Annotated in this window: 53 protein-coding genes, 2 pseudogenes and 1 CRISPR repeat array (1 of these 56 running past the window's edge); of the genes and pseudogenes, 47 read left to right on the plus strand and 8 right to left on the minus strand. The window is 54.3% G+C overall.

Features of this window, described 5'->3' with window-relative positions:
• Positions 1-537: 537 nt before the first annotated feature.
• The 8 genes and pseudogenes from D3H35_RS00640 to D3H35_RS30520 form a co-directional block, all read right to left on the minus strand.
• Positions 538-729: a hypothetical protein gene (locus D3H35_RS00640; RefSeq protein ID WP_119147334.1), complete on the minus strand. Its 192-nt coding sequence runs from the start codon at positions 727-729 to the stop codon at positions 538-540.
• Between the two features lie 41 nt (positions 730-770).
• The gene (locus tag D3H35_RS00645; protein WP_158593874.1) at positions 771-1,196 is read right to left on the minus strand and encodes a Ger(x)C family spore germination C-terminal domain-containing protein; all 426 of its coding nucleotides are present in this window, start codon (positions 1,194-1,196) and stop codon (positions 771-773) included.
• 11 nt (positions 1,197-1,207) lie between these two features.
• Complete coding sequence (locus D3H35_RS00650; protein ID WP_119147336.1) at positions 1,208-1,465, minus strand: hypothetical protein; 258 nt, start codon at positions 1,463-1,465, stop codon at positions 1,208-1,210.
• A gap of 11 nt (positions 1,466-1,476) precedes the next feature.
• Positions 1,477-1,761, minus strand: coding sequence for a Ger(x)C family spore germination protein (locus D3H35_RS00655; RefSeq protein WP_119147337.1), 285 nt, complete (start codon positions 1,759-1,761; stop codon positions 1,477-1,479).
• A 177-nt stretch (positions 1,762-1,938) separates the two neighbouring features.
• Positions 1,939-2,720 (minus strand): annotated as a pseudogene (locus D3H35_RS31765) (spore germination protein).
• Between the two features lie 222 nt (positions 2,721-2,942).
• Positions 2,943-3,359, minus strand: a complete 417-nt coding sequence (locus D3H35_RS31775; RefSeq protein WP_233567670.1) for a spore germination protein — start codon at positions 3,357-3,359, stop codon at positions 2,943-2,945.
• Positions 3,356-3,499: a hypothetical protein gene (locus tag D3H35_RS30515; RefSeq protein ID WP_158593875.1), complete on the minus strand. Its 144-nt coding sequence runs from the start codon at positions 3,497-3,499 to the stop codon at positions 3,356-3,358. Before D3H35_RS30515 ends, D3H35_RS31775 begins: the two co-directional genes overlap by 4 nt.
• Before the next feature lie 43 nt (positions 3,500-3,542).
• Positions 3,543-3,683 carry a hypothetical protein gene (locus tag D3H35_RS30520; RefSeq protein WP_158593876.1) on the minus strand — a complete coding sequence of 47 codons (141 nt, stop codon included), beginning with the start codon at positions 3,681-3,683 and terminating at the stop codon, positions 3,543-3,545.
• Positions 3,684-3,944: 261 nt separating this feature from the next.
• Here D3H35_RS30520 and D3H35_RS00670 point away from each other — a divergent pair, with 261 nt between their 5' ends.
• The 47 genes and pseudogenes from D3H35_RS00670 to cmr5 all read left to right on the plus strand — a co-directional run.
• A complete protein-coding gene (locus D3H35_RS00670) occupies positions 3,945-4,298 on the plus strand; it encodes a hypothetical protein (RefSeq protein WP_119147339.1) in 354 nt (117 codons plus the stop codon).
• A complete protein-coding gene (locus tag D3H35_RS00675) occupies positions 4,295-5,776 on the plus strand; it encodes a spore germination protein (RefSeq protein ID WP_119147340.1) in 1,482 nt (493 codons plus the stop codon). Before D3H35_RS00670 ends, D3H35_RS00675 begins: the two co-directional genes overlap by 4 nt.
• The gene (locus D3H35_RS00680; protein WP_119147341.1) at positions 5,773-6,903 is read left to right on the plus strand and encodes a Ger(x)C family spore germination protein; all 1,131 of its coding nucleotides are present in this window, start codon (positions 5,773-5,775) and stop codon (positions 6,901-6,903) included. Before D3H35_RS00675 ends, D3H35_RS00680 begins: the two co-directional genes overlap by 4 nt.
• 41 nt (positions 6,904-6,944) lie before the next feature.
• Entirely contained in the window at positions 6,945-7,136 is a 192-nt protein-coding gene (locus D3H35_RS00685; RefSeq protein WP_119147334.1) for a hypothetical protein, read from the plus strand.
• 456 nt (positions 7,137-7,592) lie between these two features.
• Positions 7,593-8,078 (plus strand): signal peptidase II, encoded by a 486-nt coding sequence (gene lspA, locus D3H35_RS00690; RefSeq protein WP_119147342.1) that lies wholly within the window; start codon positions 7,593-7,595, stop codon positions 8,076-8,078.
• A gap of 509 nt (positions 8,079-8,587) precedes the next feature.
• The gene (locus tag D3H35_RS00695; protein ID WP_119147395.1) at positions 8,588-9,301 is read left to right on the plus strand and encodes a polyphosphate polymerase domain-containing protein; all 714 of its coding nucleotides are present in this window, start codon (positions 8,588-8,590) and stop codon (positions 9,299-9,301) included.
• 1 nt (position 9,302) lies between these two features.
• A complete protein-coding gene (locus D3H35_RS00700; protein ID WP_119147343.1) occupies positions 9,303-10,022 on the plus strand; it encodes a DUF4956 domain-containing protein in 720 nt (239 codons plus the stop codon).
• 14 nt (positions 10,023-10,036) lie between these two features.
• Positions 10,037-11,821, plus strand: a complete 1,785-nt coding sequence (locus tag D3H35_RS00705; protein WP_119147344.1) for a CotH kinase family protein — start codon at positions 10,037-10,039, stop codon at positions 11,819-11,821.
• 40 nt (positions 11,822-11,861) lie between these two features.
• A complete protein-coding gene (locus D3H35_RS00710; RefSeq protein WP_147355689.1) occupies positions 11,862-13,334 on the plus strand; it encodes a hypothetical protein in 1,473 nt (490 codons plus the stop codon).
• 5 nt (positions 13,335-13,339) lie between these two features.
• The gene (locus D3H35_RS00715) at positions 13,340-13,978 is read left to right on the plus strand and encodes a response regulator transcription factor (protein WP_119147346.1); all 639 of its coding nucleotides are present in this window, start codon (positions 13,340-13,342) and stop codon (positions 13,976-13,978) included.
• Positions 13,975-15,300: a sensor histidine kinase gene (locus tag D3H35_RS00720; protein WP_119147347.1), complete on the plus strand. Its 1,326-nt coding sequence runs from the start codon at positions 13,975-13,977 to the stop codon at positions 15,298-15,300. Before D3H35_RS00715 ends, D3H35_RS00720 begins: the two co-directional genes overlap by 4 nt.
• Before the next feature lie 355 nt (positions 15,301-15,655).
• A complete protein-coding gene (locus D3H35_RS00725; RefSeq protein ID WP_119147348.1) occupies positions 15,656-18,025 on the plus strand; it encodes a hypothetical protein in 2,370 nt (789 codons plus the stop codon).
• Positions 18,022-18,816, plus strand: a complete 795-nt coding sequence (locus D3H35_RS00730) for a fibronectin type III domain-containing protein (RefSeq protein ID WP_158593877.1) — start codon at positions 18,022-18,024, stop codon at positions 18,814-18,816. Before D3H35_RS00725 ends, D3H35_RS00730 begins: the two co-directional genes overlap by 4 nt.
• Positions 18,813-20,450, plus strand: a complete 1,638-nt coding sequence (locus D3H35_RS00735) for an S-layer homology domain-containing protein (protein WP_119147350.1) — start codon at positions 18,813-18,815, stop codon at positions 20,448-20,450. Before D3H35_RS00730 ends, D3H35_RS00735 begins: the two co-directional genes overlap by 4 nt.
• Before the next feature lie 568 nt (positions 20,451-21,018).
• Positions 21,019-21,711, plus strand: coding sequence for a sensor histidine kinase (locus tag D3H35_RS00745; protein ID WP_158593878.1), 693 nt, complete (start codon positions 21,019-21,021; stop codon positions 21,709-21,711).
• 4 nt (positions 21,712-21,715) lie between these two features.
• Positions 21,716-22,366 carry a response regulator gene (locus D3H35_RS00750; RefSeq protein ID WP_119147353.1) on the plus strand — a complete coding sequence of 217 codons (651 nt, stop codon included), beginning with the start codon at positions 21,716-21,718 and terminating at the stop codon, positions 22,364-22,366.
• A 237-nt stretch (positions 22,367-22,603) separates the two neighbouring features.
• Positions 22,604-23,353, plus strand: coding sequence for a YveK family protein (locus D3H35_RS00755; protein WP_158593879.1), 750 nt, complete (start codon positions 22,604-22,606; stop codon positions 23,351-23,353).
• The gene (locus D3H35_RS00760) at positions 23,334-23,978 is read left to right on the plus strand and encodes a CpsD/CapB family tyrosine-protein kinase (RefSeq protein WP_119147355.1); all 645 of its coding nucleotides are present in this window, start codon (positions 23,334-23,336) and stop codon (positions 23,976-23,978) included. The genes D3H35_RS00755 and D3H35_RS00760 overlap by 20 nt, the downstream gene beginning before the upstream one ends.
• A gap of 170 nt (positions 23,979-24,148) precedes the next feature.
• Complete coding sequence (gene galU, locus D3H35_RS00765) at positions 24,149-25,048, plus strand: UTP--glucose-1-phosphate uridylyltransferase GalU (protein ID WP_119147356.1); 900 nt, start codon at positions 24,149-24,151, stop codon at positions 25,046-25,048.
• Between the two features lie 19 nt (positions 25,049-25,067).
• On the plus strand, positions 25,068-25,724 hold the full coding sequence (locus D3H35_RS00770) for a sugar transferase (RefSeq protein WP_119147396.1): 657 nt from the start codon (positions 25,068-25,070) through the stop codon (positions 25,722-25,724).
• Positions 25,725-25,742: 18 nt separating this feature from the next.
• Entirely contained in the window at positions 25,743-26,660 is a 918-nt protein-coding gene (locus D3H35_RS00775; protein ID WP_233567671.1) for a hypothetical protein, read from the plus strand.
• Entirely contained in the window at positions 26,573-26,995 is a 423-nt protein-coding gene (locus tag D3H35_RS31780) for a glycosyltransferase family 4 protein (RefSeq protein ID WP_233567672.1), read from the plus strand. The genes D3H35_RS00775 and D3H35_RS31780 overlap by 88 nt, the downstream gene beginning before the upstream one ends.
• 128 nt (positions 26,996-27,123) lie before the next feature.
• Positions 27,124-28,335, plus strand: coding sequence for an O-antigen ligase family protein (locus tag D3H35_RS00780; RefSeq protein WP_119147397.1), 1,212 nt, complete (start codon positions 27,124-27,126; stop codon positions 28,333-28,335).
• On the plus strand, positions 28,332-29,561 hold the full coding sequence (locus D3H35_RS00785) for a glycosyltransferase family 4 protein (RefSeq protein ID WP_158593880.1): 1,230 nt from the start codon (positions 28,332-28,334) through the stop codon (positions 29,559-29,561). The genes D3H35_RS00780 and D3H35_RS00785 overlap by 4 nt, the downstream gene beginning before the upstream one ends.
• Positions 29,562-30,605 (plus strand): glycosyltransferase family 4 protein, encoded by a 1,044-nt coding sequence (locus D3H35_RS00790; protein WP_119147358.1) that lies wholly within the window; start codon positions 29,562-29,564, stop codon positions 30,603-30,605.
• Entirely contained in the window at positions 30,602-31,489 is an 888-nt protein-coding gene (locus tag D3H35_RS00795; protein WP_119147359.1) for a glycosyltransferase, read from the plus strand. Before D3H35_RS00790 ends, D3H35_RS00795 begins: the two co-directional genes overlap by 4 nt.
• A complete protein-coding gene (locus D3H35_RS00800; RefSeq protein WP_233567673.1) occupies positions 31,486-32,865 on the plus strand; it encodes a lipopolysaccharide biosynthesis protein in 1,380 nt (459 codons plus the stop codon). Before D3H35_RS00795 ends, D3H35_RS00800 begins: the two co-directional genes overlap by 4 nt.
• 30 nt (positions 32,866-32,895) lie before the next feature.
• Entirely contained in the window at positions 32,896-33,447 is a 552-nt protein-coding gene (locus D3H35_RS33910; protein WP_147355691.1) for an acyltransferase, read from the plus strand.
• A gap of 51 nt (positions 33,448-33,498) precedes the next feature.
• A complete protein-coding gene (locus D3H35_RS00810) occupies positions 33,499-34,473 on the plus strand; it encodes a polysaccharide pyruvyl transferase family protein (RefSeq protein ID WP_119147360.1) in 975 nt (324 codons plus the stop codon).
• A complete protein-coding gene (locus D3H35_RS00815) occupies positions 34,470-35,840 on the plus strand; it encodes a sugar phosphate nucleotidyltransferase (RefSeq protein WP_119147361.1) in 1,371 nt (456 codons plus the stop codon). Before D3H35_RS00810 ends, D3H35_RS00815 begins: the two co-directional genes overlap by 4 nt.
• 11 nt (positions 35,841-35,851) lie before the next feature.
• A pseudogene (locus D3H35_RS00820) lies at positions 35,852-37,191 on the plus strand (UDP-glucose dehydrogenase family protein).
• Positions 37,192-37,219: 28 nt separating this feature from the next.
• Positions 37,220-40,171, plus strand: coding sequence for a chitobiase/beta-hexosaminidase C-terminal domain-containing protein (locus tag D3H35_RS00825; protein WP_233567674.1), 2,952 nt, complete (start codon positions 37,220-37,222; stop codon positions 40,169-40,171).
• A gap of 13 nt (positions 40,172-40,184) precedes the next feature.
• A complete protein-coding gene (locus D3H35_RS00830; RefSeq protein WP_119147363.1) occupies positions 40,185-41,462 on the plus strand; it encodes a sulfotransferase family protein in 1,278 nt (425 codons plus the stop codon).
• Positions 41,459-43,390 (plus strand): asparagine synthase-related protein, encoded by a 1,932-nt coding sequence (locus tag D3H35_RS00835; RefSeq protein WP_119147364.1) that lies wholly within the window; start codon positions 41,459-41,461, stop codon positions 43,388-43,390. The genes D3H35_RS00830 and D3H35_RS00835 overlap by 4 nt, the downstream gene beginning before the upstream one ends.
• A gap of 45 nt (positions 43,391-43,435) precedes the next feature.
• Entirely contained in the window at positions 43,436-43,573 is a 138-nt protein-coding gene (locus tag D3H35_RS00840) for a paeninodin family lasso peptide (RefSeq protein WP_119147365.1), read from the plus strand.
• 92 nt (positions 43,574-43,665) lie between these two features.
• On the plus strand, positions 43,666-44,619 hold the full coding sequence (locus D3H35_RS00845) for an aldolase (protein WP_325049973.1): 954 nt from the start codon (positions 43,666-43,668) through the stop codon (positions 44,617-44,619).
• On the plus strand, positions 44,616-44,909 hold the full coding sequence (locus D3H35_RS00850) for a lasso peptide biosynthesis PqqD family chaperone (protein WP_119147366.1): 294 nt from the start codon (positions 44,616-44,618) through the stop codon (positions 44,907-44,909). Before D3H35_RS00845 ends, D3H35_RS00850 begins: the two co-directional genes overlap by 4 nt.
• Before the next feature lie 20 nt (positions 44,910-44,929).
• A complete protein-coding gene (locus tag D3H35_RS00855; protein WP_233567675.1) occupies positions 44,930-45,364 on the plus strand; it encodes a lasso peptide biosynthesis B2 protein in 435 nt (144 codons plus the stop codon).
• 11 nt (positions 45,365-45,375) lie between these two features.
• On the plus strand, positions 45,376-46,548 hold the full coding sequence (locus tag D3H35_RS00860) for a nucleotidyltransferase domain-containing protein (protein WP_119147368.1): 1,173 nt from the start codon (positions 45,376-45,378) through the stop codon (positions 46,546-46,548).
• A 15-nt stretch (positions 46,549-46,563) separates the two neighbouring features.
• The gene (locus D3H35_RS00865; protein WP_119147369.1) at positions 46,564-48,342 is read left to right on the plus strand and encodes an ABC transporter ATP-binding protein; all 1,779 of its coding nucleotides are present in this window, start codon (positions 46,564-46,566) and stop codon (positions 48,340-48,342) included.
• A 39-nt stretch (positions 48,343-48,381) separates the two neighbouring features.
• Positions 48,382-48,987 carry an adenylyl-sulfate kinase gene (gene cysC, locus D3H35_RS00870; protein ID WP_119147370.1) on the plus strand — a complete coding sequence of 202 codons (606 nt, stop codon included), beginning with the start codon at positions 48,382-48,384 and terminating at the stop codon, positions 48,985-48,987.
• Positions 48,988-49,011: 24 nt separating this feature from the next.
• On the plus strand, positions 49,012-49,521 hold the full coding sequence (locus tag D3H35_RS00875; protein WP_119147371.1) for a VanZ family protein: 510 nt from the start codon (positions 49,012-49,014) through the stop codon (positions 49,519-49,521).
• 532 nt (positions 49,522-50,053) lie between these two features.
• A CRISPR array of direct repeats spans positions 50,054-51,923; the repeat unit is 32 nt; unit sequence GTCGCACCTCGTGCAGGTGCGTGGATTGAAAT.
• Positions 51,924-52,165: 242 nt separating this feature from the next.
• Complete coding sequence (gene cmr1, locus D3H35_RS00880) at positions 52,166-53,563, plus strand: type III-B CRISPR module RAMP protein Cmr1 (protein WP_158593881.1); 1,398 nt, start codon at positions 52,166-52,168, stop codon at positions 53,561-53,563.
• A complete protein-coding gene (cas10, locus tag D3H35_RS00885; RefSeq protein WP_158593882.1) occupies positions 53,533-55,437 on the plus strand; it encodes a type III-B CRISPR-associated protein Cas10/Cmr2 in 1,905 nt (634 codons plus the stop codon). Before cmr1 ends, cas10 begins: the two co-directional genes overlap by 31 nt.
• Positions 55,421-56,689, plus strand: a complete 1,269-nt coding sequence (cmr3, locus tag D3H35_RS00890; protein ID WP_119147374.1) for a type III-B CRISPR module-associated protein Cmr3 — start codon at positions 55,421-55,423, stop codon at positions 56,687-56,689. Before cas10 ends, cmr3 begins: the two co-directional genes overlap by 17 nt.
• Positions 56,682-57,662, plus strand: coding sequence for a type III-B CRISPR module RAMP protein Cmr4 (gene cmr4 / locus D3H35_RS00895; RefSeq protein ID WP_158593883.1), 981 nt, complete (start codon positions 56,682-56,684; stop codon positions 57,660-57,662). The genes cmr3 and cmr4 overlap by 8 nt, the downstream gene beginning before the upstream one ends.
• Positions 57,659-57,671, plus strand: the beginning of a protein-coding gene (gene cmr5 / locus D3H35_RS00900; RefSeq protein ID WP_119147376.1) for a type III-B CRISPR module-associated protein Cmr5. It continues 386 nt past the right edge of the window; only the first 13 of its 399 coding nucleotides appear in the window; it begins with the start codon at positions 57,659-57,661; its stop codon lies beyond the right edge, outside the window. Before cmr4 ends, cmr5 begins: the two co-directional genes overlap by 4 nt.

Here is a 57,671-nt window from a genome sequence, read left to right on the forward strand (position 1 = left end):
AATGACATCGTCCATTCGATGGCCAGCTTGGAAAGCAAGTCGATCGCCGCCACCTCGAGCGCCGATATCCGTAAAAAATCATCGCCGCATTCCTCCGTTCCCTCCCTACCTATACGTACGCCGCTCGAAAGGGCTTCAAAATGGTTGTTCTTCGCTCTACACTGTGACATCTGCTACTCCGCCGACTACGAGCCCGAATTGTGATGCACAACACCGCTACATCGACGGAAAGCAACTATGTATCTAAGTCTTTGACGGACAGCACGTTCATTTACATGCAAACCATACCGTTAAATCTGTGCTCGATCCTTAACTTAGCGCTTTTACCTGTATATCATACAGTTATTGCAACTATCGCAGCTCCGCGCAAGAGAAAAAGGGTAATATTACCTGCACCTTCTGCAGTTAGTCACCCTGTCAATTTATATAGAGTAAATTAGCTGTAGGAATGCAGCTAAGTCCTCTAATGAGATGACTAAGAAAGCACGCACACGGATCGTAACTGTCGTCTGCCTTTGGCGCGTAAACCGGTGTAAATCATGCACCTTTGGAACCTTCGATTGACTTCGGAGTGAAGGCTGCGTAACGTTGGTTTGCAAGCTGCTGCCGTCCGAACGAACAGCAAAGCAATTCCAGCAACACCAGCAATTCCAGCAATTCCAGCAATTCCAGCAATTCCAGCATTTCCAGCATTTCCAGCAACACCAACCATTCCAGCCATTGATGCATTCCCGACTTGAAAGCAGCATCGAAACTGTTCGCAAAATCCGCTAGTCGGTCCTGCCCTTGTATTTTCCGGTGTTCGTCAATTCCACTTTAACTTCGACTTTTCCAAGGGAATCCTCCTTGAGGAAGAATGGCTCCTCTGCGATCAATTTGCGATAAATACGCGGATAGTCCCGGTATAGAGCGTGCCTTAGAAAATACGGATCGCATTTGGCCTTCAGCCCGTAGCGGTAAGTATTCAGCAAATCGTTCTTGATCACTTCGGCCGCTTCCTTCCCCAATAACGCCACCGATTCGTTTTTGTTTAATTCAATAATGTAGCCTGTCAGCTTTGCGCGAATGTCGAACTTAACCGTTCCGTTGCGAACGGTCGGCAATACGCGGAATCGCGAGCTGATCAGAGCGACCGAAGCTGCGACTTCTCCTTCACTTGGAACGTTGATGATGACGTTGCTTATTTTTCTAGCCATCCAGCGCATTCCTACCATTTCCGGCTCGGGAGATGCGCGTTCATCTTCCTGTTTTCGAAGAAATAGACGCCAGCCAAACGCAGCATCGGCTTCTTCTCTTTTTCTTCGTTCCACGAAGCTCTATCTATTCGAATGGCCGGCATCGCTCCCGAATGGCCGGGCTCCGATATTTGCGCGATGAATTTATTGCCGGTAATGGGAGTGAAGATTTGTTCGGGCGTATACATAAGCGTGTCGAGCGGCGATAGATTAAAGATCGATTTTTGCACGAAAATATCGGTCAGCTTCTCTTTCGTACCGAAGACGTTAATGTTGTACCGAACTTCGCGGTACCGGTGATCGCTTCGATTACCTCGTTGATCGGACGCTTCAGCACGTCTTCGGTGAGTACGATTACTTTGACATGTCCCCAGTAGACGCTTTTTTGCGAAGTTTCCTTGATTTTGCCCAAAGCTTCCGCCAGCGTTTTGCCCGTGCTTTTTCCGACCCAGATGGGAATGGACTTGCCTAGCTCTGCGTTCTCGGTTTTGGCGACATTAGTGAAATTAAGCACTTGCATGTACATATGATACTACTGATCTTCCGAGTAATCGATCCCGATTGCCGTAACGTAAGCTAGATTTTGAACGTCTTTGGAATTCCAGCAGCCGGGAGTATGGCTAGAAGAAGCAGGCTCGCCCCGACGATTAATCGCAACCTCCTCATCCTTCTCATTCTCACTGATGATCGGAGTCGCCCGGCTTCAAAAACAACGGCCTTTTTCATGAATTGCCAAGGCACGCGCAAATAAGAAACGCCAGCATCGAGTTGAATCGGAGGAGACAGCGCCCCCATATATGCAACCCCGAACGATTGAAGCCGGGACAAATAAGCGCGCGAGCACGATCATGCCCAGTATGATACCGAACATGCCCAGAAAAGCTCCCATCGCGAAAAAGAACAGCCTCAAAATGCTAATGATGGTGCTCAGCGACTGATTGACCAGCGTAACACCCGATACGGCCGTTATTGCTCCGACCACGACGATCGACGGGGAGACAAGTCCCGCGCGGATTGCGGCATCGCCGATAATCAGACCGCCGATCGACGTTAGCGTCTGACCGATGGAGCTTGGCAGCCGCACTCCCGCTTCGCGGAACACTTCAAGCAGCATGAGCAGCAGAAACATTTCCATTTGCACCGACATGGGCAGACCCAAACGCGCGACGGAAATTGTAGCCATGAGCCGGAATGGGATTTGATCCTGGTGAAATGCCAAGAGGGCGACCCAAATCCCGGGAAGGAAAAGGGATATGAACAAGCTTGCCCCCCTTACGACCCGGGCGAAAGATACGTAAGCGTAATTAAAATGAATGTCTTCGGCGATTTCAGAATGAGCGACAGCTCCGCGGGACCGATCAGCGCCAGCGGGCTTCCGTCCACGATGAGAACGAAGCGGCCTGCCAGCAAGCTGTTCACCGTGTAATCGGGCCTTCCCGTCGATGCGAACAGCGGAAACATCGAATACTTCGAATCCGCTATCATTTCTTCGATTTGGCCTGAGCCGTAGATGCCGTCGATGTCTATTTAGCGCTTTTTACCTCCTCAAACACGTCAGCGGGAATAATGTGTCGAAAGTAAAAGAAGCGATCTATCCCGTCTTCTTCTTCGTGTCTTCTTGCGTTCGTGCACAGCTTCCGCCGCTCCTGCGAATCAGAGCCACATTGCGATGTCCTGCCACAAAGCCGTTTTGGGTCGTCTTTAATCTTAAATTTCGGTGTTGGATTCCGAAGGTGAGCGACGCGGGAGGTTGCCTATGCTAAGCCGATATGCCGTACCGGATTGCAGAATGAAAATGAGCAGATCGCCTTGAAAGACGCTCTCGCTCAATTGTCCGGAAGTTGGCGTTTCGTCAAAAGTCACCAGGGGAAGCTTGCCGGCCATCCATACGGAATCGTCGTCCAACGTCCCTTTCTCGCTGACCAGCTTGCTTAGTCCCGGAAGTACGACGAGTCCGATTTGGGAGCTGTCGCATAGTCCGTCGCTGTAAGCAAGCACAATATCGGTTGAAGAATCGTCGCCGATTTGACATTTTTGAACAATGACGTCGGCCGAATTTCGAAATAGCTCCCGGACTCTATCTTCCGACCATTTCGGCTCCTCTTTCGAACGGGCCTCGCTCATGCCGCTTCCTTCTTGGCCGGTCTGCCAAGCAACGAAATGAACAGCCAGACGAAGAAAACGGACATAACAACCAGGAGCGATATCGGAAAATAGTATTCGTACATCCACAAATAAAACGTGTACTCATTGACGGGTATCATGGAAATGATCACGAAGCTGAAAATAATGGCAATGATCAGCCAGTTACGGCGCGAGGCCTTCGAGCTTGACCGAATCGGCAGCATATCGACCAGCAAGAAACACCGACAAGCCGACTCGTACGATCGCTCCAGACAGCCATTGGTAGATCGAAAAAAAGTCGACGTGCTCCCACGTAACTGCCAAGCTTGACAAAGCCTCCATTGCTCATAGGGCGATTCCATCTGCTCGCCGCTTCAACGGGGCCGAATTCCGTAATCGAGCCGATGACGGGACCGATCATAATATAGGTCGGAGATCGTGTTTCTCGTTATGCAGCACCGCCTGTCGACCAAAATATCCGTATGGAAAATGCTCGTTTTTGCCGCCAATCTCCACCATATATTATGATCCGGTCCCGTCATCGGCGCGATTACGAATTCGGCCCCGTTGAAAGCGGCGAAGCAGATGGAATCGCCCTATGAGCAATGGAGGCTTGTCAAGCTTGGCAGTTACGTGGAGCACGTCGACTTTTTTTCGATCTACCAATGGCTGTCTGGAGCGATCGTACGAGTCGGCTTGTCGGTGTTTCTGCTGGTCGATATGCTGCCGATTCGTCAAGCTCGCGCCCGTAACTGGCTGATCATTGCCATTATTTTCAGCTTCGTGATCATTTCCATGATACCCGTCAATGAGTACACGTTTTATTTGTGGATGTACGAATACTATTTTCCGATATCGCTCCTGGTTGTTATGTCCGTTTTCTTCGTCTGGCTGTTCATTTCGTTGCTTGGCAGACCGGCCAAGAAGGAAGCGGCATGAGCGAGGCCCGTTCGAAAGAGGAGCCGAAATGGTCGGAAGATAGAGTCCGGGAGCTATTTCGAAATTCGGCCGACGTCATTGTTCAAAAATGTCAAATCGGCGACGATTCTTCAACCGATATTGTGCTTGCTTACAGCGACGGACTATGCGACAGCTCCCAAATCGGACTCGTCGTACTTCCGGGACTAAGCAAGCTGGTCAGCGAGAAAGGGACGTTGGACGACGATTCCGTATGGATGGCCGGCAAGCTTCCCCTGGTGACTTTTGACGAAACGCCAACTTCCGGACAATTGAGCGAGAGCGTCTTTCAAGGCGATCTGCTCATTTTCATTCTGCAATCCGGTACGGCATATCGGCTTAGCATAGGCAACCTCCCGCGTCGCTCACCTTCGGAATCCAACACCGAAATTTCGATTAAGGGACCCAAAGACGGCTTTGTGGAGGACATCGTCGTTAATGTGGCTCTGATTCGCAAGCGGATACGGAGCAGCGATCTGTGCAACGAAAGCTTCACGATAGGCAGAAGAACGAAGACGAGGATATCGCTTCTTTACTTTCACGACATTATTTCCCCTGACGTGTTGAAGGAGGTAAAAAGGCGCTTATCCCAAATAGACATCGACGGCATCTACGGCTCAGGCCAAATCGAAGAAATGATAGCGGATTCGAAGTATTCGATGTTTCCGCTGTTCGCATCGACGGGAAGGCCCGATTACACGGTGAACAGCTTGCTGGCAGGCCGCTTCGTTCTCATCGTGGACGGAAGCCCGCTGGCGCTGATCGGTCCCGCGGAGCTGTCGCTCATTCTGAAATCGCCCGAAGACATTCATTTTAATTACGCTTACGTATCTTTCGCCCGGGTCGTAAGGGGGGCAAGCTTGTTCATATCCCTTTTCCTTCCCGGGATTTGGGTCGCCCTCTTGGCATTTCACCAGGATCAAATCCCATTCCGGCTCATGGCTACAATTTCCGTCGCGCGTTTGGGTCTGCCCATGTCGGTGCAAATGGAAATGTTTCTGCTGCTCATGCTGCTTGAAGTGTTCCGCGAAGCGGGAGTGCGGCTGCCAAGCTCCATCGGTCAGACGCTAACGTCGATCGGCGGTCTGATTATCGGCGATGCCGCAATCCGCGCGGGACTTGTCTCCCCGTCGATCGTCGTGGTCGGAGCAATAACGGCCGTATCGGGTGTTACGCTGGTCAATCAGTCGCTGAGCACCATCATTAGCATTTTGAGGCTGTTCTTTTTCGCGATGGGAGCTTTTCTGGGCATGTTCGGTATCATACTGGGCATGATCGTGCTCGCCGCTTATTTGTCCCGGCTTCAATCGTTCGGGGTTGCATATATGGGGGCGCTGTCTCCTCCGCGATTCAACTCGATGCTGCGTTCTTATTTGCGCGTGCCTTGGCAATTCATGAAAAAAAGGCCGTTGTTTTTGAAGCCGGGCGACTCCGATCATCAGGGAGATGAGAAGGAATGAGGAGGTTGCGATTAATCGTCGGGGCGAGCCTGCTTCTTCTAGCCATACTCCCCGGCTGCTGGAATTCCAAAGACGTTCAAAATCTAGCTTACGTTACGGCAATCGGGATCGATTACTCGGAAGATCAGTATCATATGTACATGCAAGTGCTTAATTTCACTAATGTCGCCAAAACCGAGAACGCAGAGCTAGGCAAGTCCATTCCCATCTGGGTCGGAAAAAGCACGGGCAAAACGCTGGCGGAAGCTTTGGGCAAAATCAAGGAAACTTCGCAAAAAAGCGTCTACTGGGGACATGTCAAAGTAATCGTACTCACCGAAGACGTGCTGAAGCGTCCGATCAACGAGGTAATCGAAGCGATCAACCGGTACCGCGAAGTTCGGTACAACATTAACGTCTTCGGTACGAAAGAGAAGCTGACCGATATTTTCGTGCAAAAATCGATCTTTAATCTATCGCCGCTCGACACGCTTATGTATACGCCCGAACAAATCTTCACTCCCATTACCGGCAATAAATTCATCGCGCAAATATCGGAGCCCGGCCATTCGGGAGCGATGCCGGCCATTCGAATAGATAGAGCTTCGTGGAACGAAGAAAAAGAGAAGAAGCCGATGCTGCGTTTGGCTGGCGTCTATTTCTTCGAAAACAGGAAGATGAACGCGCATCTCCCCGAGCCGGAAATGGTAGGAATGCGCTGGATGGCTAGAAAAATAAGCAACGTCATCATCAACGTTCCAAGTGAAGGAGAAGTCGCAGCTTCGGTCGCTCTGATCAGCTCGCGATTCCGCGTATTGCCGACCGTTCGCAACGGAACGGTTAAGTTCGACATTCGCGCAAAGCTGACAGGCTACATTATTGAATTAAACAAAAACGAATCGGTGGCGTTATTGGGGAAGGAAGCGGCCGAAGTGATCAAGAACGATTTGCTGAATACTTACCGCTACGGGCTGAAGGCCAAATGCGATCCGTATTTTCTAAGGCACGCTCTATACCGGGACTATCCGCGTATTTATCGCAAATTGATCGCAGAGGAGCCATTCTTCCTCAAGGAGGATTCCCTTGGAAAAGTCGAAGTTAAAGTGGAATTGACGAACACCGGAAAATACAAGGGCAGGACCGACTAGCGGATTTTGCGAACAGTTTCGATGCTGCTTTCAAGTCGGGAATGCATCAATGGCTGGAATGGTTGGTGTTGCTGGAAATGCTGGAAATGCTGGAATTGCTGGAATTGCTGGAATTGCTGGAATTGCTGGTGTTGCTGGAATTGCTTTGCTGTTCGTTCGGACGGCAGCAGCTTGCAAACCAACGTTACGCAGCCTTCACTCCGAAGTCAATCGAAGGTTCCAAAGGTGCATGATTTACACCGGTTTACGCGCCAAAGGCAGACGACAGTTACGATCCGTGTGCGTGCTTTCTTAGTCATCTCATTAGAGGACTTAGCTGCATTCCCTACAGCTAATTTACTCTATAATAAATTGACAGGGTGACTAACTGCAGAAGGTGCAGGTAATATTACCCTTTTCTCTTGCGCGGAGCTGCGATAGTTGCAATAACTGTATGATATACAGGTAAAAGCGCTAAGTTAAGGATCGAGCACAGATTTAACGGTATGGTTTGCATGTAAATGAACGTGCTGTCCGTCAAAGACTTAGATACATAGTTGCTTTCCGTCGATGTAGCGGTGTTGTGCATCACAATTCCGGCTCGTAGTCGGCGGAGTAGCAGATGTCACAGTGTAGAGCGAAGAACAACCATTTTGAAGCCCTTTCGAGCGGCGTACGTATAGGTAGGGAGGGAACGGAGGAATGCGGCGATGATTTTTTACGGAATAGCGCTCGGAGTGGCGGCGATCGACTTGCTTTCCAAGCTGGCCATCGAATGGACGATGTCATTGGGCGATACGTTGAATGTTTGGGATTCGGTCATTCACTTCGAACTGTACAAGAACAGCGGAGCGGCGGGAAGCTCGTTTCAAGGCTATGCCCGTTTTTTTGCCGTGTTGGCGATTTTGTTCATCTGGTTTGCCGTTCGCTACAAAAGACAAGGAAAAGCGAAGGATCGGGTACTGGAGATCGGGCTGGCTGTGCTTGTCGGAGGAGCGGCGGGAAACGGAGTCGAACGGCTGTTGTTCGGCGAGGTGACGGATTTTCTCGTATTCGGCTCAAGGTCGGGGATTATGAATATCGCCGATTTGGCCATTAACGCGGGGGTCGTACTTCTAATAGTCGGAATATGGCGTCAGAATCGCACGGAACGACGCGTAACTCTAAAGGCGACCGGCGCTTCAACCGAAGAATAAGAACGAAGACCGCCCTGGGGCGGTCTTTTTTCATCTATAGCATGATTCAAAAAAGTTTCCGCGCGTACGGAACGATCCCCTCCATGAGAAAGAAATGAGCTGAGTTCCTCATGAAAAACTCCGCACTCCTGTTCGAGCCTGTCAGGCTGGCGGATGTCCTCAAGAAAACGTCCCACTATCCCGTCCGCTCAGAAGCAGTAGGGGTCCCCGAATAATGTCCCACTATCCCGTCCGCTCAGAAGCAGTAGGGGTCCCCGAATAACGTCCCACTATCCCGTCCGCTCAGAAGCAGTAGATTCCCGGAACAGCGTTTTTCTGAACGGAAGGGATAACCATACTCCGAAACCTCGAGGATTCGCTGGGGAGCGCCGCCTAACAAGCACGCATGACCTTGGTACGCCTCGTTTTCCGCTTGTCATTCAGTAAACTCTCAGCCCATTTTAATCTTAGAATCATTAACGGATTGTAAAGTGAATGTTAACTCAATGTAAAGGAACGAGGTGTTACTCATAAATACAAAGCTGAAATACCGACACGAATTAAAGTATTACATGAATAAGCATCAGCATCAAATCATTCGACGGCAATTGAAAGGCTTGCTGAAGCCCGACAAATACGCTGGGCCGGAAGGAGAATATCATATTCGCAGCCTTTATTTTGACGATATCGACAATAAAGCGCTGCATGAGAAGCTTGGAGGAGTCCGAGACCGGGAAAAGTACCGAATTCGGATATATAACCGCTCCGACAAAGTCATTCATCTGGAGAAAAAAATCAAGTTCAACGACTTCATTACGAAGGTGAAGGAGCCGCTTTCCAGGGAGACCTACGACAGGATCATGGCAGGAGATATCGAGGCGCTCAACGTGCCCGAAAAACCGCTGCTTGCGGAAATGTATTACCAGATGAAAAACCGGCTGCTCAGGCCGAAAGTCATCGTCGATTATGTCCGCGAGGCGTATACGGCGATCACCGGCAATGTCCGCATTACTTTTGACAAACAGCTGAAAACGGGTCTCAACAAGCATAATATTTTCGATCCGAATTTGGCTATGATCAACGCTTTCGATGAAGAAGTCATCGTACTGGAAGTGAAGTACGACGAGTACATTCCCGAATACATCCGGACCGCGGTGCAAACCGAAGGACTCGTGAGGCAATCGAATTCCAAATACGTTATTTGCCGCAAGCTGCTGAAATTCAACACCTGGGAGGACCAATAAGATGGATACGAATGCACCAACGACAACGACTGCGAATGAGTCGACGAACTTTTCGGATATTTTGAAGAAATCGGTATTGGACAATTTCACCTCTAATATTAGCCCTTCGCAAATTATCATTTCTCTGATGGTGGCTTTCTTCATCGGACTTTTCATTTACATTTTGTACAAACGGATTTTTAGCGGGATTTTGTATTCCAAAAGCTTCAACGTCTCGCTGATCGGCATGACGCTCGTTACCGCCATGGTCATTATCGCGGTCAACTCGAACCTTGTATTGTCGCTCGGTATGGTCGGCGCATTGTCGATCGTGCGGTTTCGTACTCCGATCAAGGACCCGACCGATCTGATCTTTCTGTTCTGGGCGGCCGCAGCCGGCATCGTAACGGGAGCCGGGTTCTATTCGCTGGCGGTTATCGGTTCCGTCATTATCGGTCTTGTAATGTTTGTTTTCGTGAAGAAAGCGTCGTTCGAAACTCCGTATTTGCTTGTCGTCAACTGCGAAGGAGACGAAAGCGAAAAGTCGGTTCACGAGAAGCTAAATACGCATGCCAAACGATTTAACGTCAAGCAAAAAACGATTACGGAAGGCAACATCGAGATGACGATCGAGGTGCGATTGAAGGACAGCGAGCCGCAGTTCGTGAACGAAATATCCGCGCTGGGCGGGGTAAGAAACGCCGTATTGATCAGCTATAGCGGCGATTACGTATCCCAATAACAGGCGGTGAAAAAATGAGGAACAAATGGGCTTTGCCGATGGTGTCCGCTTTTTTTGCAGTCCTTCTCGTTGTCGGCATCGTGTGGAACGGCTCGATAAGCGATAACGGTGCCGACGGCAAGCAAGCAGGCGCGACCGTATCGGAAAATACGCAGAAAATCGAAGAGAATGTCTTTCCGCGAAACAAAGTGGTCGACGTGAAAATTACGATCGACAAGGAAGAGTTTCAAGATATGTTGGACAACGCTTCGGCGGAGGAGCTTCATTCGGCGTCCGTCGAGTACAACGGCATCAGGATGGATAACGTAGGCATTCGAACGAAGGGGAACTTGAGCCTGCGAAGCGTCGTAAATTCCGATTCCGACCGTTACAGCTTTAAGCTGTCGTTCGATGAATATATCGACAGCCAGACGATGTACGGCATCAGCAAAATCAACCTGAACAACAATTACAGCGATGCGACGTACATGAGGGAGTTTCTGACTTATGAGCTCGCCGCGGAAATGGGGCTTCCGACGCCGGAATTTTCTTACGTTAACGTCTATGTGAACGGAGAGCTGTGGGGCTTTTACTTGGCGATCGAACAGGTCGGCGATGCGTATCTTGAGCGCAACTTCGGCGATTCGAAGGGCTCGCTCTACAAAGCAGAGTTCGGCATGGGAGCGAACATGAACGGCGGGGATTTGCTCTGGCAGGACGACAATATCGAATCGTATTCGGCGCTTGTGCAGAAGTCCAAAAAAGCCGACGACGATTTGCTGATCGCCATGTTGGACGAGTTGAACAACGGTACCGACTACGAAAAAGTGCTCGACGTAGAGAACGCGTTGAAGTATATTGCTCTTAATGCGGTAACGTACAATATGGACAGCTATTTGGGCTCCAATAAGCAAAACTATTATTTGTACGAGGATGATGGCATCTTTTCGGTTTTGCCGTGGGACTACAATATGGCGTTCGGCGGTATGGGTGGGGGCGGAGGTTCTTCCATTCTGATCGATGAGCCTACACAGGGAGCCGTATCCGAGAGGCCGCTCGTTTCGAAGCTTTTGGCTGTGGATAAATACAAAACGAATTATCACGAAATTATCGCAAAAATGATAGAAGGTTACTTGTCGGACGATAAGTTCGAAGCGCGGGTGAAGGAGATTCAAGAGTTGATTTCTCCTTATGTGAAGCAGGACCCTCGCCCTTTTTACACGTACGATCAGTACGAAAGTGCGATTCCGCAGCTCGTCTCGTTCACGAGCAACGTTGTAACGAGCGTATCCGGGCAGCTTGACGGCACCAGCGCGTCGTCCGGCGACGGAAGCGGCAGCGGGGGCGGAATGGGCGGTCCGGGCGGCGGGTTCGGCGGATTCGGAGGCGAACAGGGCGGTCAAGGCGGGCCGATGGGCCAAGCCGCGCCGGGCAATACAGGGAACGGACAAAATGGTCAAGCTGTGCCGGGCAATACGGAGAACGGTCAGAATGGTCAAGCCGCGCCGGGCAATGCGGGGAACAGGCAAAATGGTCAAGCCGCGCCGGGCAATGCTGGGGACGGCCAAACTGGTCAAGCTGCGCCGAACGGGCAAATGCCTGGCGGCGGTCTCGGCGACTTTGGCGGAATGGGCGGTGGTCCCGGCGGAATGGGTGGCTTCCCTGGCGGAATGGGCGGCGGTCCCGGCGGTTTCGGAATGCCCGATCAAGGCCAAGCGCAGACCACGGGCAGCTCGGATGCCTTTTTCACAACGCTTATTGCCTTAGCCGCTCTAGGGTTGACGGGATTGTTCGTTACTTTCTACAAACGCAAACGTTAATTTCATGCCGGGCTAACGCAGATTATGGGGGAGAGACGAAGTGGACAGACCAAAAGATAGAGGGGGGAGGCTGCTCCCCTTTTTTCTCTTTTCGATCGTGATTGTCGCAATCGAAATACGAATGCTGCTCGCCAGCCGTTATCAAGGATTCATATCCGACCAAGGCTTGTTTATTCACTGGATGGAAACGATTCGGCAATACGGGCTGGGCGAAGCGTACATTCAAAACGGAAGCATTAATTACCCTCCTTTATTTTTGATGTTGATGGATGGGTATGGCAAGGTGTTGTCCTTGTTCGGTACGTCAGCGCTGATCGGAACGCTATCGTTCAAAGGCATTGTGGTGCTCGTTGATTTTGCGGCTATGTTGGCGGCAATTAAGCTGTCTGCCGGAATTCGGAGCTCAGGCTGGCGATTGTTCATTCTGGCATTATTCGCTTTGAATCCGGTATTGATCGCCGGTGGCGCCGTTTGGGGGCAGATCGACATGCTCCACAGCTTGCTGATGGTACTTGCAATCGTATCGCTGACGAAAAAAACATGGCTTAGCGGCGTATGGGCGGCGCTTGCTTTATTGACAAAATTTCAGGCTGTAACGATACTGCCGATCATCGGAATCTATTTATTAATAGAGGCGTTTCGTAATCGGAGATGGAAGCCGTCCATCGGCTGGCTCGGGGGCTTCGCCGTTCCTTGGCTTGTAACGGTCGGTTATTTTGCCTCGGCAGGCGGCCTAAAAGAGATGATTAAGCTCGCCTATACGGATGCTGTAGGCATGTACACCAGCGCTACGGTTAACGCGGCTAATATTTGGTTCCATGTCGTCGGAATCGATCCATCCTCGGACGATACGACGCCTTTTCTGCTGGGGATGTCGCTTCGAACGTTCAGCCTTCTCCTTTTTGCCGCTGCGGCTTTGTTCATTTGCGTCTACGAATGGATCGCCACGCGCTCGGGTGACATTGAAGCGGTGCTGCTCAAAGCGTCCTGCGCGATGGGCTTCGCTTTTTTCATGCTGCCTACGGAAATCCATGAACGTTACGGTATTCCTGCGCTTGTTTTCGCTCTTTTCGTTGTTTTGCACGATAGAAGATGGTTAGTGGCTGCGGTTGGCATGTCCGTAACGATGCTGGTCAACATATTGGTGGTAATGCAGGATGCAGCATCGGGAAGATTCGGAGGCCGTGGAAACGGAGACGGGTTAGGGCGACGCGGCTTTGGCAGCGGAAGAGGCTTTGAGAATGGAGGAGGGCTTGGCAACGGAAGAGGTCCCGGAAGCGGCTCGGACTTCGGCGCCGACACTCCTTTCGGGAGCGGACGATCTCCGATCGGCGGAGGCCCGGGTACGACTATGGCTGCAAGCTACACTTGGATCGCTGTCGTCAACGTTCTGCTGCTCATATGGCTGCTGTGGGTTATGTGGTATGAAATGAGGCAAGTGAGGCAAGTGAGGCAACTGAAAGAGCTCGCTGACCAAGAGATGGGGCAGCCTCGACAAGTCGGCCAAAGGTGATAGAGATGCAAATTGAGATTTTGCTAGTCGAAGACGATCCGGTATGGAGAGTTATGCTGACTCGTTTTATTAATAATGAAGCGGATCTGCATGTTATTCACGCGGTGGAAACAAAGGAAGCCGCCGTTCTTTATTGCGCCGACAACGATGTGGATGTCGTTCTAATGGACATCAATCTTTCCGGCAATAATTTGGATGGGATACAGGCAACTTTAGAGCTTAGTTTGTCGGGGAGCAGTGCAAAAGTGATCGCCCTGACCTCGTTGAACGATGAAAGCGTTATTTTGGATGCGTATACAGCCGGGGTGTTGCATTATGTATCCAAGGGTGATTTTCGGAAAATTCCATATGTAGTGAGAGAAGTGATGAATTCAGCCTCATCGCAAGAGATTCTTGTGAAAGAATATAAACGCTTGAAAGAAGCTGAGCAGTACAGCAAGCTAACCGCCGCCGAGAAAGAGATCGTTATGCTCTGCGAGGCGGGGAATGGACGGGCATTCATTATGGATGCGCTTGGAAAGGCAGAAGGCACGCTGAAAAATCAAATAACGAGCATTCTGCGAAAATTTAACGTAAGATCGATGAAAGATGCCATTCGGAAAATAAAGAGCAGAGGGTTGGATATTAGGGAGACGGACGAATGATCATCATATTCACCATTGTAGTGGCACTGGCAACGATTATTTTATGGGTTAACCCTAGAAATTTGTCGCTGCGGTGGCTAAGTACATCTCTTTATACGGTAGGGTTCAGTGCATTATGCTACTATGTCGATTCAGGGCTTAGCTATGCGCCGGATTTGCTGATCAATTCGATGAATTTCGTTGCAGATGCCGCAATAGCCTATTCCTTCGGCATGTTCGGCGTTGTTTATTCGGGATTATTCAATAGAACATATCGAGATAGACTGGCAATGGCAGGATTGCTTCTGTTCGTCATGATATGGATGCTGACCCCGCTAGCTTCCTCCCGACATATCAATTACGAAGGGTATAATGGCTTGCCGACAGTGCTGTTTGAAGCGCTATTTTTGATCATGGGCGTTGTTCTTTTGATCGTGGCCTACCTCAGGGAGAATCAACCATTTAAGAAAATCGAGCGGATGTTAACTAATTTGATAGTGGTACCAACCATGCTATGGATTTGGATTTGCTACTTTTGTTACCTACTAGGCTACGATTTGTGGCAGTACAATTACATTGCAGCTATCAGCTTCTTATTTCTATTTGTAATCATCGGGGCGAAAAAGGGAGTTCTCGGGGTAAAAATAAGAATAGAAATGTTGAAGGCGGACGCTTCATTACATATATTGCAAGGCAGTTCAAGCTTTATTAACCATATGATAAAAAATGAAGTCGGCAAAATAGACATTTTGCTTCATCAGCTAAGACATAACCTCCAAGCGTATCCTGAGCCAGGTCCGGCAGCCGAATCCGAGGAAATGATCGCGATGGCTGCCGACTCCGTCTCCCACATTCAATCGATGATGAATAAAATCAATGAGAGAGTCCAGACCATTGAGGTGAATCTTCAGAAAAACAATGTATGGCCCATGATGGAACAATGTCTGGATCGCTTGGAAAAGACGGTTGGAACCGACGTAATAGTGAAACGGAATTTCAAAGCAGTATCCGATGTATATTTTGATCCGGTTCATATGAAGGAAGTCATTCATAATATGGTGAGCAATGCAGTCGAGGCGATGGATCGTCGCGGAGTACTGACGGCGAGCCTGTTCGAGACAAAGAAAGAGGTCATCCTGACCATTCAAGATACGGGAAAAGGAATTTCTGTGGAATTGCTCTCAACGATCTTCGACCCGTTCTATTCGACCAAGAAGATGAGCAATCATTATGGTTTAGGATTGTATTATTGTAAGAATGTCATGGCGAAACATAACGGATCTATTCATGTCGAAAGCACGCAAGGAAAAGGGACTAGCTTTTACATTCGTCTGCCTAAATGAATACGGTCTAATCTGTCAAACACCGCTCATCCTTGAGCGGTGTTTTGCTTTGGTCCTATAAAAAATAGGCGTTACGGTCTATTATAGATGTCTTTTATAATATCCTCGACTATGACTTTTGGATTATTTTGCCGAAATGGGGGAGATGAGGAAGTGCGTAAAACGATTAAAAAGTTTTTGTTAGGCGCGATGGCTCTGTCGTTAACGATACCGGGGTGCTGGTTCAAGGAGAAAACCGAGCTAACGCTGCGTCGACTGCGGGAGAGAATCCGCTCACTTACGGCACTTTGGCAACAAAAAGTTCTCCGCGAATGGACGGGAACATGTCATTTGGACAAGCGGCAGCAATATTTTTGTGTATGACGTAAGCAGCAAGAAGGAACAGCAGCTCACGACTAGCGGCAAAGCCTACACTCCGGACATTAATGGAAATTTGGTCGTATGGGCGGAGAATCGCGGCAAGTCATTGGATATTTATACATATAATCTTAGCACCAGCCAGGAAACGCAAATTACGAATACGGACTCGCTAAATGAGACAAGCCCTGTTATCGCAGGGGAGAACATTGTGTACAGCATCAGCAAGGGAATCTACCTGTATGAGATCGACAAGTCAGCCTCGAAGAAAATCAACACCTTAGCGGACAACGACAGCAGCGCCCAAATCAGCTTTTCCGCCTCGGGAGATCGCGTTGCATGGTATGAAAATACATTGAACTCCGGTACGGGAAAAAGAGAAACGGCTGTTTATACGTATACGATTAGCGAAGATAAAACAGACACGATCGCGACCGGTAAAAATCAGCAAAAACCTTCCATTTATGAGGACAAGCTAGTATGGGAGGACAGGCAGTCGGATGAACAGTCTTATTCGACGATTTACTTCTATGATCTTAGCCAGCAAGAAGGAAAGTTTCTTGATTTCAGCGGGAAAAGTCAGTCCAGTCCGGTGATCTATGAGGATAACGTAGCATGGATCGATGGACGGAGCGGAACCAACCAAATCTACGTCTACAATCTGACCGCCAGCTCAGGGGAAACGATAACGACCTCGAACGGTGCCAAAGCCTCTGTCGATATTTACGAAGATACTTTGGTCTGGTCAGTCAGCTCCAATATATACTCCAACAAGGATATCGGCCCGAGCGCTGCTGATGCCGTGAATCAGGCAGTCGATGTGAAAGCGTTGAAAAATTTGCTTGAAAATCAAGAGATCGGATTGACTCTGGGTTCCTATTCAGGGTGGAAGAACGGGGATAAGGATGCGGTCGTTGCTAATGTTTTTGCCGCTCGTCCTGACCAAGGCTACGCTAGCGTGGCCGATGTGCAAACCGCGTTCGACAACGCTTTGACGAGCCGGACTCCGCTAGCTAACGTAAACCTTGCAACCAATGTGGCGACATTGGCGGAAGCGCTGGAGGACACGAAGCTGCAACTGGATTTGACGGCGTTGGCAGCATTGAACGAAACGGATCGAGATGCGGCTCTCCATGCGATGCTGACGGATCGTCCTTCCAATGGATACGCTTCCAAGGAGAATTTGCAGATCGCGGTTATCGCCGCCGTGCTGTCCTGGACGACGTCTTCGTGGAAATATGTCGGCGAGCAGGCGATGAAAGGATGGTTTGGCGATTTGGCGGTCAACCGTCAAGGCAAACTCTATGTCGCTTATCAAGATAATGAAAATCAAGATAAAGCTACGGTCAAAACGTTCGACGGAACAAGCTGGCAGACGGTGGGCAGCGCAGGACTATCGGCCGGTGCGATTCAAACGGCGATGGCATTGTCCTTCGACAGCAACGACCGTCCTTATGTAGCCTACTCGGATTCCACCAAGGGGAATAAAGTTACGGTCAAGAGGTTTGACGGAACGGCATGGCAGCTCGTTGGCAGCGAAGGCTTTTCGGAGGATTACCCTTTCTATCTTTCGATGGTCATCGATAAAGACAATGTGCCTTATGTGGGGTATCGGGCGTCAAACCGCGGGTATGTGAAGAAGTTCAACGGCACGAGCTGGGTGAATGCCGGAACGGGCGCGCTTGCTTCCGGGGATATCTCCTATCTGTCGATGGATCTTGATAGCAGCGGAACGCCTTATGTGGCTTTTGAAGGTTCGGACGGGAAAGCCGTAGTGAAAAAGCTGTCGGGGAGCAGTTGGAACGATGTAGGAAATCCGGGTAACACAGGTCCGGCCTACTATATGCAATTTGCTTTAGGCGCCAACGACACCCCTTATGTCGCTTATGTGGATACTCAGGATGAGATGAAGCTAGTCGTCCTGCAATATTCCGGTGGGAGCTGGGTTCGTGTAAACATCCAGAATCCTCCTAAGCTCCAAACGCCGCATTTTGATTTTGCTATTTACAAAGGAACTCTTTATATTACTCTTTATGACGTTACGCATGAAAAAAGAGCCACGCTTATGAAGCTGGTCTCGGGAGTTTGGACATCGGTGGACAGTCCGGGGTTTACCGATGGCTCTGTGGACATTGAGATTAGCAAGTTTGTTTTCTTTAACGATGTCGTTTATATCGGATTTTTGAACCGATACAGCCCGATAAGCAATACAACGACGGTTATATCCAACAATAATTTGAATGGCGATCCTACTTATTCGATCGGGGCGCTCGGCGACAATACCTTGCTTCCGCTGGATGCCGGATATGCATCGGGCAAGCAGGAGACAAGATCGATTGCAATTCAAAAGACGGGCTCGGGGATTTGACCAACCTGAAGGTGGAGCTAAGCGGTACGAATGTCGAAGCCTTCGAGCTCACACAACCGGCTGCTGCAACTTTGACCAAAGGTAAGCCGGTAACTACCTTTACGGTCAAAGCGAAGGACGGCCTGGCTTCGGGAACGTACACGGCAACCTTAACCGTGAAGGCAGACGAAATAGCTGACGCGACGTTTGCCGTAACGCAAGTAGTAAATGAAACATCGACAAATACCTATACGATAGAGGCACTGGAAGACCAGACGTTAAGCGCATTAACGGCCGGATATACTCCGGGAACGCAAGAGACGAAGACGGTCGCGGTTACCCGCACAGGCACGGGCGACTTGAGTAATCTGGCTGTATCGTTAACCGGAGCCAACGCTGCCGATTTTGTAATCACGCAGCCTGCTGCATCGCTGTTGAACGAAGAAACGCCGTCAACCACCTTTACGGTGAAAGCGAAGGACGAATTGGCCGCAGGAACGTATACGGCAACCGTAACGGTGAAAGCGAACAATCTGACCGATGCAACGTTTACCGTAACGCAAGTGGTGAACTTGCCCAATGCTCCTGCGAATCCGCAAAACCTTACGGCTGCAAGAGGAGATCGTCAAGTAACTCTGAACTGGAATACGGTAACGGGAGCGACCTATTACAACGTATATATGGCAACGGCTTCAGGTCAATTTAGCCAATCTGCCTTGGCAACGGTAACGAACCCTACGTATAATGTTCAAAATTTAACAAATGGTACGACCTATTATTTTGTGGTGAAAGCAGGCAGCTTGGGGGAATGAGCGCGGAATCCAACGAAGCCAGCGCGACTCCCGCCGCTATTCCGGCAGCGCCAACGAATGTTTCGGCAGTCGCTGGCGATGGACGAGCGACCATTACCTTTACGGCTCCGACCGATATTGGCGGAAGTGCGATTACGGGGTATGAAGTGACAGCTTCTTCAGGAAACGTTGTCTTAAGAGGAACGGCAAGTCCTATAACGGTCACAGGCCTGAACAATGGTACGAGCTATACCTTTACGGTGAAGGCAATCAATAGTGTGGGCAGCAGTGCGCCTTCTGCCGAATCCAATGCAGTTGTCCCAAAATCTTCGTCCAACGGCGGCAACAATAACGGCAATACGCCATCCGAACAAGAAACTTCAACGCCACCGCAAACCGGCAATACGGGCATGGACGTACTCGTCAATGGGAAAGTCGAGAAAATCGGAGCGGCAACAACTAGCGAAGTAAATAATCAGACCGTAACTACGGTAGCTATCGACCAGAAAAAGCTGGAAGACAAGCTAGCGGCAGCGGGCCAGGGCGCTCGGGTCACGATTCCGGTGAACGCCAAGTCCGATGTGGTCATTGGGGAGCTTAACGGACAGTCGGTTAAAAACATGGAAGAAAAGCAAGCCACTCTAGAGATCAAAACGGATAATGCGACGTATACGCTTCCTGCGCAACAAATTAACATCGACTCTTTGTCCGAGCAGTTTGGAAAGTCGGTCGCTTTGCAAGAGATTAAGATTCAGATTGAAATCGCCAAACCGACAGCGGACACTTTGAAAATAGTTGAGAATGCAGCAGCGAAAGGAACTTTTACGATAATCGCATCGCCGATTGAATTTACGGTAAGAGCCTCGTACAATCGTACAACTATTGAAGTGTCGAAGTTCAACGCTTATGTGGAACGCACCATTGCGATTCCGGACGGTGTTGATCCGAACAAGATTACAACAGGAATTGTTGTCGATCCTGACGGAACGGTACGTCACGTACCGACAAAGGTCGTTGTGATCGATGGCAAGTTTTATGCGAAGATAAGCAGTTTGACGAACAGCACGTACTCTATAGTTTGGCATCCGCTCGAATTCAGCGATGTGTCGAACCACTGGGCGAAAAATGCAGTCAACGATATGGGCTCGCGAATGGTGATCAGCGGAATCGGCAATGACCGGTTCAGCCCCGACCGAGACATTACTCGCGCTGAATTTGCAGCCATTATCGTTCAAGGATTAGGTCTCAAGCTGGAAAAGGGAGAGAGCGCCTTCTCGGACGTGCAGGCGTCGGATTGGCATAGCAGCGCCATTAAGACGGCTTATGCCTATCGCCTGATCAACGGCTTTGAAGACGGAACCTTCCGACCGAATGACAAGATCACGCGCGAACAGGCGATGGTCATCATAGCTAAGGCCATGACCATCACGAATTTGAAAGCGAAGCTTTCCGCCCCATTGATTGACTCGACGCTTCGTTCATTTGCGGATGCGGCGGAGGCATCGTCTTGGGCGCAAAGCAGTATTGCCGATTGCGTACAGACTGGCATTATATCGGGAAGAAGCAGCACGGAGCTCGCGCCGAAAAATTACATTACTAGAGCCGAGGTTGCGGCGAGTGTGGCGCAGTTGCTCAAAAAATCAGAGCTAATCTAATTTCGTCAACGTCATCTCGGCAACAGGATAAGGACAATCCTTCGACAGCGGTAAATAGCTGTTGAAGAATTGTCCTTTTTTTCTCATGTTTCTCATTCATGTCAGGTTCTTCAATGCTTTTGAAATACTAGGCATCATCTTCAAATAAAAATGAAAACGCTTAATAAATACAGACTTACTCTTATTATGAGAATAAATTTTAAATCCGGTCTCGTCCTCATATCGGATTTTATAGGCCATAGCTCCTATTGGACTATTTTTAACCGAATCAAAAGTGGAAATATATTGAAATCGATTACGCACATTCCAATTACCTGAATAGCATCGTTCTAATCGGATTTCCTTGTATTTTTCTGGGTTTAATGACTTTTCTGCGATTTCGAAGATTAAGACCAAGGTCGCAAACAACCCTGTCCAAATCCCTCTTCTTAAATCGGTACTCCCGGAGTATGTCCATGTCGAATTCCGCGCGGTATGTTGAAAGTAACACCCGAGAGACAGAAATGGGGGAAGATGACGGGAAGATTGGAAGCCTCTCATAATTCAAGCTGGAAAGGTGATGAACGGGATGGCCATTCAGAGTGAGTTTGAACCGTATGTTCTTTTGGAGGAGCGAAACCGGATTGCGGAAGAAATCCACGATCGCATTTGTCCGCATCTGTTCGGCATCGCCTGCGCCGTCCATTCCGTCGAGGAGGACTGGAGCGGCATGACGGAGGAGCAGAAGCTGGGTCAGCTGCGGGAAATTCAAGAAGCGGCTGCTGCGGCTACTCGCGAGCTGCGCGCGACGATTTACGATTTGAGCTTGTCGGAGAAAGGCGGCGTGTCCTGGATTCATGGCGTCGAATCGCTGCTTGCCAGCCAGGCCAAGCTGAACGGCGTCCGAATTCGTTTCCGCACTGCCGACTCCGACCGCCGCCTGCCCATCCATCACCAGAAAGCTTTATACCGGACCATTGCCGAAGCGGTCGGCAATGCCATCCGGCACGGCGCGAGCAGCATCATCGATGTCAAGCTGACTCTCAGGCGCTGCTCGGTCACGCTTCGGATCGCGGACAACGGAAAAGGATTCGACATGGACTCTCGGCCGCCAAGCAAGAAGGATTCGGGGTTCGGGCTTTACAACATGAAGGCACTCGCTTCTTCGCTGGGAGGAAATCTGCAGATCGACAGCAGCGTCGGGAGCGGAACGCGAATTGTCGTTCGGCTGCCGCTGGATCAAGCCCGCGATGAACGAGGTCAAACTTTGAAGAACGGGTGATTGCATGAAAATCGTCATTGTGGATGACCATCCTCTCGTTCGTAAAGGATTGTCGGCCGTATTGGCCAAAGAAGACGGGATCGAGCTGGCCGGCGAAGCGGAGACGATTCAGGAAGCGCTGGCGCTGATCGAGACAACAAAGCCGGATCTCGTAATCGTGGATATTCGGCTGGGCGGAGAGTCCGGCTACGATCTGGTGCGGACGATCCGCCATCTTCCGTGTTATTTCATGATGCTGACTTCCTCCGCTTCGGAAGCGGACATCCGCAAAGCGGAGGAAAGCGGCGCCGACGGCTATGTTCTCAAGGATGCGCCGCCGGAGGAGCTGCTGCTTGCCGTCAGGATGATCGGCCGGGGGCGCAAATACTTCGACCAAAGCTTTCTGGACACGCTGCTCCGCAAGGAAGCGGACGATCCGCTTGAGAAGCTTACTCCGAAGGAAAAAGAGGTGCTTAGCGCGCTCGGAGAAGGACTGTCCAACGGCGCGTTGGCGAAAAAGCTGGTTATCAGCGAATTTACGGTCAAGAAGCATGTAAGCCGTATTTTTCAAAAGCTGAATTTGAACGACCGTACGCAGGCGGCCCTGTTCGCTCAAGCGCAAGGAATGGGCGACTATTCGCCTCCGGACAAACGGGCGGACGGAAGCTCCGTTTAATCATCGCATGGTACGAAAGTGTAATATCAATAGCCACTAACGCGGCAGGGTGATGTGCTTCCGGAGAGGAAGCAAAATCATCCTGCCGCGTAATAGTTTTAGGACACTCCGGCAACTTACAATTAAAACAGATAGAGACAGAGGGCAAGAAAAGGAATCGGCTGTCGAAATATTAATCAGAAAATTCTGACATTAATTAGCAGCTCTCCAAACAAATTCAGCATCGGAGGAAGCGGTTTGGAATTACAACGGTATTGGAGCGTCGTCCGGAAGAGGCTGTGGCTGATCGCGCTGATAGCGATTGTCAGCTGTACGGCCGTCGGTTATTACACCAGTCATTATGTGAGACCGGTCTACCAAGCTACGACGAAGCTGATGGTGTATCCGAACGAGACCTCCGACAAGACGGTGCCCGACGCCGGAGCCATCAATTCCAGCATTTTGCTGATCAAAACTTTCAAGCAACTGATTATGACGCCCCGAATTTTGGACAAGGTCGTTGCGGATTATCCCGACCTCCATACGACCAAAGGCGAGCTCGGCGCCAAAATCGGCATTACATCCGTAAGCGAGACGCAAATCATGACAGTCGTCGCCGCCGACGCCTCCTACGAGCGGGCAGCGAAGCTGGCGAACGCCGTCTCCAAAGTATTTCAACAGGAAGTCCGCACGCTGATGCGTCTGGACAATGTGTCTGTCCTGAGCTGGGCCGACCCGTCGGATCGGCGGGAAACGGCATCGTCCGGCACAACGAAGAACGTCATGATTGCATTCGTCCTGTCGCTGATGATCGGAACCGGCATCGCTTTTCTGCTCGATCATATCGACGATTCGGTCAAGGCTGAGCACGATGTACGCGTCAGATTGGGCATGTCTCTGCTGGCGGACGTTCCAAAAATAAGAAGACGGGATTTGGCCGGCCCCGACGATCGCGACAAGACGGCGTACAGGGCGAGGAGGGAGAAAAATGTCACGTTGGATGCGTAAGCGAGGCCGGATTGCCGGAACGAATCCGAAGTCGGACGTCGCCGAATCGTACCGCAGACTGAGAACAGGCATCGAGCTGTCCAATCGGGATGGCAAGGTGAAGACGATCGCGATCGCGTCCGCCGAGCCCGGCGAAGGAAAAAGCACGACATCCGCCAATATCGCGATCGCTTACGCCCAGGCCAATCGTAGGGTGCTGCTGCTGGATTCGGATTTGCGCGAGCCCGATCAACACCGGATTTTCGAGCTGCAGAACGACAAGGGACTAAGCACGGCGCTTGCCGGGCGCGCCGGAATCGGCGAAGTGCTCCAGCAGACGGAATTCGCCAATCTTCACGTTATCTGCTCCGGTCCGATTCCACTCAATCCGTCCGAATTGCTGGAGTCGGAAGCGATGAACGTTTTGCTCGAAGAAGCGAAAACAAGCTTTGACATCGTCATTCTCGATACGCCGGCGATGACGGTCGCTGCGGATGCGCTGATCGTGGCCGACAAATGCGATGGCGCTGTGCTCGTTATTCGGCGAGGCAAGACGAAGCTCGAGGCGGCCGCCAGAGCGAAGGAAACGCTGGAATCCGGCCGGGCGCGAATAGTCGGCGCGGTATTCAATCGGATCGGCCGCTAATCTGTACATCGATCCCGCAAGGGAAGGAAATGTCTCCTGCTCCTTTATCACCGGAGGCACTCGGCTATGCTGTGGGTCAACTGACCTTAGACGTTAATCGTCAAGGGTGTAGCGTGAGGTTGGGTTCGATGCCCTTTGCAATGTAAAGATAACGGATGGGGTGAGAGCGCATGAAAAAAGTGAGAAAAGCGATTATTCCCGCGGCCGGACTGGGCACTCGGTTTCTGCCCGCCACCAAGGCGATGCCGAAAGAAATGCTGCCGATCGTCGACAAGCCGACGATTCAGTACATCGTGGAAGAAGCGATCGAATCCGGAATCGAAGATATTATCGTCGTTACGGGCAAAGGAAAACGGGCGATCGAAGATCACTTTGACATCGCCTTCGAGCTGGAGCACACGCTGGAGGAGAAAGGGAAATTCGACATTTTGCGCAAAGTTCAGCAGTCGTCCAACGTCGAGATTCACTACATTCGGCAAAAAGAGGCCAAAGGCTTGGGACATGCCGTATGGTGCGCACGCAGCTTCATCGGCAACGAGCCGTTCGCGGTGCTGCTGGGCGATGACATCGTGCAATCCGATACGCCGTGCACACGGCAGCTGATCGAACAGTACGAGCAGACCGGCAAATCGGTCATCGGCGTTCAAGCCGTCGGCACGGATCAGACGAACCGTTACGGCATATTGGATCCGATCGAGAAGCGCGGAAGGCTTTACAAGGTTAACCGATTTGTGGAGAAGCCACCGCAGGGGCAGGCTCCGTCCAACCTGGCTATCATGGGCCGCTACGTGCTGACTCCCGAAATTTTCGAATACTTGGGCAGGCATGAGATAGGGGCGGGCGGCGAGATTCAACTGACCGATGCGATCCAGAAGCTGAACGAAGACCTTGGCGTATACGCGTACGACTTCGAAGGCATGCGCTACGATGTCGGAGAGAAGCTCGGATACATTATGACGACGGTCGATTTCGCGCTGCGCAACGATGAGCTTAAATTCCGTCTAATGGACCAGCTGGAGCAGCTGCTCTGGCGGGAGAAAGTGAGTGGACGCCATGGCCCTGCGGTATGATCGGGAAGTTGTCGCGAGGATGGTAGAGTTCGAGGCGAAGCGGCTTGCGGCGCAAAGCGGCAGCCATCGAACCTTCTATGCGCCCGCCAAACGGGCGATGGACTTCATGGGCGCCCTGTGCGGGCTTATCTTGCTCTCTCCGGTATTTGCCGTCGTCGCTGCGCTTGTCAAGCTGGAAGCTCCGAGGGCTCCCGTCTTGTTCTATCAAACCCGTATCGGCAAGCATGCGAAACCGTTCAGGATGATCAAGTTCCGCTCGATGGTGCCGGATGCGGAGCAGAAGCTCGGAGAGCTGCTGGGCAAGAACGAGATTAAAGGCGCGATGTTCAAAATGAAAGAGGACCCGCGCATTACCCGTATCGGGAAGTTCATCCGGAAGACGAGCATCGACGAGCTCCCGCAGCTCATCAACGTTCTGAAAGGCGAAATGTCGCTGGTCGGCCCACGGCCGCCGCTGCCGAGGGAGGTGGCGCAATACTCAGAGTACGACAAGCTTCGGCTGACGGTTAATTCGGGCTGCACGGGGTTGTGGCAGGTCAACGGCCGCAATCGTCTCAGCTTTGAACAGATGGTGGAGCTTGATCTGGAATATATCCGGCAAAGAAGCATTCGGGGGGATTTGAAGATTATTTTCCGGACCTTCAAGCTGCTGCTTGGAGCCAAAGACGCTTTTTAACCGATGGGGTGGCGACAGATGAACAAAATTGTGTTTATTACGAACAGGCTGCCTTTCCCCGGCACGGACGGACGCAAAAATATGCTGCTGCAATATATCCGGCATATGAAAGAGATTTATCCCGAAAGCGAGATCGTCAATTTGTCGTTCGTGGACGAACCGAAGGATCTGGAGCACCGGCCGAAGGAGATCGGCCGGCTCATACGGCTGAGCCTTCCGGGCATGGCCGAGAAGATTTACAACATTTTCGTTCATTCGTTGATCCGGCGAAGATGGCCGCTGCAGGTATCCGTTTATTACAGCCGGAAGACGCATCGGCAAATCCGGGACTTCATACGGAAGGAAAGTCCGGACTTCGTGATGTACGACATGGTAAGGGTGGCGGAATATTGGTCGGACGGCAAGGGCAGGAAGGTGCTTAGCTACGACGATCTGCTGTCGCTGCGTTATCGGCGCCAGCTCGATTGGTTCCAGTACATTCCGTCCGTGCTCGGAGGCTTCTCGAACAAGCTTCCTCGCAGCCTGAAGCGTTTTGCGGATTTGAAGTTCGTGCAAAAATGGCTGATCGCCTTTGAAAGCGGGATGCTCGCCCGCTATGAAAAAAAGGTGGCTCCCCTCTTCGATCATTTAATCTTTACTTCCCCTGCCGAAGCTCACCATTTCCGGAAAGCGACCCGTCACGAGTCCTGCCACGGCATACCGATGAAAGTCGAGCCTGACGCGCAACCGAAAGGCTCGCGCCGGTACGACAAAAACAAGCTCGTGTTTGTGGGCAAGATGGACATTCCGCACAACAGCTCCGCCGCCGTTTATTTCTGCGAGCGGATCTGGCCCAAATCAAGCGCCAGATGCCGGCAGCCGTCTTCTATATCGTCGGCAAAAGCCCGACCGCCGAAGTGCGGCGCCTGCAGGACGAATATCCGGGCGTCGTCGTGACCGGCGAAGTGGACGACGTCAAACGGGTCGTCAGCGACTCCGCTTTGATGATTGCGCCGCTGCTGTTCGGCACCGGCATTAAGACGAAAATTTTGGAGGCGATGTCCTGGGGGGTGCCGGTCGTGACCAACCGGATCGGGAGCGAGGGGCTGGACGCGAATCATGGGGAGGAGTTGTTCGTCTGCGACTCGGAGGAGGAGATGGTGCGGGACGTGCTGCTCCTGATGGGAGACCGGGAGACGAACGACAGCATATCGGGCAATTCCATCCGATATGTGACCCGCCGGTTCAGCGGCTCCGCCACCCGCCAAAATATGGAGCTGATCTTATCCTAGAGGCCGAACGCGCAGAGCCGATAGACGTCGTACGCACGGCGATCGTCGCCCTGTTTCTGTTCTCGCTGGCAGTCATTACCTACGACAGCTTGCCGTACTTTCATTTTTCGGTCTATCGCCCGCTTGCCATGTTTCCGATGTTTGCCGCCTCGCTGCTGCTTTTCTTTACAGGATTCCGTTTCCGCCCGGGGGACACGCTGCTGCTCATTTTCGCGGCGTACAGCATCGGGCATTCGCTGCTGGCGTCCGTCGGCTACGGGGAGACCGGCAGCAGCGTCAAGCACGCGATCACCTTGCTGTTCGGACTGTCGATGTACCGGGTGTCCGTCTACATCGCCGAACAGTCCAAGCTGGATCCCGCGCTGCGAAGACAGATCGTCCTCAGCCTGCTGATCGGCCTCGTCCCGCCGCTGGCGGTCGGACTGCTGCAGATGTTGGACGCCTATGTGCTCCACAGCGGCTTGTCTGGTACGCTGACGGCGCTTTTCTCGGAGAAGGTGTATCGCGGGCGGATTCAAATGCTGTCGGGGGAGCCTTCGTGGGCCGGCATTCATCTGCTGAGCGGAGGGCTGCTGCTGCTCTATCTGTACAAGGAAGGTTACCGGAAGCTGACGCTCGTCCCGCTAATCGGCACCGCGCTGCTGCTGGTGCTGTCGTTCTCGGCATACGCCTACAGCGTATTGCTGACCGCGCTGCTGATCTATGTCCTTATCGCGAACAGGCATCGCGGCCGAATGTTTCTCGCGCTCGCCGGGATCGTTCTGGTTGTCGCGGTAGGCGTACCCTTTTTGCTGGAGACGCTGAGCGTCAGCGGCTATTTTACGGACCGGTTTCAATTCGACTTCGGCCATTTAATCCGGGCGGACAACTCCTTTTTTATTCGTGTCGTTTTTCCGGCCATCGGCATGATGGAGTTTGCGCATCATCCGATATTCGGCGTCGGAGGCGGATTTTATTATCGGGAGTTCGCAGACCTGCTCGTTCGGCATTTTGAATACGGCCTTAAATTCACCGAAGTAAGCAACCTTGTTAACGATCATCCGGAAATGGCGACATCGCGCAATTTATGGTCCAAGCTGTTCGCGGAGGAAGGGCTCGTCGGCGCTTTTTTGTTCCTCGGGTTCATGGTCGCGGCGTTTCGAAGCTCGCGCGGCAGCGTTTACGCTCAATTCGCATATGCCTTATGCGTTGCGCTAGTCATGAATTTCGATTCCTATTCCTTTGTGAACTTCTGGCTGCTGATCGGATGGATCCGGGGCGGATTTTTCGAAGATCGGCCGGCCGTCCGGGCAGCCGAATGGGATACGCAGAACGGGAGGGAGTTGAGACGTACCGCATGAAAATCGTCATTATGAACAGTTTGTATACGCCGCACATTATCGGCGGGGCTGAGATTTCCACGCAAATATTGGCGGAAGCGCTCGTCTCCGCAGCGGATGTGCATGTCATCACGCTGGGAGGACAGAAGCGGACGGACGGCGTCTTGGAAGAGAAGATTGGCGGCGTTACCGTGCATCGGCTGCCGCACAACAATTTGTACTGGATCGGCGAAGCGAAGCGGCGGCGCGGAGTGCTGGCAAAGACGGCCCGCAGGCTGGTCGATCTGTACAATCCCTGGCAGATCGGGGCCGTGAAGGAACGGCTGGAAGCGATCCGGCCGGATCTGATTCATACGCAAAATTTGTCCGGCTTCGGCGCCGCCGTCTGGACGGCCGCCGCTTCGCTCGGCGTTCCGATCGTGCATACGCTGCGTGATTACTCGCTGCTCTCGCCGGTTAGCTCGCCGATCTCGAATCCGGCGCTGTCGCGGCTGTACGCGCTGACCTCCGGCGGCTTCAGCAGTCGGGTAGCGGCGGTTGTCGGCATTTCGTCGCATATTTTGAAGCGCCATACGGACGCGGGTCTGTTCCGGGGAGCGGCGAGGCATGTTATCCCGAATGCGGTGGTGGGGAAGATCGCGGCAAGCGGCGGCAAAGAGTTCGACCGCAAGCCGCTCCGCATCGGCTACTTCGGACGAATCGAGCCGGAGAAAGGCGTTCCCGAGCTGATCGAAGCGGTGCTGTCGCTTCCCGAAGCCGTCGTGGAACAGGCGATAATCTGCGGGGAAGGGAGTCTGAGGGCGAAGCTGGCGGACAGCTGCCGACATGACGGCCGCATCTTTTTCACCGGTCAAGTCAAACCGGCGGAAGCCCGCAGCATGATGGCGCAGGCGGATGTCAATTTCGTCCCCTCCGTCTGGGAGGAGCCGTTCGGACGAGTCATCATCGAGTCCTATCAGGTCGGCACGCCGGTGTACGCTTCCGAAGTAGGAGGCATTCCCGATGCCGTCTGGAACCCGGACGAATTTTTGTTCCCGCCTGGGAGCGTTGCCGCCATCCGGAACAAAATAGTGGCGTTTCACGCGCTGTCCGGCGACGAGAAGAGACGGATTCAGGCGTCATGCTTGGAGCATTGCGGCAAGTTCACTCAGACTTCGCTTCTTGAGAAGCATCTGGATTTGTACGCCCGGACGCTGATTTCCGGAAGCGATTATGCGGCCGAGGCCGCTTACGGGCAGGTGCATTAGATGAGCGAGCCGACCGTCTATATGTGGCCGAAGGACAATCCGCACAACAAGTATACAGCGCTTCTAGCCCGGTCGATCGAGCGGCGCGGGCAGCGCGTCGTCCATTACGGCCGCAGATCGCTGTTCAAGCCGGGCAGGGGAGACATCGTCCATCTGCATTGGCCGAGCTATACGTATCAAGGCTCCGTTTTCCCGATTACGGTAGCGAAGTCGTTGTTTTTTATGGTGCTGCTCATTGTTTACAAGGGCATGGGCGTGCGGCTGTTCTGGACGATTCACAACATTTGGCCGCATACCGGCAAGACGCGCTGGGATTCTTTTATGCGCAAGCGGTTGCTGAGTCTCTGCGATTCGGCGTTCGTGTTGAGCGAATCGGTCAGGCGGGAAGCCGCCGCCGCGTTCGGGGCGAGCGAGGACAAGCTGGTCGTTACGCCGCATGGTCATTATGTGGACGCTTACGTCGGCAGGGGTACGGATATCCGATCCCGGTTCGGCATCCCGGCCGACCGCTTTCTCTTTCTGTTCATCGGCCGGATCAATCCTTACAAGGGCGTGGATCGGCTCGTCGAAGCTTATTCGTCGCTTTCGTCCGAAGCGGGAGCCCTGCTGATCGCGGGGCAGGCGGATGCGGGGTACAGCCTCGATTTTATCGGCGGGAAGGGCAACGGGTCGATCAAGGTGCATCCGCATTTTGTGGACGATGGCGAGCTGGCCGATTACTTGCAGGCCGCCGATGCGGTCGTGCTGCCCTACAAGCAGATTACGACGTCCGGCAGCGCCATTCTGGCCCTGTCCTACAAAAAACCGGTGGTCGCGCCAAGAATCGGCTCGCTCGGCGAGTACGTGTCCGAAGGATGCGGCGTGCTGTACGACCCCGACGATCCGAACGGGCTGCGCCAGGCGCTTCGCGATTCTATGAATATGGACAGGAAGGAAGCGGAGAAGCGGATTTCGGCCAAGCTTGGAGAACTGGATTGGGACCGGATCGCGGGCAAGATGCTGCGCGTCTATGCCGGTTCGATACCGCAAGAGGTGAATGCATGAGAGCGTCGGTAGCCATTTGTACGCACAACCGGGCCGCGGATTTGCTGGAGGCGCTTCTTAGTCTGGTGCAGCAGCGGTTCAAAGATCAATTCGAAGTGATCGTCGTGGACAACGGCTCCACCGATCGGACCGCGCAAACCGTTCTGGAATTCCGGCAAACTGTCCGCTTTCCGGTTCATTACATTTTTGAAGAGCGGTTGGGACTCTCCGTTGCCCGGAATCGCGCGATTCGCGAAGCGAAGGGCGAATATGTGCTATTTCTGGACGACGATGCGGTCGCTTCCGCCGATTGGATCGAAGGAATCGTCTCCGTGTTCGACAGAGACCCGCGGATCGGGTGCGTCGGCGGCAAAATCGAGCCCGCGTGGGAAGGGGAGGCGCCGCATTGGCTGTCTCCGGAAAACCGTTCCCTCTACACGATTCTCGATTATGCCGACGACATCGCGGAGATGCGGAGGCCCGCCATACCGTTCGGCGCCAATGTCGCTTTCCGCAAATCGGTGTTCGACACGACGGCCCCGTTCCGGGAAGACCTCGGCCGGGTAGGAGGCAATCTGCTTTCGAGCGAGGAATCCGAGCTGATCGAACGTATTCGTACCCGGTATTCGGTCTATTACTCGCCGCATGCCTCGGTGCTGCACAAAATTCCGCGCAGCCGGATCAGCCGGAAGTGGTTGCTGCGCCGCATTTATTGGCAAGGGGTGAGCCGGGCGGTCAGCTCGAAGCGCAAAGGAGGCCTCTTCCTGCAATCGCTGCTGAAGGTGCCAATCTTCGTACTGCTTTCGATTCCGATTTTGTACGACAAGCGGCGGGTGTTCCGCAACGTCAGCCGGATCGCCTACAATAACGGGCTCATCAGCGGCGTGCTGAGGACGTACCAATGAAGGTCATCTCGCGGTTAAGGCTGCTGGGCACGATGGTCAACCCGCTCAAGATCGGACGCGTCTGGACCGGACGGGGCGCAATGACCGCCATCGTGCGGACGAGCGCCGCCAATTTGATCATTATGGTTCTGAGCACGGCAACCTCCATCGTGACGGCGCGCTTGTTCGGCGTAACGGGTAAAGGCGAGTTTTCGGCGATTTTGTTCTGGCCGGGGTTATTGGCCGGAGCGCTTAGCTTCGGGCTGCCGACATCGCTCATCTTTAATCGGAAGTCGCATCCGGCGCAGGGCGCGGACTATATCCGGGCGGGGTTTCTGTTCCAGCTGCCTGTCAGCTTGCTGGCCGGGACGGCAGCCTGGTTTTGCCTTCCCTTCTGGATGGGCAATTACTCGGATTCTATCGTCCGCATCGCCCAGTGGTATACCGTTGCCACGCTCCCGTTGCTGCTGGCGGTTGGCCTGCTGTCGGCGCTCGCGCAGAGCATGGAGAACTTCAATCTTTACAATGGCTTGAGGGTGTACGTGCCCCTCAGCAATTTGCTCGGCCTCGCGGCTCTGTGGGCGTGCGGAGTACTTAGCCAAGGCTCCGCCGCGCTTGTTTTTTTCTGTACCAGCCTCGCTGTCGTCTGCTGGTCCTTGCTCCGGCTGAAGCGGGAGCTGACCGTCGGCTGGTTCGGGCGGTTCGCGGACCGGGCTGCGATCAAGTCGCTGTTCGGCTACGGCGGGAGGGTGTACGGCGTCGAGCTGCTCGGCACGCTGTATGCGCAATGCGACAAGCTGATTATTTTGGCGCTGCTGGCACCGAGGGAATTCGGGCTTTATTCGGTCGTGTACACGCTGTCCCGCGTATTCAACATCGTTCAGACGGCCGTCTCCAACGTCGTCTTTCCAAAGGTGACCGGACTCGCCCCGGAGAGGATCGTGGCGACGGTATGCCGGGCGTTCCGGCTCTCCTTGCTGCTCATGCTTGTTGCGCTCGTCCCCGGCCTGCTCATCGGCCGCTTTCTGCTGGGCCTGCTGTTCGGGCAGCCGTTCCTGGAGGCGGGGACGGCGTTCGGCCTGCTCTCGCTGGAATGCATCGTAGGAGGCGGGTCGTGGATTTTGGCGTCCTCCTTCAATGCGCTGGGGCGCCCCGGCCTGGTGGCGATGAGGCAAGCGATTGCCCTTGCGCTGACGGTTGGGCTGCTCTTTGCGCTCGCTCCGGCATACGGTCTGAACGGCATCGCGCTGGCGATGCTGCTCGGGGCTTTCAGCCGGATTCTGATTACGCTCGCGGCGATGAAGATTGTTTTCAAGGCGCCCATCTCCGGCGTTCTGTTCGACAAAGGAGATTGGCGCTTTCTGGCAGATCGTCTGAAGCGGGCAACGCAAACCTGACAATTGAAAGGGAAGGACGGCCATGCTCGTATGCATCTGCGCGGCAGAAGCGTTAGGGATTATGTGAAATACGGCTACCGGCTTTTCCTCGGGGCGCTGTTCAGAAGGAAGACCGACCGGTGCGGGAGGCTGCTTAGAGTATGCGGCGCCGTGCAGGTGTCGAAGGCGCGGCGCGCCCGGCTCGTCATCGGGAGCCACGTCATCCTCTACCGCAATATCGGATTCTATCTGGATTCGGAGACGGCTGTCATCGAGATTGGAGACCATACGTTTCTGAACCGGAGAAGCGAAGTGATGTGCAAGCGGCATGTGAAAATCGGCAGCCACTGCGCGATTTCCTGGGATGTCACCATTACGGACACCGACTACCATGCGATCGAGGGAACGGAGCCGACGCGGCCGGTCGTCATCGGGGACCATGTGTGGATAGGCAGCCGGGCGACCATTCTGAAGGGCGTGACGATTGGCGCGGGCGCCGTCGTGGCGGCCGGGGCGGTCGTGTCGAAGGATGTGCCCGCCCGCACGCTCGTAGCGGGAGTCCCGGCGAAAGTCGTCCGGGAGAACGTAAGCTGGACCCTGTGAAGGGAACGGCCGATAGGACGAGTACGATTGACGCGCGAAGGAGACGAGAGGATGCAAACCGTATCGACGGCACATCCGATGGATGAGCTGAAAAATCGGCTTCGGCTGATACTGAACGTACTGCCGCCCGGATCGGATATCTATTATATCGATTATCCGGTTCACGGCAACGGCGGCGATCTGTTGATCATGAAGGGGACCGAGGCTTTTTTCAAGGAGAACCGCATACGGGTCAGGGCGAGGTTCAGCGTCCTGGACTTTCCGGACGGTCTGGCCGTCCCGAAGGATCATATTCTCGTGCTGCACGGCGGGGGCAACTTCGGGGACTTGTACCCGGCGCACCAGAAGCTGCGGGAGAAGGTTGTAGCCGACTACCCGGGGAACCGCGTCGTCATGCTTCCGCAGACGATCTTTTACAAGGACGTTCGCGAGTTCGAGCGGACGGCGGCGATTTTGAACCGGCATCCCGACGTGCATCTGTACGTCCGCGATACGCTTTCGCTGGACATGGCGAGGGACAAGTTCGGGCGCTGCGGCGTCTATCTGTCGCCGGACATGGCGCATCAGCTGTGGCCGATCCGCGGCCGGACCGATCCGGACAAGGAGCTGCTTCGCTTTCTCCGCACCGACATCGAGAAGACGGCCGGGCAGGACCGGCTGGAAGCTTCCGGCACAGGGGATTGCCTGGATTGGTCGACGCTCTACAGCCGGACGGAGCAACGGACGATCCGCGTCTTCTCGGGCGTGCTGCGCAAAGGAAAGGGCAAGCTGCCCGTCGGCCAAATCTGGAGCAGATACACCGATCGTCTCGTGAAAAAGGCGGTCGACCGGTTCGGGCATTACCGCACCGTCCAAACGTCAAGGCTTCACGGCCATATCCTGTCCTGCCTCATGGACAAGCCGAACGTGCTGATCGACAACGCCTACGGCAAAAACGCCAGCTATTTCCGAACCTGGACTCAGGGCATTGCATCCGCAAGGCTGCTGGCCGAGCCGGCGAATAAGCAAAGTGGAGGGAAATTATGAAGATCGTTCTTCTGTCGGGCGGCTCGGGCAAACGCTTGTGGCCGCTGTCCAACGATTCCCGGTCGAAGCAATTTCTGAAAGTGCTCAAAGATCCGGCCGGACGGCAAGAGTCCATGATCCAGCGGGTATGGAGGCAGATCGGCGAGGCCGGGCTGCGGGAGCATGCGTACGTGGCAACGGGCAAAGCCCAGGTCGAGATCATCAGCGGCCAATTGGGAAACGACATTCGCTTGATCGCCGAGCCGGAGAGAAGGGACACGTTTCCCGCGATCGCCCTCGCGGCGACGTATCTATATGCGATGGAGGGCGTGAGCCTTAATGAGACGATTGTCGTCATGCCGGTCGATTCTTATGTCAGCGGCGATTTCTTCCGCCAACTGGAACGGCTGGAGGGCGCGCTTGAGACGTCCGGAGCCGATCTTGCGCTGATTGGCGTCCAGCCGACGTACCCTTCGGAGAAGTACGGGTACATTCTTCCATATCCGGAGGAAGGCTCCGACCGGCCGTTCGCCCGGGTTCGCGGCTTCCGCGAGAAGCCCGGCAAGGAGGAAGCGGAGGCGATGATCCGGGAGGCCGCGCTTTGGAATTGCGGCGTGTTTGCGTTCAAGCTGGACTTGCTCATCAACATTTTGATCGCGCAGGAACTTCCGATCCATTACGAGGAGATGCGCAAACGGTACGGCTCGCTTCCGCAGATCAGCTTCGATTATGAAGTGGTCGAGAAAGCGAATCGGATCGCGGCGGTCCGATATGACGGAGACTGGAAGGATCTCGGCACCTGGAACACGCTCACCGAGGAGATCGATACGGCATTGATCGGCAAAGGCATGATCTCGGAACGAACGAAGAACGCGCATGTCATCAACGAGCTGGAGGTGCCGATAGCCGTGCTGGGCTTGTCCGACGTCATCGTGGCGGCGAGTCCCGACGGCATCCTCGTGGCGGACAAAGCGCTTACTCCGCTGGTCAAGGAAATGCTGAAGCATTCGGAGCAGCGTCCGATGTACGAAGAGAGGCGCTGGGGCCGATACCGGGTGTTGGATTACCGCACCTATCCGGACGGACGGGAAGTGCTGACGAAGTGGATCTTCATCGCGTCCGGCCGCAATTTGAGCTATCAGTATCATAGTCTCCGCGACGAAGTATGGACGGTCGTAGCCGGCCGGGGAAGCGTCGTTCTGGACGGGCGGCAGCTTGCCGTATCGGCCGGGGACGTGCTGCTGGTCCCGAAGGAAGCGAGACATAGCGTGCGGGCGGATACCGATCTCGAAATCGTCGAGGTGCAGACGGGAACGCTGCTGATCGAAGAGGATATCGTCCGGCTTGAGCTTGAATGGGACGAAATCGTCCAACTTTGCAAGACATAGGAGGGATCCAGTTGAACATTGCGGTTATTGGCGCCGGCTACGTCGGGCTCGTATCGGGTATCTGCTATGCGGAGCTCGGGCATTCGGTCGTATGCGTCGACAAAGATCCATCCAAAATCGACGCCTTGCGAAGAGGCGGCATCCCCATCTACGAGCCGGGCTTGCAGGAGCTGTCGGTGCGGAATGCCGCAGCCGGGAGACTGCGCTATACGAGCGAGCTGCATGAGGCTGTCCGCGGCGCGGACCTTGTCGTCATCGCGGTCGGCACGCCCCGCTGCCTAGCGGCGAGGCGGATCTCTCCTACATCGACAGCGCTGCCGCCGAGATTGGGGAGGCAATGAACGGCTATACGATCGTCGCCGTGAAGAGCACCGTTCCCGTCGGTACGAACGAACGGGTGCGCGATCTGATCCGCGGCCGGACGGACGAGCCGTTCGACAGCGTATCGCTGCCGGAATTTCTGCGGGAAGGGACGGCCGTCAAGGATACGCTAGAGCCGGACCGGATCGTCATCGGCTCCGATTCCGGCGCTGCGGCGGAGAAGGTCGCGGAGCTGCATCGGCCGCTCACCGACCGGATTATGATAACGGATTTGCGCAGCGCGGAGATGCTGAAATATGCGTCCAACGCTTTTCTGGCTACGAAAATATCGTTTATCAACGAAATCGCGAACATCTGCGAGAAGGTAGGCGCCGACGTGACCCAAGTCGCAGAGGGAATGGGTTTCGACCGAAGAATCGGTCCGGCGTTTCTCCGGGCGGGCATCGGCTACGGCGGATCGTGCTTTCCGAAGGATACGCGGGCGCTCATTCAGATCGCGGGCCATGTCGAGTATGAATTCAAATTGCTCCGGTCGGTCGTGGAGGTGAACAGGGACCAGCGGTTGCGCATGCTGCGGAAGCTGGAGACGATCTTCGGCGGGGAGCTGCGGGGGAAGACGGTCGCGGTATGGGGGCTGAGCTTCAAGCCGGATACGGACGATGTCCGGGAATCGCCTGCGCTTGAAATTATTCGGCATCTGGTCGAGAGCGGCGTTCGGGTGAAAGCTTACGACCCGGTCGCTATGGCGAACTTCCGAAGCTTGTACGGGGACGGCGGCGTCGACTGGTGCGGCGGGGCGGCCGAAGCTGCTGCCGGAGCGGACGCCCTATGTCTGCTGACGGAATGGGAGGAATTCGCCCGGACCGATTTGCGGCGGCTGCAGAAGGTCATGCGAAAGCCGATTTTGATTGACGGCCGCAATGTGTTCAGCGAAGAGGATTTGGCGGGAACGGCGTTCATCTATTATTCCATCGGCCGTCCGAGCCTGAATCAGGGGGTCAGGGAGGAAATGCCGATTCTCCAGTACTGAAGGACGGGCGCGGGAGGAGCGAATCATCGTGAGAAAAAAAGCTGCCTTGCTCCTGTTTTACGGACTGCTGGCAATCGCGGCCCCGTCGCATACGCAGGGCAACAGTCCCGGCTACGAGCTTGAAGTCGACGAGCTTCTGGATTGGAAGCGGGTATATGAGCATTCCGGCACGCTAATCTTGCAGACGAACCCGGCCGATTCCCGGGATTCGTCGCGCGTCGCAAGCGTCGGCGCATCCGGCGGATACATCGTCTACCGGGCGAAGAGCTCTCTTCGTTCCTTCGCTGTTTATGCGTACGGAACGGCGGACCGAGCTTTCGAGCGGCTCCGGTTCTCGATCTCGGCCGATGGCAAGACGTACCGGAGCGTGACGCCGGATCTGCATGAAGACGGGGGAGACCGGGGAGATCCGCCTGCCGCCGTCTATGAATCGAGGGGCTTCCCCAGCGGCACGAAGTATTTGAAAATCGCGTTCACAGGCGGCGAAGCCGGCTCGGGTACGACTCCCGCGATCGGAAAGGCGGTGCTGAACGGACCCGGAACCGCGGGCGCGAGCAAGACGTCGGGTCCGGTTCTGTACGGCAGCATGATCATGCTGAACCGGGCGTCGGAGGAGAGCGACAGCGTCGTGTACTATACGACGGATGGAAGCGATCCGCGCACTTCCCCGACCCGCAAGCGATACGGCTCGCCGATTCCGATCGTCAGCTACACGACGCTGAAGACGACGGAAGCCGCTTTGTCGGGAGCGGACCAGGAAACCGGCGGCAAAGTGTCGACCTACACGTATGTTCCGTATCCGCTGACGCCCCAGCCGCCCGGCTTGTCCGATCCGCTGGACGACTTCGGGAAAACCGCCGTTCGCTCCAATCTGTACTTGGCGCAGAACGATTCCGTCTACTTCGACAACGACGGGAGCCGGGCGGCTCGCGCCACGACGTCGGGGGGCATGCTGCTGTACCGAACGGATTACGACATGACCTCCTTTGCGGCGCGCAGCTTTTATTTTACCGGGCAGCCGTTCGAGAAGCTCCGGTTTTACGCCTCGCCCGACGGCCAACGGTACGAAGAGATCGTTGCGGACGGCTATCCGTCCGGTTATCCCGAGAGCAACTGGCAGCCGTATTCGTACGAAAGCTCGTCTTTGCCGACAGGTACGCGGTTTTTGAAAATAGAGCTGCGAGGAACGGCCAAAGCTTGGACGCCGCAGCTATCGGAGTTAGCGATTAACAGGACGACGGCGTCCGTTACGCTCGCTTCGTCCAGAAGCGGTAACGTTGTTCGGGCGGAGATGTCTTCGGCGACGAGCGGGGCTCGCATCTATTACCGATTGAACAAGAACGAGGATTACGTTCCTTACACGGGTCCGATTCGGCTGCAAGGCTATAATCAGCTGGAAACATACGCGGTCAAGGACGGCCTGCTGCCGAGCCCGCTGCGCAGCTATTCGGTCAACGCCAGCAGCGACGTGCAGGTCGACCGGTTCGGGCAGATGGAGACGGCGAAGTTCGCCGGCAAAGTGACCGGCGAGGCGCAGCTTGCTGCCGACGCGAAGGCGGACGCCGATTATTACGGAAGCTTAACCCCGCCCCGGGACCGCGACAAGTATGGCGGACTCGCGGGCAGCGCGGTCAAATACGGCTGGACGGCAACCGGATTTTACGGCATACGGCAAATGGGCGGACGACCGGTGATGACGACGCCCGAAGGGAATTTGTATTTCAGTCTGGCGGTCAACGGGGTGACGGCCCAGGAGACGTATTCCTTGATCAAGGGAAGGGAGACGAAGTTCGAACACGTGCCTCCCTATGCAGGGGAATACAAGCCGGCTTATCTCGGGACGGACAATTTTTCGTTCTTTGTGGCGAACAAGTATCTCAAAACCGGCCGCTTTTCTACGGAATCCGACATCTACGCCGAAGCGATCGGGAGGCTGCAAAAATGGGGATTTAACGCCATCGGAGCCTATTCGCCCGAAAAGTACGGCGAAGAAGGACGATTCCCCTACTACCGGATGCTGCCGCTGGAAGGGATGAGCTGGGCGAGGCTGGACGGTTTGTCGATCTTCGACATTTATGCTCCGAATGCCGAAGCGAAGCTGGATCAGGCGTTCGCGCAGTCGGTCGCCCCGCACAAGGACGATCCGATGCTGGTCGGCTATTTTATTGGCAATGAGTTCGACTTTCATCGATTTTATACGGACGTTCCGAAGCTGAAGGCGAGCTCGGCGGCGATCAAGGGGAAGCTCGTCGAGACGCTGAAAGGGAAATACGTCACCGTGGAAGCGTTCAATGCCGCTTGGAAGACGAGCTTCAAATCGTTCGACGAGATGAAGGACTCGGCGCTGACGCTCAAGGCGTCTCCTGCTTGGCGCGATATGGACGCCTTCTTCGCCGCCTATCTCGACGATTTCTTCGGCACGGTTTCGCGGCTGTATCGCAAATACGATCCGAACCATCTGCTGCTCGGAGACCGGTGGATTACGACGACCTTCCACAACGAGACGGTCCGGCGCATGCTCGCCGAAGCGGAAGGCAAATACGTCGATGTGATCAGCCTCAATTATTACACGTACAAGCTGGAGCCCGACCTGCTGCAAGAGGTATTCGTCAAGTCGGGCGGCAAGCCGATCCTTATGAGCGAATTCGGCTACGGCACGTCGGAGCAAGGGCTGGAGCCGTTGCTCAAAAATTCGGCGGCGAATCAGTTCCAGCGGGGCATGCGGTATCGGAACTATGTGGAAGGAGTGGCCGTTCTGCCCTATACGGTCGGAGCCAACGTGTTCAACTACGTGGATCAGGCGGGGCTTGGACGGTACTGGCAAGGGCAATGGGGCGAGCATTACAATTCCGGTCTCGTCAATGTCGCGGACCGTCCTTACAAGGACTATTTGGCGGCGGCGAAGGCGACGAATGATGTCATCTACCAAGTGATGCTCGGCGAACGGCCGAAATTTTATTACGACTTCAGCAAAAAGTGAAGGAGGAGCCCGGATGGTCGACGCGCACGGCAACAATTTGGCGTTCCTGCTGTGTACGCCCCGAAGCGGAAGCTCCCTGGCTACGGTGATGCTGCAAAATCACAGCAAGCTGTTCGCCACCCAGGAAATGTGGTTTCTGATGAGCCTGCTCGATCTGAAGTCGGCGCCAAGGCGCGCTTACGGCGGCGGGGCGATTCTCGACCGGTTCTTCAACGGTGTACTTCCCGGGGAAGCTTTCGAGGAGGCGTGCCGATCGTTCGCGCTTCAAGTTTACAACGGACTGCTGCGCAGCGGCGGAGGCGCGGATACGATCATCGACAAGTCGCCGAGATACTACTATTTGCTGGAGTTTCTGGACGCCTTGTTTCCGCGCTCCCGGCGAATTTGGCTGATCCGCAATCCTTTTGCCGTGCTTGCCTCCTACAAGAAGCTAGGCTCGTCCCGGGGAGGATCGTCCGATTTGACGGCAATGTTGGGCAGCTCCGCATTCGACATCAAAGCCGCCGATTTGACGGTTGGGCTGCTCCGATACTGCCGTTATTTTTCTCGGCCCGACCCTTTCGCTTATCGGCTGCATTATGAGAAGCTGGTCGCCGATCCCCGGGGACAGCTGACGGGTTTATGCCGGTTTCTGGGGACGGAATACGAGGACGGGATGGAAAATTACGGCGAGCGAATGGGCTCCTCGAAGTCCGGGCTGTACTTCAGCATGGGCGTCGGCGATCCGAACGTCGCCGAGCATGCCGCGCCGCACGAGGACTCCGTCCATGCGTGGAAGGATGTTCTCACGAAGCGAGAGGCAGAGCTGTACGGGCGTATGCTGGGAGCGCGAGTGTTTGTCGAGCTCGGCTACGGCGAGCAGCTGGAAGAGGCGGAGAAGTGGGCGGGCGTCCGGTTCGGGCAGGAGCCGGATGACAGCCTGATGGCGCTGCGCGCAAGGCAGTTGGCGGAGGCGACCGGCTGCAGCTGGGAGGCGGACTACGAGATGCGCTCCGATTTCTCCGGCGGAGAGAAGAAGCTGTCGGCTGCGTCGAAGACGGGGCGCAGAGTTTCGGATGTGGACGACGACGTTCGGCAACCGCATGATTCGCATTCGCAATTGCTGCAATTGCAGATGACCGTCCGCGCGCTGGAACAGCGTCTGGAGAGCGGCATTCTGGAACAAAGGCGTCTCCGGTCCCAGTTGAATGCGATGAAGCGGAAGGCGGACTGGCTGAAATCGGCTATTCCTTTCGGCAGCCGTCTGTCGCGGCTCGCCTCGGCCTACATGGTCGGCGGAGGGAAAAAGTGAGCGCGCTGGCCGGGCTCGTCCGGTTCGACGGGCAGGATGCGGGCGCCGCGGACGGCGAAGCCATGATGGCCGCCATGCATAGGTATGTCGCAGACGATGTCCGGACGTGGAGCGGCGGGCCGGCATTTCTCGGCAGCCGCATTCGGTGGATCACGCCCGAATCCGTCGCCGAGCGGATGCCGGACGGCGATCCGGGCAGCCGGATTAGGATCGCGGCCGATGCGATTCTCGACAATCGCCGGGAATTGTTCGAACGGCTGCAGGTGCCGCCTGACCGCCGCGCCAGTATGACGGACAGCGAGCTGATTCTGCTCGCTTACCGGAGATGGGGGCGGGAGGCGCCGGCTTATCTTATCGGAGACTTCGCTTTCATGATCTGGGACGAGCATCGCCGGCTGCTGTTCGGCGCGCGGGATTTGTTCGGCAGCCGTTCCCTCTACTACCACTGCACGGAACGGCGCTTCGCCTTCGGCACAACGATGGCGCCCCTGTTTGCGCTGAGGGACACGGCGAAGCGGCTGGACGAAGCGTGGCTCGCGGAATTTATGGCGATCCCTGAGATGTTCGAATCGACCGACGCCGGGGCGACGCCGTACCGTCAAGTGCGGCAGGTGCCGCCGGGCCATACGATCGCCGTCTCGGACGGACGGATATCTCTGCGCGGCTACGGCACGCTGGAGCCGGACAGGCCGCTCCGGCTGAAGTCGGACGGCGAGTACGAGGAGGCGTTCCGGGACGTGCTCGGGGAGGCTGTGCGATGCAGACTCCGCACGTTCCGCGAAGTCGCGGCGACGCTGAGCGGCGGCCTGGACTCGGGAGCGGTCGCCGGCTTCGCCGCGCGGGCGCTGCTGCAGGAAAGGAAGACGCTGCACGCTTACAGCAGCGTCCCAACGTCCGATTTTACCGATTGGACGCCGGGGAGCGCGGCAGCCGATGAGCGGCCCTTCATTCAAGCCACGGTCCGGCATGTGGGCAACATTGCGGAGACGTACTTGGACTTCGAGGGGATCAGCCCGTTCACCGAGGTGGACGAGTGGCTGGATTTGCTCGAGACGCCTTACAAGTTCTTCGAGAATTCGTATTGGCTGAAAGGGATCCACGAGCAGGCAGGCAGACAGGGAGCGGGCATCCTGCTGACCGGAGCGAGGGGCAATTTCACGGTCTCATGGGGACCCGCCCTGGATTACTACGCGCTTCTTCTCAAACAAATGAAGTGGCTGCGGCTCTCGCGGGAGCTTCGGCTGTACGGTGCGAACAAGGGAATTGGCAGAAGACGGCTGCTGCCGGCTATCGGCAGGCTGGCCTTCCCCGCTCTTGCCCGGCATTCGCAGCAGGCAGCGGAGAACGATCTGCCGGGGATGCTCATTCATCCCGACTTTGCCGAGCGGACTGGCGTATTCGCCAGACTGCGAAGCGGCGCGGGCGGCTCTGCGGGCGCAAATCCGTTCGCGCTTCGCAAGGAAAAGCTCGGCAGCCTGGCGGCGGCGAACAAAAACGGTGCTACGGCAACGAAGCTGTCGCTTCGGTACGGCGTATGGGAGCGCGATCCGACCTGCGATCTGCGGGTCGTCCGATTCTGCCTTGCGGTGCCGGTCGAGCAGTACGTGCAGGGCGGGATGGACCGTGCGCTGATCCGCAGGGCGACGGGGTCGGTGCTGCCCGACGAAGTCAGGCTCAATCAGCGCGTGCGGGGCATTCAGGGAGCGGACTGGCTGCATCGCGTTGCTCCCTCCTGGCCTAGTCTGACCGAGGAAGTGGAGCGGCTTTGCGCCGATTCGGCTGTCTCCGGCTACTTGCATGTTGACCGAATTCGGGCCGCTGCCGCCGGGATCGGGAAGGAGCCGCGCCCGGAGCTCGCTTTTCATCCGGAGATGAGGCTGCTCATGCGCAGCTTGATCCTCTACCGGTTCATCAAGCGGTTCGCGTAAAAATTCGGGCCGCATTCGGCCTTGGCATGAAGGGAGGTGATTCAGATGGAAAACTGCGCAAAAAAAGAATGGCAAGTTCCGGCGCTCGAGACGCTGAACGTCAGCGAAACGATGTACGGGAAAGGCATGACGAATATCGACTTCGTCACGACGGAAGATATGGACATTTACAGCCCGAGCTGAATGGAGCGTTACGGTGTTACCCGCGTCCTTATACAGTCCGCATCGGACTGTATAAGGGCTTCTTTTATATAGGCGAGAAAGGAGCAAAAAAGATGAATGACTTGGAAATCGCCGTACGTCCCACGGTTCACCGGGCGTTCGGTCTGCGTATCTCCAGCCGGATTCCGCTTCCCGAACTGCCGCTTTCCGGCGACGGGACGGAGCGGGAGACTGCGGATATTGTAGTCGAGACGGCCGATCCGGTCCGCTTGCGGGAGGAGCTGGAAGCCTGCGGCAGCAACTTCGCGTTCGCGCGCCAAGGCAGCCGGTTCCTGTTTCTCATTCCGGGAACTGCCGTTTACAGCATTGAGGAGGGGAGAAGAATTGCCGTTGCACCGCTGCCCGGCGCGGATCGGGAGAAGGTTCGCGTCTATTTGCTCGGTACTTGTCTGGGCGCGCTGCTCATGATTCGAGGGATGCTTCCCTTGCACGGCAGCGCGGTCGTGATCGACGGCAAAGCTTATGCCTTCCTCGGCGAATCGGGCGCCGGCAAGTCCACGCTGGCTGCGGCATTTGTCCGCATGGGGCATCGGCTTGCCAGCGACGATGTAGTGGCCGTCGGCTTGGCTGACGGCAAGCCCGTCGTCCTGCCTTCCTATCCGCAGCAGAAGCTGTGGCGCGAAAGCCTCGAAGGACTTGGCATGGAAACCGGGCCGTACCGTCCGATTTTCCGGGAGACCGGGAAGTTCGCCGTGCCTGTGGCTTCCCGATTCAGCTCCGAACCCGTGCCGCTGGCGGGCGCGTTCGAGCTGTCGAAGTCGGACCGGGGGACGATCGGCGTCAGGCAGCTGAACAATCTGGATCGGCTGCGCGTCATGCTGCAGCATACGTACCGCAATACGCTCATTCCGCGGCTCGGACTGGAGGACTGGCATTTCCGGACGGCCGCCGGCATCGCAGCTCAGATCGAGGTTTGCCGGCTGCAGCGGCCATCGGAAGGATTTACGGCAGGGCAGCTAGCGGAGGCTATCATTCATTTTGCCAGGGGAGGGGAACGGGGAGCATGAACATAATCGGGAACGATCACGCACAAACGGTTGTACAGGCGGAAGGCAGCATCGTTAGCGACATGAACGGGGAGATGATCATGTTCAGCACGCGCACCGGCAAGTATTACAATCTCGGCAGCGTAGGGGGCCGGATCTGGGAGCTGATCGCCGCCCCGGTCGCGGTCGGCCGGCTGGTCGACGAGCTGACGGCGGAGTTCGAGGTCGAACGGGGCGAGTGCGCAAGGCAGGTCGGCGAGTTTTTGCGCTGCATGCACCTGGAATCGCTGATCGAGGTTCGTTCGTCCTGATGCGCAGGCTGAGAACATTTATGGCTTGGCCGGCGGAGAAGAAGCGGCTCATGCTGGAGGCGTTATTCTTTCTGGCGTGGGCGCGAATCTTGAAGTCGCTGCCGTTCCCGCGGCTCGCGCCTTCGCTCGGCAGACCGATGACGGAAACGCCGTCCGTCCACGACCTGTCGAATGAACGTTTGATCCGTCGTATATCGGAGGCGGTTCGGGTCATGAGCCGCCATACGTTCTGGGAAAGCCAATGTCTGGTCCAGGCGCTTGCGGCCAAAAAAATGCTGGAGCGCCGCAGCATGGACAGCACGCTGTATTTGGGAACGGCGAAGGACAGGCAAGGGAACCTTATTGCGCATGCCTGGCTTCGCAGCGGCCCGATCTATTTGACCGGTGCCGGGGAACGGCATTTGTTCACGACCGTGGCGTCGTTCGGAACGGACAAATCGAACAGAAAAGATTGAAGGTGCCGAATATGGACAAGTTTTTCAGCCTTGACTTAAACGCCTTTCCCGATGAATTGAACGTCATGCTGGAGGCTATGCGCAGCGATGCCGAACCGGAGGATAGGAGTGCGCGGCCGCCTTCGTTGCCGAACATCGATTGGAATCAATTTAGGAAGCTGGTCCGGCATCATCGCGTCTATCCGCAAATTCACGCGAATCCGGGCAGCGGCGGATTGATTCCGTCCGATGTCCTGCAAGCTTTCGATCGGGACTATCGGCAAAATACGCTGCGCATGCTCCGCTTGAGCGGGGAAACGGAGCGCGTGTGCAGGCTGCTGGCGGAACGGGGCGTACGCTCGCTTGTGCTGAAAGGGCCGGCGCTTGCCCGGCATTTGTACGGGGATGTGTCGCTCAGGACGTCCAAGGACCTCGATATTATCATTCCTGTAGCCGACGTCAGGCTGGCCGAGCGTCTGCTGCAAGAGCTCGGCTATGAGGCAGACCGGCCGATCCCGCGCGGGCTCGGCGACTGGAAATGGAAAATTCACCACGTTTCCTTCACGCATCCGCACACCGGGATTCAGGTAGAGGTGCACTGGCGGCTGAACGGCGATATCGGCAAAGAGCCGACGTTCGAGGCGCTCTGGAGCGGGAGACAGCGAAGCGAGCTGGCCGCATCTCTGTATATGCCCGGGGACGAGCATCTTTTCCTGTATCTTGTGACGCATGGCGCCCGTCACGGCTGGTTCAGGCTGCGCTGGCTGGCGGATATCGACCGAATGGCGCGCAGAAGTCTGGATTGGGACGCGATTGCCTCTCTCCTCGGACGTTACGATGCCCTCGACCCGGCGGGCCAGGCGTTCGTGCTGGCTTCGTCGCTGCTGCATACGCCAATCCCGCGCGCGATGAGACCTGTCGTCTCCGCCGGACGCGGGCGCGAGCTGGCGCAGCGCGCGCTTGGCTTCATCCGCGGCACCGCCGTATTATCCACCGATCCGAGTGCGGGAGAGTTGTCCAAAACGTACAAGCGGTATTTGTTCGCGCTGAAGACGACTCGGCAAAAAGGATGGTACGCGATCAGCCGCCTCTATCCCAGCTTCCGGGACGCCAAGGCGCTGCCGTTGCCCAGGTCCTTGTATTTTCTTTATTTTCCATTGAGACCGTTCGTCTGGCTTTGGAGACAAGTGCGTCAGCAAACCTGAGAGCGAGGAGAACGGATGACGGATCTTTGGTTTTACCTGAACAGGCTGCGCAGCTTTGCGGGGAACAGGCTGTATACGCAGCTTGCCGCGATGATCGCGCTCGGATTGTTCGACGGGGTGGGCGTCTATTTGCTCGCTCCCATGCTCGGATTGCTCGGCCTCTTCGGCGATGCCTCAGCGAACGTGCCGCTCGCTGGCGATTGGTTCGAAGCTCTGCGGGAGCTGCCCGCATCCTATGCGTTGCCTGTTCTGCTGACGGTATATGTACTGGTCATGACGATTCAGGCGTTGCTGCAGCGAGAACAGAGCGTACGAAGCGTCCGGCTGCAGCAGGGGTTCATCCGTCATCTGCGGCTTCGCTTGTATGAAGCGTTAATGCGGTCGAGCTGGATTTTTTTCGTCCGGCGGCGCAAGTCGGATTTTCAGCATCAGCTGACTTCCGAGCTGGCGCGGGTCAGCCAGGCGACGTATTTGCTGTTGCAGCTGGTCTCCTCGCTTGCTTTCACGGTTATTCAGATCGGGTTCGCTTTCTGGCTATCGGCTAAGCTGACGGCCATCGTGCTTATTAGCGGAACGGGGATCGCACTCGCCATGCGCCGGAAAATTCGCAGCGCCAAGGAGATCGGCAACCAGACTAGCGAATTGTCGCAAAGCTATCTCGCAGGGTTGACCGATCATCTGGGCGGCATCAAGGATATTAAGAGCAATCGGCTTGAAGCGTCCTACCTCGCGTGGTTCCGCGATCTGACCGGCCGGATGGAAGCCAACTTCATCGCTCTTGCCAGACTTCAGGCTGCGACGCAAAGCTTTTACAAAATCGCGGCGGCGGCGCTGATCGCGCTGTTCGTCTATTTGGCGTTCGAGGTTTTCCACGTTGGAGCGGGACAGCTCATGCTCATTGTCATTATTTTCTCGCGCCTGTGGCCGCGCTTCACGGCAATTCAAGCCGGAGCGGAGCAGATCGTCTCCGCCATACCTGCGTTCCGGAGTCTGCGGCAGCTGGAGCGCGAGTGCGGCGAAGCCCGAGAATGGACAGACATGGACGGCATCGGGCAAGTACGGGATATACGGGTGACGCAGGGGATCGAATGCCGCAACGTTTATTTTCGGTACGGCGAGGACCGCACCTCCGAATACGCGCTGCGGGACGTATGCGTCCATATCCCGTCGGGGAAGATGACGGCGATTATCGGCAAGTCGGGAGCGGGAAAAAGCACGTTGGTTGATATGCTGACAGGGCTTCTGGAGCCGGAGAGCGGAACCGTCCGGATCGACGGCGTTCCGGTCGGGCAGGACGCGCGGATCGCGCTGCGTCATGCCGTCGGTTATGTCGCTCAGGACCCGTTTTTGTTTCACGCCAGCATTCGGGATAACCTTCTCGCCGTCCGCCCGGACGCCGGGGAGGAGGAGCTTTGGAAGGCACTTCGTTTTTCCGCATCGGATGATTTTGTGAAGCGTCTTCCCGAAGGGCTGGACACATTAGTTGGCGATCGCGGTGTCCGACTGTCCGGCGGAGAGCGCCAGCGTCTGGTGCTTGCGAGGGCAATTCTCCGCCGTCCTTCGATTCTGGTGCTGGACGAAGCGACCAGCGCGCTGGATTCCGAGAACGAGACGCTGATTCAGGAAGCGATCGACAGGCTGAAGGGGACAATGACGATCATCGTCATCGCCCACCGTTTGTCCACGATCAGAGGCGCCGATCAGGTCATCGTGCTGGAGCGGGGAGAAGTCAGGGTCAGGGAGGAGCATCGAAACAGCTTCAAAGAGGAATGCCGGCAAAGTTTGAGGCTGTAGATTTTGCAGGGAGAACAGAAAAGAAGCGGAGGAAATTCTATGGATATTGACAGCCGCAACGTAACTTGGCAGCCCTCCAATCTCACCCGCCATGACCGGCAGCGGTTAAGCGGTCATCGGGGTTATGTTCTATGGTTCACAGGTTTGCCGGGCTCCGGCAAATCAACGCTTGCTTTTGCATTGGAAAAAGAGCTGTATGCCCGGAATATCGCTTCCTATGTGTTGGATGGAGACAACATTCGGCACGGGCTGAGCCGCGACCTCGGGTTTTCGGAGGACGACCGGAAAGAAAATATTCGCAGAGTAGGTGAAGTATCGAAGCTGTTCGTCGATGCCGGTCTGATCGTGCTGGTTGCCCTCGTCTCGCCGAGCCGCTCCGACCGTCGGATGGTCAGAGCGATGTTCGGACCAGGCGATTTTATGGAAATTTACGTAAATTGCCCCCTCGCGGAATGTGAAAAAAGAGATCCGAAGGGGCTGTACAAAAAGGCAAGAAGCGGACAAATTCAAAGCTTTACGGGAGTCGGTGCAAGCTACGACATTCCCGCAAGTCCCGAACTGGTTCTGAATACGCAAAAGCTGACGGTGGCGGAATCCGTCTCCGCTCTGATCCGTTACCTGGAGGATCGGAGCTGCCTGGAATAGAAGCGGAAAGGAAGCGATCCAAGCATGACCGTTAAAAAGAGCTGGATTCTTGGCGCAGCGCTCCTCCTGCTGTTCTGCGTCATCGCCGCCATTTTTGCGCTGTCCTCGCAGTCCTACAACACCCAGACGATCCAACCTCTTCTGCATCGAACATTATCCGTCGATAAAGCGGAGCGGATTGTTCCGAATCTGGATATCCGCTATGACGGAAAAGAATATAGAAGGGATGTCAACCCGTTCGGTTTGATCGAGTTTTTGTTACGGAAGGGCGCCCATTTGTTTGTGTACGGCGTTCTGGCAGGCGCAGCCGCACTCGTACTGCGGATGTTCCGTCTGCGGACATCGGTCGTCGTCGGGTTATCTTTGCTCACCGTACTGCTCGTCGCAATTCTGGACGAATGGAACCAACGCTATTCAACAGCTCGCACCCCGACCTATCAGGACGTTCTCGTCGATCTGACCGGGGGCATGCTGAGCCTTGCCGTATGCTACGGGATTTCCCGTCTGTATCGTCGCTTTAGTAGAGGTCGTTAAAACGGGAACTCCATGCTGTGAACGAGGATAAACAAATAAAGAGGCCATAATGGACAGTAACTATCCATATGGCATACTCATGACAGATATCTTGCAAGACTTGTGTGAAAAATGAGGTCATTCAGCGAAACAGCATGATGATGCCGAACTCCCTAAATGATTCTCGGTTTCATAATGGGGGGGTGATAACATTTTTCCAGCATTGACTCAACCCTGCAACTCGGCCTATTCTGGTGTAGGAGAGCAAACAATTTAAGGTGGGAGGATAGGAAATCATCCTTCCTTGAATTACGATACGGCAGATTCTATCTATTCAACTTAAATCAGTACTCGGCTTCCGTTTTCTAATCAGGCGTTCAAAGAGGTGCGAACCCTAAGCTCACATAAAATTCCCAGGAGTTTCGCCCCCCTTACATGACAAGGGTTTGAAGGCAAAAGGCGTCTAAAATGCCTTGCAAAACCTACTGTACTTTTGGGGTTCGCACTTTCAGGGCGCAAATCCCTTATGTGGCAAGGCTTTTTACAAGCAACTGTCGCACCTCGTGCAGGTGCGTGGATTGAAATGTAAACGCCTTGCGGCGGCAAGGCTACGATGTAGGTCGCACCTCGTGCAGGTGCGTGGATTGAAATTTATTGAACGTGCAAAAACAAAAAAATATATAGGTCGCACCTCGTGCAGGTGCGTGGATTGAAATGCTCATGCTGCCCCAATCCTGATTGACGCGAACGTCGCACCTCGTGCAGGTGCGTGGATTGAAATTGCAAGCAGTATTCGAACGCCTGACTGTGTAAGGTCGCACCTCGTGCAGGTGCGTGGATTGAAATTCTCAATCAGCAGATCGAGCAAATGAACTATGAGTCGCACCTCGTGCAGGTGCGTGGATTGAAATGCAATCTTAAAGATCGTCTTACTGAAAGTGGAGGTCGCACCTCGTGCAGGTGCGTGGATTGAAATCATCCCATGTGGTGGAGTATTCATTGTTACCAGTGTCGCACCTCGTGCAGGTGCGTGGATTGAAATCTCCGAATGCATTTTCAAATGTATATAGCCCATCGTCGCACCTCGTGCAGGTGCGTGGATTGAAATTGTGATTTACGATTTAGGACTTGTGGAATAGTTAGTCGCACCTCGTGCAGGTGCGTGGATTGAAATTGTGATTTACGATTTAGGACTTGTGGAATAGTTAGTCGCACCTCGTGCAGGTGCGTGGATTGAAATGGCGATTTCGTTTGTCGCATTATTTAGCTTCGAAGTCGCACCTCGTGCAGGTGCGTGGATTGAAATGCGTCCTCCTGACAAAACATCGTAAACCTATAAGTCGCACCTCGTGCAGGTGCGTGGATTGAAATACCGAAGCAGACGGCCAAGCCCAAAGAAACCTAGTCGCACCTCGTGCAGGTGCGTGGATTGAAATAAATCCTGGATATGCCGGTTGCAAGCCTGCCACTGTCGCACCTCGTGCAGGTGCGTGGATTGAAATTTTTCATATTCAGCACGTTCCCTTTGAAGCTGTGTGTCGCACCTCGTGCAGGTGCGTGGATTGAAATTATTAGATCTACCGTCAACAGAAGCATAGCGTAGTCGCACCTCGTGCAGGTGCGTGGATTGAAATGGCGTTCGTCGAGCAAAAGCTCTCGTACGCCATGTCGCACCTCGTGCAGGTGCGTGGATTGAAATGCTGCCAGCACTCCCGGATGTGGCGGGTACTTAGTCGCACCTCGTGCAGGTGCGTGGATTGAAATCCAAATGGAATCCGATCACAGCATAACGAAGTCGTCGCACCTCGTGCAGGTGCGTGGATTGAAATAGATTCGAAAGCGTCGTCGTATAGCCGGACGGTGGTCGCACCTCGTGCAGGTGCGTGGATTGAAATAAAAGGTAGTTCGTGGATTAGACCTTGCGAGTAGCGTCGCATCTCGTGCAGGTGCGTGGATTGAAATTCAAAAAGACTCTATCAAATATGAACATCGAAGAGTCGCACCTCGTGCAGGTGCGTGGATTGAAATTTAAAGACCACAAACAAGAGCACAGCGCCGCCTATGTCGCACCTCGTGCAGGTGCGTGGATTGAAATTTTCCCTCGTTGTCCTTACCTAAGTAATTGGCTAGTCGCACCTCGTGCAGGTGCGTGGATTGAAATACACGCACCCGCTGCAGTAGCACTTGATATGCCGTCGCACCTCGTGCAGGTGCGTGGATTGAAATATATACATCAAATAATCAATATCACCTTATCAAGTCGCACCTCGTGCAGGTGCGTGGATTGAAATGTATCGTAATTGGTGGCGCAGATTGATCTTGCTTGTCGCACCTCGTGCAGGTGCGTGGATTGAAATCATTAGGACGCTGAGAGTTTTTTAAGTTCTGTTGGTCGCACCTCATGCAGGTTAAAGGATTGAAATATAGCTTGCTCGTATCAGCAAGACGAAGACGTTCAATTCATTTTTGAAAACGCTTACAATTATCCGTGCAAATAAAAACCAAAACCTCCCGTGTAGTTCACCTTGGAGCCATGATTTTTGTGTCAATCGGCAGTAAGTCCTTTTTTTTGCAGGAATAAGGATTTACGTGTAAAACAAAAAAATGATATAACTATGCATAATGAAGCAATTGGGCTTTTTACCTATTGAAGGAGGGGATGGAAGTGAATGTAGAGGCTCCGGATTTGCAGAAAGTAGAGCAATGGATCGAAAGTGCCGGAAAAAATTTATTTGAACAATATCCGATCACCGTTGTGACCAGCGCCATTATCGGCAAGGATTTGCAAGATCATATGAATGGCGGCGAGCCTCGGATTTCGTCGATTCGCGGACATTTACGCTTCTGGTGGCGGGCGACACGCGGTGCGAAATACAAGGATGCTCATGATTTGAAAGTATGGGAGCGCCAGATTTTTGGAGATACTTCCTTGCCGAGCCCTTGCAAGCTGAAATTGACTTCAGTTGTCAAGAACGGTCGAAAAGAATATTCTTCTATTCCAACTTATGTTTCCTTCCCTTATAGGGATCAAAAAAAGAAGAACAAAGACAAGAACAAAGAAGAAATGCAATTTAAAGTATTCGAAGCAGCTCAAAAAAACCGGGGACTTTCTTTTATCTTACAAATTGACTATTTGGATTCTTTAGAATATTTGCAGGGACAAGAGAAGCCTCATAGGTGGCTAACTGCAATAGAGGTCAAAAACGAAGTAGAGGCTGCCTTATGGGCATGGATTAATTTTGGGGGGATTGGTGCACGTACGCGGCGTGGCTGCGGCAGCTTATACAGTGCTTTTTTCTCGCCCCAAGCTGCGACATCAGAAGAATTAGAAGGATGGATTAAACAGTGTGTCGCTGAATATCGATTGCCCGTGCTTAATGCAAATGAACATAGGGAATGGCCAATATTAGCTCTGCTGACGGAACAGCAGAACAGTATTGCGGTTCAGGAGCAACCGGATGCCGTTATGAAGGCATGGGAAGAGACCGTACGAGTTTACTCTAAATTTCGACAGAAACGAAACTGGAAGAAGGATATTAATAGGAAGCCTCAGCCTGGCCGAAGCCATTGGCCGGAACCCGATTCGTTGCGGAGAATAACAGGCCAATCTACTCAACTTCATAAATCACCTGTTTCACTGAACCCAAAAGACGATATCGCATTTCCCCGAGCTCAGTTCGGCATGCCGATCATATTTCGATTCAAGGATAATATAGATGGCAAAGGCGATCCTCCTGAAACGGAACTCGTCCCTTTGAACAAAAAACGACTGGCTTCCCCGTTGATTCTTAAATCATTGGCTGTGAGCGAGGATAAGGCATTTGGAGCTATGATTTGTTTAGTTCAACCTCCGCTAGAGCGCCTGCAGCTCAGTAGTTCTGACGCAAGCCCAGAGGTTAAAGAAAAAGTCGAGAATCAGACCATAAACAAAAAACAAATATACCCCGAAAAAATAGAAAACTCCCTTTATCCGCTTAGAAATTCCGTTCCAAACGCGGTAGAAGGATTTTTGAGGAGCGAGGTAGTGAGGCAGTGGAAAAAGATGCAGCCGTCCAGACGCTAATTGTCATCTCTATTGGTCCCGTTCAGGACTTCATTGCGCAGGCGCGCAAAACACGCGATCTGTGGTTCGGATCGCATTTGCTTTCGGAACTGAGCCGGGCAGCCGCGGAGCAGTTTCAGAAGGAAGGCGAGTTAATTATGCCTGTTCTTCCTGCTAAGGAGCTATCCGACGAGAGGACGGAGAAGCTGCCGATCGCCAACAAGATCATAGGAGTAGTCCGGCGGGAGAAGCCGGAGGACTTCGTTAATGAAGTGCACGATGCCGTTCAGGAGAAATGGAAAACGTACACACAGCAAGCTCAGAAGCATCTCGAAGCGGAAGGCGCTATCAATCCCGAAATGTGGAAAAGGCAAGTCAGGGATTTTGTTGAATTCCACGCCGCCTGGTCTGGGCTTTCGGACGGCCGTTCTTATAGGGAAACTCTTGAAAGAACGAATCAACTGCTGGCCGCGCGCAAAACATTGCGGGATTTTCGGCAAAACGAGCCGGCGCGCATGTACGGGGACAAGAAGTCGTCGCTCAATCCCGGACGGGAGTCGGTGTTGCTGGAGAGCCGGTATTCAAACTACGCTCGCTTCGGCATCAGGAAAGGCGAGACATTGGACGCTGTTTCTTTGGTTAAGCGGTTAAGTACATGGATAACAGCCGATAAGCAATCTTCAGAGAACAAGGCTTCCTTTGCTTCCGTCTGCGACCTGGCGTTCAGCTCTTTTCGCCAACGGTTGAAAGATGAGCCGACACTGGAAGCCAAGGCAGCCGAGCTGTACAAAGGCCTGATAACCGAATGTGAACCGCATCTGACGATGAGGAGCCGAGTTGTTCATGCCTCCAAGGCGGACGAATTCGATTCTCGGCTTTTTTATCCGCATCAGATAAAAGACTTCGTAGATGAGCATGCCTATCGAGAGGTTTCCGGGAAGAAAGCAGCCACCCTAAACGAAGTGGAGAAGAAGGAGCTTACAAGCAGATTGCGCCGACGAATTCGCTCAGGGTTGCGCCATCCGCTTTCTGCTCCTTCTCCTTATTATGCCTTTCTCCTTTGCGACGGGGATCGAATCGGAGATCGATTGAAGAAGGTGTTGAGCCCGGAGCTCCATCGTCAATGGACGGAGCGTCTTTCGCGTTTCGCGGTGGAATCCAGAATTATTGTTCAGCAAAATGACGGAGAGTTCATCTACGGCGGCGGCGACGATTGCATGGCGCTGCTTCCGCTTCATACTTGCTTACAGGCGGTGGACGAGCTGCGACTGCGTTTTGCAGAGCTGATGAGGGGTGAACAGAACGTTGCCGAGGAAGAACCGGTTACGCTTTCCGCCGGATTAGTTATTGCACATATGATGGAGCCGCTCGGTCAGGTTCGGCATATGGCTCAAGAGGCGGAGCGTCAGGCCAAATTGTGTAGAAATCGCCTGTTCGTGCATGTGCAGAAGCGAGGGGGCGGAGAACAATTGAAAGTCGGCATGTCCTGGAAGGAAAATCCGGTTCAGATCCTGAATCAGTGGCGGCAATTGTACCGAGATAATGCTATTCCTGCGCAGCTTGCTTACGATTTAAGACAACTGCATCGAACATACCTAAAGATGGCGGGCTTCCCGTCACTGGCATCCGCAGATGGCGACCGGGATCGTCCGAAAGCGGAGCTGCAGAACAAAGAGCTTCTAGTTCTGGAAGTGGCCAGACTTCTCAGAAAGAAGCAACTGGATAATTGCTATATGCAGAACGGAAGCCTTGAAACGATCAGTCAGCGCATGGCTTCGTTCATCAGAGCCGGAGAAGAGTCCGCGCTTGCACGACTTGAAATGCTGGCTGAGCAACTCACGTTGGCAATGACACTGAACAAAATGGAGGCGGGTCAAGATGTTGATGCGAATTGAACCTGTCGATCCAATCATGACACGCGACGGTCGGCCCTTCGACGATTCTCCGGGATCGACGGCTTCTATTATGAACGAAGTTTCGCCCGGCATGCTGGCAGGAACCATTCGGACGCTGCTGCTTAAAAATCGGAACGGGCTGTCTGCCATAGACAAGGCTGATCTATTGAGACAATTGCGAATAGCAGGACCGTTGCTGGAATGGAACGGTCATCTTTATTTTCCGATGCCGGCAGACCTCGTCATCTACGAGGTGAACGATATATTGAAGGTAATCAATCTGCAGCCGCAGTCAGTGGCTCCAGATGAAGGTTACTTCGGCGTTTCAGTGGAGGGCAGACAGCGAATGGATTTGCTTCCTCCGCTTGTACAGCACTATTCCAAGCTCTACAAAGGAAGCCCGGCTTTTGTTCGAGAGGATTGGCTGTACAGAGAATTGTCGGGAGCGGTTTCGGCGGACGATTGGAGCCGCGAATTAAACGAATGGAAGAAGTGGCGAAGTTCTCAATCCCAGGAAGCGGCTCCTCCTCATTCGCCATTTTTGCAGCCTTACGAGAGGGAGATACGTCTGCACAACGCCATAGACGATACCAGAGGAGGAACCGAGGAGGGGAAGCTGTTCTCGACGGAAGCTTTAAGGTTCAAACCGGGAGTCTCTTTGCTGGTATCTATAGATATGGAGGGCAGTAAGCCGGATAAGCGTCTGAAGACGCTGCACAGTATGGGGGGAAAGCGCAGGCTGGCTCGCTTTCAAGAGATTGATTGGCCGCAGGATAGACTGTTCCCTTGGAAATGTCCGGAGTCTATTGCAAGTTCAATGTGCAAAGCAAAGCCGGGCGATCGGCTTCGGATGACGCTTGCAACACCCGCTTATTTTCTGAAGGGGTGGCGGCCTCGGTGGGTGGATGCGGATTTTCATACGAATGAGCATTTGTTTGAATGCTTGAATATACCAGCATCGTCCGCGTTGCGGCTAAAGCTGCAATGGGCTTGCGTAGACCGCTGGCTGCCGGTGTCGGGATGGAGTATCGGTCGTTCTGTTCGAGAAGGAAAAGAAAAGGCTGTTCGCCGGATGGTTCCGGCGGGCAGCGTCTATTTCTTTGAGCTTGTCGATGGTGATGCCGGGGTACTGGCCGATAATTGGCTTGTGTCAGTATCGGATACAAGACGGCGCAAAGGCCCTCTGGATCGAGAAGATGGCTTTGGGTTGGCTATTTGGGGAATTGAATCCGGGAGGAATTGCAATGGTTAAGAACGGGAAAATGTATTTTTTCCATTGTTTATCGCCTGTTCATATTGGCGCTGGACAAGGAATTGGCGATATCGAGCTTCCAATTGTGCGTGAACGAACGACCGAATGGCCTTATGTGCCGGGCAGCAGCGTGAAAGGCGTTCATCGAAGATATTACAAGCGGCTTGAAGAGGGCAACAAGGCTAATGGCATTACTTCGGCGTGGACGGATGCGGTGTTCGGGCGCTCCGGTGATAAAGACATGGACGATTCCAATGGAATAGATGAAGGAAATGCAGGAGCACTGGTGTTTACAGACAGTCGGATTTTGGCGTTTCCGGTAGCCAGTGTGCAGGGTGTCTTCGCTTACGTGACCAGCCCGATGGCATTGCGGCGAATCGTTCAGGACAGCAAGGCCATTGATCTCGACATGCCTGACCCTGGAATTAGCCAATTGCAAGAGGTGTTGGACAAAGACCCAAAAGCCGCGTTCAAATGTCCTCGCAGCAAGCTGGTAGTGCCGGGCGGGGAAGCGAACGATAAAGAGATTTGGTTGGATGAATTCCAATTTGAAGCCCAATATGACTTGGAGCCATTGGCAGAATGGGCAGACTGGGCTGCGTGGCAGCTTTTCCCCGAACGGGAGATGGAGATTGAAAGATCGAACTGGATCAGACGACTTGTAGTGGTTTCCGACGAGGCCTTTCATTATTTTGTCACCATGTGCTGCGAGATTACTCCGCGTATAAGACTAAAGCAGGAAACGAAGACGGTAGAAAAAGGGGCATTATGGAAAGAAGAGTACATTCCGTCCGAAGCTATCCTGTACGGCCTTGTCTGGTGCGACAAGGTATATGCTTCCGGAACGGAGCTTTCGCCGGACGAAGTATTGCGCAATTTACACGGAAACGTCCCGTTGCAGCTAGGAGCCAACGTCAGCGTCGGCAAAGGTCGAGTGCGGTATTTGCTGACGGGAGAGGCGGCTAAACGATGATCTCCAGCG

Source organism: Cohnella faecalis (assembly GCF_003570905.1).
GTDB lineage: Bacteria > Bacillota > Bacilli > Paenibacillales > Paenibacillaceae > Cohnella > Cohnella faecalis.

Coding starts and splice junctions, on each gene's coding strand:
- D3H35_RS00720 (WP_119147347.1), top strand. CDS start 13,975: ATGATCATCATATTCACCATTGTAGTGGCACTGGCAACGATTATTTTA.
- lspA (WP_119147342.1), top strand. CDS start 7,593: ATGATTTTTTACGGAATAGCGCTCGGAGTGGCGGCGATCGACTTGCTT.
- D3H35_RS00800 (WP_233567673.1), top strand. CDS start 31,486: ATGAAGGTCATCTCGCGGTTAAGGCTGCTGGGCACGATGGTCAACCCG.
- D3H35_RS00830 (WP_119147363.1), top strand. CDS start 40,185: ATGGTCGACGCGCACGGCAACAATTTGGCGTTCCTGCTGTGTACGCCC.
- D3H35_RS00680 (WP_119147341.1), top strand. CDS start 5,773: ATGAGGAGGTTGCGATTAATCGTCGGGGCGAGCCTGCTTCTTCTAGCC.
- D3H35_RS00790 (WP_119147358.1), top strand. CDS start 29,562: ATGAGCGAGCCGACCGTCTATATGTGGCCGAAGGACAATCCGCACAAC.
- D3H35_RS00750 (WP_119147353.1), top strand. CDS start 21,716: ATGAAAATCGTCATTGTGGATGACCATCCTCTCGTTCGTAAAGGATTG.
- D3H35_RS33910 (WP_147355691.1), top strand. CDS start 32,896: ATGCATCTGCGCGGCAGAAGCGTTAGGGATTATGTGAAATACGGCTAC.
- D3H35_RS30515 (WP_158593875.1), bottom strand. CDS start 3,499: ATGATACCCGTCAATGAGTACACGTTTTATTTGTGGATGTACGAATAC.
- D3H35_RS00640 (WP_119147334.1), bottom strand. CDS start 729: ATGCATCAATGGCTGGAATGGTTGGTGTTGCTGGAAATGCTGGAAATG.
- D3H35_RS00775 (WP_233567671.1), top strand. CDS start 25,743: ATGAACAAAATTGTGTTTATTACGAACAGGCTGCCTTTCCCCGGCACG.
- D3H35_RS00745 (WP_158593878.1), top strand. CDS start 21,019: ATGGCCATTCAGAGTGAGTTTGAACCGTATGTTCTTTTGGAGGAGCGA.
- D3H35_RS00685 (WP_119147334.1), top strand. CDS start 6,945: ATGCATCAATGGCTGGAATGGTTGGTGTTGCTGGAAATGCTGGAAATG.
- D3H35_RS00860 (WP_119147368.1), top strand. CDS start 45,376: ATGGACAAGTTTTTCAGCCTTGACTTAAACGCCTTTCCCGATGAATTG.
- D3H35_RS00770 (WP_119147396.1), top strand. CDS start 25,068: ATGGTAGAGTTCGAGGCGAAGCGGCTTGCGGCGCAAAGCGGCAGCCAT.
- D3H35_RS00780 (WP_119147397.1), top strand. CDS start 27,124: ATGTTTCCGATGTTTGCCGCCTCGCTGCTGCTTTTCTTTACAGGATTC.
- D3H35_RS00675 (WP_119147340.1), top strand. CDS start 4,295: ATGAGCGAGGCCCGTTCGAAAGAGGAGCCGAAATGGTCGGAAGATAGA.
- D3H35_RS00855 (WP_233567675.1), top strand. CDS start 44,930: ATGGCTTGGCCGGCGGAGAAGAAGCGGCTCATGCTGGAGGCGTTATTC.
- D3H35_RS00810 (WP_119147360.1), top strand. CDS start 33,499: ATGCAAACCGTATCGACGGCACATCCGATGGATGAGCTGAAAAATCGG.
- D3H35_RS00655 (WP_119147337.1), bottom strand. CDS start 1,761: ATGTACATGCAAGTGCTTAATTTCACTAATGTCGCCAAAACCGAGAAC.
- D3H35_RS00840 (WP_119147365.1), top strand. CDS start 43,436: ATGGAAAACTGCGCAAAAAAAGAATGGCAAGTTCCGGCGCTCGAGACG.
- D3H35_RS00795 (WP_119147359.1), top strand. CDS start 30,602: ATGAGAGCGTCGGTAGCCATTTGTACGCACAACCGGGCCGCGGATTTG.
- D3H35_RS00815 (WP_119147361.1), top strand. CDS start 34,470: ATGAAGATCGTTCTTCTGTCGGGCGGCTCGGGCAAACGCTTGTGGCCG.
- D3H35_RS00670 (WP_119147339.1), top strand. CDS start 3,945: ATGGAATCGCCCTATGAGCAATGGAGGCTTGTCAAGCTTGGCAGTTAC.
- D3H35_RS31775 (WP_233567670.1), bottom strand. CDS start 3,359: ATGAGCGAGGCCCGTTCGAAAGAGGAGCCGAAATGGTCGGAAGATAGA.
- cmr4 (WP_158593883.1), top strand. CDS start 56,682: ATGGTTAAGAACGGGAAAATGTATTTTTTCCATTGTTTATCGCCTGTT.
- D3H35_RS00845 (WP_325049973.1), top strand. CDS start 43,666: ATGAATGACTTGGAAATCGCCGTACGTCCCACGGTTCACCGGGCGTTC.
- cysC (WP_119147370.1), top strand. CDS start 48,382: ATGGATATTGACAGCCGCAACGTAACTTGGCAGCCCTCCAATCTCACC.
- D3H35_RS00645 (WP_158593874.1), bottom strand. CDS start 1,196: ATGGCTAGAAAAATAAGCAACGTCATCATCAACGTTCCAAGTGAAGGA.
- D3H35_RS00700 (WP_119147343.1), top strand. CDS start 9,303: ATGGATACGAATGCACCAACGACAACGACTGCGAATGAGTCGACGAAC.
- galU (WP_119147356.1), top strand. CDS start 24,149: ATGAAAAAAGTGAGAAAAGCGATTATTCCCGCGGCCGGACTGGGCACT.
- D3H35_RS00865 (WP_119147369.1), top strand. CDS start 46,564: ATGACGGATCTTTGGTTTTACCTGAACAGGCTGCGCAGCTTTGCGGGG.
- D3H35_RS00715 (WP_119147346.1), top strand. CDS start 13,340: ATGCAAATTGAGATTTTGCTAGTCGAAGACGATCCGGTATGGAGAGTT.
- D3H35_RS00850 (WP_119147366.1), top strand. CDS start 44,616: ATGAACATAATCGGGAACGATCACGCACAAACGGTTGTACAGGCGGAA.
- D3H35_RS31780 (WP_233567672.1), top strand. CDS start 26,573: ATGCCGGCAGCCGTCTTCTATATCGTCGGCAAAAGCCCGACCGCCGAA.
- D3H35_RS00875 (WP_119147371.1), top strand. CDS start 49,012: ATGACCGTTAAAAAGAGCTGGATTCTTGGCGCAGCGCTCCTCCTGCTG.
- cmr3 (WP_119147374.1), top strand. CDS start 55,421: ATGTTGATGCGAATTGAACCTGTCGATCCAATCATGACACGCGACGGT.
- D3H35_RS00735 (WP_119147350.1), top strand. CDS start 18,813: ATGAGCGCGGAATCCAACGAAGCCAGCGCGACTCCCGCCGCTATTCCG.
- D3H35_RS00785 (WP_158593880.1), top strand. CDS start 28,332: ATGAAAATCGTCATTATGAACAGTTTGTATACGCCGCACATTATCGGC.
- D3H35_RS00705 (WP_119147344.1), top strand. CDS start 10,037: ATGAGGAACAAATGGGCTTTGCCGATGGTGTCCGCTTTTTTTGCAGTC.
- D3H35_RS00760 (WP_119147355.1), top strand. CDS start 23,334: ATGTCACGTTGGATGCGTAAGCGAGGCCGGATTGCCGGAACGAATCCG.